Origin of the sequence: Flavobacterium zepuense (assembly GCF_007097145.1) — a bacterium.
In the GTDB taxonomy this organism is placed as follows: domain Bacteria; phylum Bacteroidota; class Bacteroidia; order Flavobacteriales; family Flavobacteriaceae; genus Flavobacterium; species Flavobacterium zepuense.
Map to the genome: position 1 here is coordinate 230686 of NZ_VJVZ01000004.1, position 57671 is coordinate 288356.

Sequence of the window (57671 nt, forward strand, 5' to 3'; positions counted from 1 at the left end):
ACCATCTCGAAATAACCATCGGAAATTACAAAATAGGTCTTGCCCCTTTTGTGTAATATGGCCGCAGCGGCAGATGTATCTGTAGGATGCACTTTTTCCTGCAATTCTTCTTTAGTAACCTTGCCCAGCTTAAACTCCTGGGCCATTGCTGTCCAGCCTATAAAAAATAACGCCGTGATAAGCAATGAAGTTTTAGTATGTAATTGATTTTTCATAATCATTATATCCGCGTCAGGATAACTTTTTCATTTTGTTTTTCTATCATTTTTTGAAAAAAATCCTTTAGTGTCTGGTAATACTCCGGCATAACCGTGTGGTGGTTGATGTCTAAAGTTGCAACCAGCTGAATTGTGTTTCCTTCCTGTTTTAAATTGTACATGAAACTGCCAATGTTTTCTTCCATAGTAATAGTTAAGGCTTTGGGTAAAAACTCAACCTTATAGCCTGAAGGAATCTTAATAAAAAACATATATTTTTCCTGTTTGGGATAGGTAAAATCTACGGGATACTCACGCGTTTCCTGCTTAAACAAATTTTCCTTTACGCTAAAATATAGCAAAGGGCTAAAATATATTTTATCTCCGATAACGTCCGAAACCATAGTATGGGAAAAATCATACTCTTCAATCAGAGGCTTACTAACATCATTAAGATTATTGATCTTGTGCGCGTTTATAGTAATACCATTTTTTTCCTCTTCAAAAGCTTCAACATACTTATCGCTGCTAACTACCGCCAATACCTCCCTGTATACGTAAGCAGAATGGTTAACGTACTGCACTTTTGCCTTTCCTTTAAAAATGCCATCAGTTGCTACTTCTGCCACCACGCTGTAATTTTCTCTTGAAACTAACTTAGGCGTAAGATCGGCTATTTCACTACTTCCGTCTTTTTTTATAAGCATACCCTCCCAGTTTAATGCTCTCAAAGGCAAAATATCAGGTTGGCTAAATTTACTTGTAGCATCCAGCAAAATAGTTTTCCCTCCTGTTTTTACCGCCGCAATAACGTAATCATATGAGCTATCTGTAGGGAAGAACGGAACACCATTAGAACGCGTGCTTACCAAAACAGGCGACGCATCAAGATTGGCATGCCTAAGCATAGAAACCAACATTAAATTGATCTCTGCTGCATTACCCTTTCTAATATCGTATGCTTTTTTAACTCCATCACGACAATAATAGCCCCCATACTCATCCCATTTCATCCTGTTTTGAACATAGGTGAATATTTCATTCATTTTTTCGATATCCGTCGTGAGCGGCCCGATCAAAGGATTGATCTCATTATTATAGTATGATGTGCGGCGAAGTTCAAAACCAAATCGATCGTCTTCGTATATCGATTTAGCAATTTTTTTCCAGTCTAAAGTAAATTCCTTTGCAACAACACCCTCGCTATACATTGCGGTAAGCTGGTGAGAAAGTGTGCTTATATAGTTTTTTTTATTACTTACATAAGCTTCATCCTTAAAGGCTTTTACTTTTTTAGCACTATAAGTATAATACTTATCGGTAGATTTATTGGCGTTATTAAAAAGCAATTTTTGCGGAGCAACCTCCACAGGCACGTAACCTATTATATAAGGATTATAGGAAAAATAGACAGGTACCGAAACATCATAGCGAACATCTTTAACCGGTATATCGTACTGAAAATACCAATCGCGAAGCCCAACATGTGGCGTTCGTATCTCATACTTATATTCTACAATGCTGCCTTCTTTTACATTAGGAAGTTTTATTTTCTTTTCAGTATAATTATCGCGGGGATGGCTGGAAAACTCACCGTCGCTTGTAAGAGGTGTCTTTTCTATAACACCATTAACAAGGTTGTAGGTTGCTACTTCCTTAAAAAATCCTGTACCCCTGCTATTCCCGGAATAATACCTAATGGAGGCATCCGCATAATCAAAACCGTCTTTTTTATATATCTTAATACGCTTATAAACTTCGGTAACCATATCCCATAAATAAGTCCCTTTGTTTTCATAGTAGGTTTTGCCCCTTATATACAAATAGGCTGCCTGCGCCGAACTGTCTTCAGCGTAAATTCTCTCTTCCAGATCTGCAATACTTACCGCAGGGATAGGAGGAACAACTGCCCCATTATCCTGCGAATACGCGCTAATTGTTATTAGCAATAAAACAGTAAAGGTGGCGCAATGCTTCATGCTCATTTTTTTACCAATACCACTTTAGCATTGTCATTTCTGGCAATGTTTTCCCTAAAAAGCCTGTAGTTTTCATATTCATTGCTGGCGTAGTACCCCTCGTTAATGGTAAGGGTGCGTTTGTAAAGCATTTTTGTAGGTGCAACCATTTCGTATTCGGTTTTATACTCGCCAAATTTATCAGTAAGGGTTACATTTTCCGGCCTGGCTTCTATAGTAAAACCTTCGGGCAGGTTAATGGTTATTTCATCATGGTCGTAAAAACCGGTAGATATCTCAAACGGCAGTTTACGGCTTCGGTACCGTTGCGGAATTGTAAACGACTGGTTAAAGGCATTAACCGCAAACATTACCCTGTTACCGCTTTTGTTGCAATAGCCCTCTGCCTCTATGGCAAGGTCTTCGGTAAATTGTTGGGTGTCGCTGTCGTTAGTTAGGTTGGTTTTCTTAAACTTAAGGTTGTTTATATTTTTAAAACGGTCTTTATAAATTTTATCGCGATCATCTGCCGATCGGTTTTCGACACTAAATTTATCGTCGTATTGCAACCCTTTAGATACTATTTTTAGCGCGCCTGCAATAGCGCCATTATCGGTAATATTGTAGTCGCCAGTTATTATCTGGGTATTGCCCTTACCCTCGTATACATGGGTACGCACCATTTGGCCCTTACCATCTTTTACAATAAGCGCCATGCGGTTATCGGTAAAATCGCCCTGAAAACCAAACGGCATTGTCTGGCTGGTGCATTCCAGCCACACGAGGTCGCCTTTATAGGGTATGGCAAGTACAATGTGGTTGCCCTGCATGCTCACAAAATCTTCGCGGATGTCGCGCCTGTTCCTGTCGCCATAAATAACCGTGTAATAAGAGTTTACACCCACTACCTTTAGCAACGCGCGGGTATAGTTGCTCAATGCTTTACAATCGCCGTAGCCCAGGCGGTCTACATCTTTAGCCAGCATAGGTTTCCAGCCGCCTATACCAAGTTGTATGCTTATGTAGCGTGTTTTTCCCTGAACGTATTTGTATACAATTTTTGCTTTTTTAAGATCGTCAGTCTCATTGCCTACCAACGCCTTAATTTTATTTTGGGTTTCTATAGGCAATTCATCGGTACCGGCCAGCAGGGTATTGCTCATCCATGCGCCAAGGGCTTCCCAGCTCGAAGCTTCGCCATCTACCCCCTCTAAATGAAATTTCTCTAACCCAAAAAGTACATGCGGACGCACTTTTAATAACGATGGTGAATATTCTTCATACCGTACTGCGGTAACATTTTCGGCACTAAGGCTAAGAATATTAGCTGTAGCCGATTTATTTAGCGTTACTTCGCCAAAATTATAGTCTTTATATTTAAAGCCCAGCGCCGCAGGATAGGTAATGTTAATAACCGATTTTTGCGTACTGGCATAAGCGCCATCTAAAGGCGACCACTGCGGTATAAATGCGGTATTAGATGTTTGCACCTCGCTGGTATATACTATTGTGAAGGGGTATTGCACGGGTGTATAATCAAGATATAGCATCCTGCCATCTAAAATCTCCGACCCTTCTGAAAGCGACTGGTCTTTAAATTCTTTCCGCTTTATCTTTTTTATCTGCTGTCCCTGAGCATCATACACCAAAACCTCTACATTTTTTATGGTAGTGTTTTTACTATAGTATTCAGATGCATCCATATAGCGCATACCCAACTCATTAAGTATGGTTACTGTACGGGCCTTTTTTATAGTCATAGAGTTTCGTGCCGTAATGGTAATATCGGTTTGGTCTAACCGGATGACTGCATTGGCATTTTCCTTTAGCGCATCGCTAATAGTAAGGAAAGATAAATTTTCCTGGGCCGCCAGTGGTGCGCAAAAAAACAGCAATAAGAGGGAGAATCTTAAAAACATGTTAAATTTTCTATTTTCGGTCAAAAATAGTCCATTTAATTAGATGTCAAAATTTTATTCCTTGTTTTTAGTATCAATTATTATGGTAACAGGGCCATCGTTTAAAAGGGCCACTTTCATATCAGCACCAAATTGTCCCGTTTGTATTTTTTTTCCTACTTCTATTTCCATTTGTTTTATAAATGCCTCATAGAGAGGTATGGCAACTTCCGGCCGTGCAGCTTTAATGTATGATGGGCGATTGCCTTTTTTAGTAAGTGCGTGGAGTGTGAATTGACTTACCACAATAATATCACCACCGGTTTCCTGAACTGAGAGATTCATAACCCCATCGGCATCGCCAAAAATCCTGAGCTTTGCAATCTTAGCCCTAAGCCAGTTAATATCTTCGGGAGTATCGGCATCTTCTATACCTATCAGTATTAAAAGCCCGCCATTAATAGCAGCTACTTTTTGCCCGTCTATAGTTACCGATGCTTCGGTTACACGTTGTAGTACAGCCTTCATTATTCCTCAAGATCAGGGTTTCGGCCATCTGCATAAATATCGGTACGGTAATGCTCGTCTTCGCCTTCCAGCATTTGGAGATAAGAGCGGTAACGTGACCAGGCAATTTCATCGGTATCTAAAGCGGCTTTAATGGCGCAATGCGGCTCATCTTTATGAAGGCAATTGTGGTATTTACATTGGTCTTTAATAGCAAAGAACTCAGGAAAATAATGCCCAATTTCGGCCTTTTCCATATCCACCATTCCAAAACCACGAATACCGGGTGTATCTATAATTTTAGCTCCAAAATCAAGGTCAAACATCTCGGCAAAAGTTGTAGTATGCTGCCCCTGGCTGTGCTGTGCCGATATTTTTTTTGTTTTGAGGTTAAATTCCGGCTGGATGGTATTTACCAACGTGCTTTTACCCACACCCGAATGGCCGGAGAACATGCTCACATTATCCTTCATTTCGGCTTTAAGCTCATCAATACCAGCAAGCGTTTCAGATGATACCCTTAAACATTGATAGCCTATGCGCTGATAGATAAACTGAAGAAACAATTGCTCGTCCTTCATTGCTTCATCAAACGTATCTATTTTATTAAATACAATAATAGCTGTAATGCCATAGGCCTCTGCCGTTACCAAAAATCTGTCGATAAAGCTTGTAGTGGTAGGCGGATTGTTTATAGTAACCAGTAAAAAAAGCTTGTCTATATTACTGGCAATAATGTGCATTTGCTTAGACAGGTTAACCGATTTACGAACAATATAATTTTCGCGCTCGTGTATATTGGTAATAATTCCGGTTACGGTATCGGTTGTTTCTTCCAGGTCGAAATCAACAACATCGCCCACCGCAACCGGATTGGTACTTTTAATGCCCTTTATGCGCAATTTACCCTTTATACGGCATTCGTATGTAGTGCCTTCCTCCGTTTTAACGGTATACCAGCTTCCTGTAGATTTATACACCAATCCTGTCATACCGCAAAGATAAGCAGATTAATTAATGTATGAGGCAGCAAATTAGCTTACTTATTATTTATGATCTTTTCCTGGTGGCTGATACTTTCCTGGTGAATTGCCTTAAAAATATCTACTATAAAATCGGCACCAAGGCCTTTTTCTGCTCCCTGAGCTGTCATCTTATCCAATATCTCGTTCCAGCGCCTGTTTTGCAAAACGGCCACATTAAACTCTTTCTTAAGCGCACCTATTTGCCCGGCAACTTCCATACGCTTGCCTAATATGTCTATCAGTTTATTGTCATAGTCATCAATGTGCACCCTAAAGCCTGCCATCCTTTTATCATAATCGGCTGTAGCTCCGGTTTCTTCACGAACACGAAGGTCTTCAAAAATCTTTTTAAGCACAATTGGCGTAACCTGTTGGGCGGCATCGCTCCATGCATTATCAGGATCGGTATGCGTTTCAATAATAAGTCCGTCATAATTAAGGTCAAGTGCCTGCTGGCTCACTTCCTGGATCATGTCCCTTCGTCCCGTAATATGGCTCGGGTCGCAAATAAGGGGCAGGTCGGGGAATTTATTCTGCAACTCAATAGCCAGCTGCCAAACCGGGATGTTACGGTATTTGGTTTTTTCGTACGAACTAAACCCACGGTGAATTACCCCCAGTTTTTTGATGCCCGCATTGTATAAACGCTCTACCCCGCCTATCCAAAGGGCTAAATCAGGGTTTACCGGGTTTTTAACCAGTACAATTTTATCAGTGCCCTGCAACGCATCGGCAATTTCTTGAACCGCAAATGGGTTTACAGTGGTACGTGCTCCTATCCACAATACGTCTATATCGTGCTCTAACGCCAGTTTAACATGGGTAGCATTGGCCACCTCTGTAGCCATTAACAGGCCGGTTTCGGCTTTAGCTTTTTGCAGCCATTTTAGGCCTATGGCGCCAACACCCTCAAACCCACCCGGGCGGGTACGCGGTTTCCAGATACCGGCGCGGTAAATGCTAACATCGCTGTCTTTAAGCTCATGTGCTATTTTTAAAACCTGGTCTTCGGTCTCGGCGCTGCATGGGCCGGCTATTACCAAGGGGTGGTCTAACTTAAAAGCATCTAACCAGGTACGGAGTGCTGTACTATTTTCCATAACTTCTTCTTTTTGTATTATCTATCGTCTTTCGTTTATTATCTTTTAACCTATGCCGTTAAGTATATTTTTAATCCTGTTGGTATTTTCCATTTCTTCAAACATCCCCTCGTAATCATCGTTTTCCAGCAATTGCTGAAAATGCTGCAAGTTGGCTATGTACTGCTGCAATGCCTGGCTTACATTGCTTTTATTTTCTTTAAATATAGATGCCCATGTAGTGGGCGAACTCTTGGCAAGCCTTACCGTACTGGCAAAACCACTGCCGGCCATATCAAAAATGTCGCGTTCGTCTTTTTCTTTTTCGATAACCGTTTTACCCAGCATGAACGAACTAATGTGCGACAGGTGCGATACATAGGCAATGTGTGTATCGTGCGAAACGGGATCCATATACCTGATGCGCATCCCTAAAGCTTTAAACAGTTCTAACGCTTTTTCCTGAAGCTTAAAGGCTGTTTTCTCTACCTCGCAAATAATGTTGGTCTTACCGTTAAACAACCCGTGTATTGCTGCCGACGGCCCCGAAAACTCGGTACCCGCAATGGGGTGCGTTGCGATAAAATTACGCCTTCGCAGATGATTTTCTACCGATTTGCAAATGGCAACTTTGGTAGAACCGGCATCGATTACTATAGTAGTATCGTTTATATGATCCAACACCTGCGGCAATATTTCGGATAACGTATTTACGGGCACTGCAACAACCACCCAGTCGGCATCTTTAAGGTCTTCTAAAACCGCAGCATGCTGTATGATACCAAGCAGCAAAGCTTCCTCAACGTGCTTTTCGTTGGCATCTATACCACAAATAACAGCCTCAGGGTATGCCTTTTTTATATCCAGCGCTAACGAACCACCAATTAATCCTAATCCTATTATGTATACTTTCATGTTTTTTGTTGTCAGTTGCCGGTTGTTAGTTGTCGGACTTTGCCACTTTGCTACTTTGTAACTTTGCTACTTTTAAAACCGATTAATTGCCTCCGCTATTATTGCTTCATCCGCGCACAGTGAAAAGCGTATGTAACCTTCGCCCGCTGTGCCAAACACCGTACCCGGAGTAAGGAAGATATGTTTGCCGTATAAAATCGTGTCTACATAAGCCTCAGCATTCTCTATCCCTGCAGGTAATTTAGCCCACACAAACAGTCCTGCCGTATTTCTATCATATGTGCAGCCTAATAAATCAGCCAGTTTAAAAATAAGGTTGCGGCGGCGGGCATATACTTTATTCAGTTCGGTAAACCATTCCGGACCGCTATCAAGCGCAGCAACGGCACCCTTTTGTATACCGTAAAACATACCGCTATCCATATTGCTTTTTACTTTTAGTACGGCATCAATCAGTTGGGTATTACCCATAACCATACCTACACGCCAGCCCGCCATATTAAAGGTTTTGCTAAGCGAATTAAGTTCCAGTGCTACTTCTTTAGCGCCTTCAATCTGGAAAAGCGACAACTGTGCATCATCATTCAGCACAAAGCTATAAGGGTTATCATTAACCAACAGTATATTATGTTTTGTAGCAAAGGCAACCAGTTTTTCGAACATTGCCCTGCTGCCTTTAGCGCCCGTAGGCATGTGCGGGTAGTTGACCCACATTATCTTTACTGCTGACAGATCCTGAGCTTCTAACGCCTCAAAATCAGGTTCCCAATTATTGGTTTCAGAAAGGTTATAAAACACAGGCTCTGCTCCTACAAGCTTGGTTGCCGATGTATACGTTGGATACCCCGGATTAGGAATAAGCACCTTGTCGCCCTCGTTTAAAAAGGCCATGCTTATATGCATAATACCTTCTTTACTGCCCATTAAGGGTAAAATTTCGTTAACCGGGTTAAGGCTTACACCAAAGTGGCTACTGTAAAATACAGCAATAGCTTCGCGCAGTTCGGGCAGGCCCTGGTAGCTTTGGTATTCGTGCGCCTTGGCATCAGTCATAGCATTGCTAATAGCAGCTATCACTGCCTGCGATGGTGGTAAATCAGGGCTGCCAATACCCATATTGATTACTTTCTTGCCATCGGCTATCATTTGGCGCACTTCACGTAACTTACCCGAAAAGTAGTATTCTTTTACGTCGTCCAGTCGTTTTGCAGGTACTATCATGCTTGTACTTTTTTATATTCGCCCAATACTTTAAAATGGGTGGTCATTAATTCTATTATTGCTTTCGCTTTTTCATAATGCTTGTACTTTTCAAAAGTAACATCCACAAAAAAAGAATATTTAAATGGTGTCTCGGCAATGGGCATACTCTGTATCTTAGTCAGGTTCAGCTTGCAGTTGTTCATTACATTAAGCACCGTTGCCAGGCTGCCGGGCGTATCATCCAACTCAAATTTGATTGATGCCTTATTAATCTCATCTTTAGGTATGGCCTTGTTTTGTGTCTTGATAATCACAAAGCGCGTCTGGTTATTTTTTATATTATGGATGCCTGCCGCCAGTATACTCAACCCAAACATTTGTGCGGCAATGGGGCTGCCCACTGCAGCTATCCCTTTAAGGTTGCCCTCACGGATAAGCCTTGCACTTTCGGCAGTATCGGCGCTTTCTACCAGTTTTATATGCGGATATTTTGCAAAGAATTCGCTGCACTGCAACAATGCCATAGGGTGCGAGTGTATCTCTTTAATATCTTCTACCATTTGCCCCTCCAGCGCCATAAGGTTCATGTTGATGTTTAAAATATGCTCGCCTATTATGTGCAGGTTGTTATGGTCTATCAAAGCGTAATTAGGGATAATAGACCCCGCAATACTATTCTCCAGCGCCATAATGCCCAACCCGGTGCGGTTTTGCACCAGGCTTTGTACCAGTATAGGGAAAGACATGCACTCTTCCAGTGTAACATCGGCACCAAAATACTCTCCCGCTACCTGATGGTGAAACGACCCTTTAATTCCCTGTATTGCAATTTTTGTCTCCATACGTTTTAGGCAAAAAAAAATCCCGATTTACATCGGGATTATATCTATTGTTTTAATTTCTTTTTAAGTTCTTATACAACAATACAACCCCTGTCCTCGTTCCAGAAGAAATAAAAATAGGTGTTAAAAAATACTGTCGTGTTCATGTTGTGTATTGCTATTTGGCTAAAGTAGGAAATTTTTTAATTGCCCAAACAAAAAAGTAAAAAAAATTAATCTCTTGTAAAATATGATACCTGGGTTTGCACATCATCGGGCATGTTAGCAGTAAGTTTTAAACAAGTTCGTTTTCATTAAGGGTAACAATCGTGTAGGCCATATCGGCTACTATCGGGTCAAATGATGTTATATTTAATGTTTCTCCCTCAACAAACCACATATCGGTTTGGGTGTCATTAGCCTCGCAATCTGTATTGTAGCCCACAAATTTAATATCTCCATCAGCAAAAAATTCCTGGTAATCCCTATTGGATGGGCAATCGTGCACATAGTTTTGAAAGGCACCACCGTTTATAGTTCCACCCTTAATAAACCATTTACCTAATATCAGTTGTTTGTAATCCTGCAATATCGGTGCAACGGCATCGTCGTCAGATGAACAGGCCGTTAAACACAGCATCATTACCAATAAAACCAGCGCTTTTGCGTTTATCTTTTTCATGTTTATAATTTTGCAGCGAATATATAAATTACCACCAACTGCCGCAACATTATAATTTCTTAGTATTTTTGCTTAAAATAAGTTACTATGTCTATTGAGGTTAAGGATATTTCTAAAAGTTATGGCGAGCAAAAAGCGCTCGATGCTGTTTCATTTTCTATAAACAGGGGCGAAATTGTGGGTTTCCTAGGGCCTAACGGTGCCGGTAAATCTACCCTTATGAAAATTCTTACCACCTATATTAATGCTGATACCGGCGAAGCCCTTGTTAATGGCAACGATGTCAATGCACAGCAAAAGGCCGTACAAAAATCGGTAGGTTACCTGCCGGAACATAACCCGCTTTATTTAGACCTGTATGTGCGCGAATACCTTGCCTTTAATGCAGATGTGTATAAGGTTAAAAAAGACCGTATAGAAGAGGTTATACAGCTTACAGGGCTTTCGCCCGAAGCCCATAAAAAAATTGGTGCACTCTCTAAAGGGTACCGCCAGCGTGTTGGGTTAGCCTCTGCATTGCTGCACGACCCTGAAGTGCTTATATTAGATGAACCCACAACCGGGCTTGACCCTAACCAGCTGGTGGAAATTCGCGACCTGATTAAAAACATTGGTAGAGACAAAACGGTATTTCTTTCTACGCATATTATGCAGGAGGTAGAAGCTATTTGCGACCGTGTTATTATTATTAACCACGGAAAAATTGTTACCGACAAGAAACTTAAAAACCTTGTTAAGGATACCAAACAAGACCAGGTTATTGAAGTGGAATTTGATAACGCTGTTGCCGAAGTTTTATTACAAACCCTACCGGATATAGCAGCTATTAAAAATACCCGCGGCAACGTTTGGGAGCTAACGTTTGTATCTGAAAAAGATATGCGCCCTACCCTGTTTGATTTTGCCCATGATAACGGACTTAAAACCCTACAACTTACCCTTAAGAGCAAAAACCTTGAAACCGTATTTAGGGAAATGACTAAAAAGAAATAATATGTGCGGAGGTGCGTTACCCTGGTGGAAAGATGAATTTGATAAAGATAAAGAGGATAATGATAACCCTGAAAATGATATCCCTACCGAGGAGCATGAGGATAATTGTGGGTAATATCTGCATTAAAAATAACAAAACGCCGGAATATTCCGGCGTTTTCGATATTTGTTCTTTGGAGCTGTAAACTGTCACTGAACACTAACTTACTCCTTAATACTCTTAACCCTTACCTTGTCAATCTTAACACCATCCATAGCAACCACTTCCAGTTCAAAAAGATGCCATGCAAGCTTTTCGCCTACTTTAGGTATATAGCTAAGCTCGGTCATTATTAGCCCGCTAACGGTTGTAACCTCATAATCGGTGGTAAGCTCATCAAGGTCAAAATAGGTAAGAAAATCGTGTAGCGGGTAATGCCCGTCTACCATCCAAGTACCATCATCCTGGGCCACGAGTTGGAACTCATCATCATAAAAATCAGATGCATCGCCCACAAGGGCTTCCAGAATATCGTTAAGAGTAATTATCCCCTGGAAAACACCATACTCATCGGTAACCAAGGCATAATGCACTTTGGTTTTTTTGAAAATTTCCAGTGCTTTATAAGCACTTGTATGCTCTATAAGGTAAACCGGCTCTATATTAATGTCTTTAAGGCTAAAGTTCTCTTTTTCGTAATTAGCAAAAATGTCTTTTAAAAGTACTACGCCAATAACATCGTCCAGGCTGTTGCCCTCGCATACCGGGTAAACCGAGTGCAGCTCTTCAAGCATGGTTTCCCTTATGCGGTCTTTATTAAAATCGGTAGAAAGGTAGGTAACCGATTTACGGTGCGTCATCAGTGAGTTAACCTTACGGTCGCCAATATGAAAAACGCGTTCCATAATATCGTGCTCAATTTCCTGAACCTCTCCCCCTTCGGTACCCTCTTTAATAATGGCCTTGATTTCTTCCTCTGTTACCTTTCCGTCTGCCGTAGGGCGGATGCGGAAGATCCTTAAAAGAAAATCAGTACTCGATGTAAGGAGCCATATAAACGGCGCTGTTATTATAGAGATAAACTTCATGGGCAGGGCTACCGCTTTAGCAATAGCCTCAGGGTAATTCAGGCCTATCCTTTTAGGCAGTAATTCTCCTAACACAAGCGAGAAAAATGTTAATATAACCACCACAATACCTACCGATATATTATCGGCATAGGGCTTCAGTACAGGGAAACCTTCTACAAAAACCTTTACATCATCGGTAACCTTATCGCCGGAATAGATACCCGTTAAGATACCAATAAGCGTAATGCCTATTTGTACCGTACTTAAAAATTTGTTTGGCGCATTGGCCAGGTCCAATGCCGTTTGTGCACTGGCGTTGCCTTTTTTGGCAGCGGTTTCAAGGCGACTCTTTCGGGCAGAGATCAAAGCGATCTCACTCATAGAGAACACCCCATTAAGTAATATAAGAAAAAATATTATGGCTATTTCCAATGGGTGCGGTTTTAGTTAAGCTTGTCTATTACCAGGCTTAACCTTTCGGTTATTTCCGCAATAGATCCAATACCGTCTACAGAATAATACTTTTCCTGCTTCTTGTAATATTCTATAAGAGGGGCAGTTTTTTCGTTATATTCCTGGTAGCGGTTACGTATAAGGGCTTCGTCCTGGTCGTCGGCACGGCCGCTGGTTTTGCCGCGCTCTAAAAGGCGTGCTACTAATATATCATCATTAGCCTCAAGGCCTATGGTAGCTGTTATTTCCCAACCTTTAGAAATTATAAACGCATCCAGCTCATCGGCCTGTGCAACAGTACGCGGAAAGCCGTCAAACAAAAAACCTGCTGTACCGGCATGTTTCTCTACCTCGTCCTGAAGCATCTTAATAGTAAGTGCATCGGGCACCAGCTCGCCTTTATCTATAAACGATTTGGCTTCTTTGCCAAGCGGGGTTTCATTTTTAATGTTAAACCTAAAAATGTCTCCGGTAGAAATATGGGTAAGGTTGTATTTTGTTCTTAAAAATTCGGCCTGGGTGCCTTTACCTGCGCCCGGTTTTCCAAAAAGTACAATATTGATCATTTTTAATATAATTGATTTTTATTCTTTTAACTGATACACCTGCGGCAAATTGCGGCCCAGCCCATTATAATCCAGCCCATAACCCACTATAAACTTATCGGGTATCTCAAAGCCTATGTAATCTAAGGCAATATCCTTAGTATACGCCAGCGGCTTAAAGAAAAGGGTGGCAATTTTAAGCTGCTTTACCTTATGTACCTCAAATATCTTTTTAAGGGCCTCAATGGTATGCCCGGTATCTACAATATCTTCTATAACCACCACGCTCCTGCCCTCAAGGTTCTGGCTTAAGCCAATGAGTTCCTTAACGCTGCCTGTGCTTTCGGTACCCTCGTATGATGCCATTTTTACAAAGCTCACTTCGCAGGGGCCGGTGTAATGTTTGGCAAAATCGGCCACCACCATAAAAGATCCGTTAAGCACCCCTATAAATACGGGCACCTCTCCGGTTAGGTCGGCCTCTGTCTGTTTTGCCATGCGCAACAGTGCTGCATCAATCTCGGCAGCAGTAATAAATGGCACAAATTGCTTATCGTGAAGCTGTATCACTACCTATGTATGGTTTAGATATAAGTTGCAAATATACTAAAACGCTAACAGCAGCTTATACATGTGGGTTTATTTTGTAATAATTTTATCAATGTTAAATGTTTTTTAATATTCAGGGTGTTAATAAACTAAAGCCGTGAGAAATAAGTAAATTCGGATAGAATTACAATTTCACCAATTACCGCTATGAAAAATACCCCCATTGCAGTTGCACTATTAAGTATGGCAATGCTTACGGCATGCCAGGAAAAGATAACTAAAAATGAAAAAGAGGCTGCTAAGGCCGAAGGCAGTACCACAGTTAAAACCGCCATTGGCGACCTGACGCTTGCTGCTCCATTTGTGTCAGAGTCGGTTAAAAAATTCAGCGATATTGTAGACTGGCCCGAGGGCGCTACACCTAAAGCACCCGCAGGTTTTACGGTTACTAAGCTTGCAACAGGCCTTAAAAATCCGCGCAATACTTACATAGCCCCTAACGGCGATATTTTTGTTGCAGAAAGCAATACTGACAGCAGTGCCGACCAAATAACGATTTTACGCGACAAGGATAAAGACGGTACGTTTGAAACCCGCGCCGTTTTTGCCGAAAAGCTTAACCAGCCCTACGGTATGCTTATCCTTAAAAACAGCTTTTATGTTGCCAATACCGATGGGCTGTATAAATATCCTTATAAAGAAGGCGACATGAAACTACAGGGCAAAGCCCGTAAAATTGTAGAATTGCCCGCGGGCGGCTACAACAACCACTGGACGCGTAACCTTATAGCCAATGCCGATGGCTCTAAAATATATATAACTGTAGGATCTGGTAGTAATGTTGCCGAACACGGTATGGGTAATGAGGCCCGCCGTGCCGACATACTGGAGGTTAACCCCGATGGTACCGGCGAACGCATTTATGCCAGCGGCCTGCGTAACCCTGTGGGTGTTGACTGGAACCCTGCAAACAAAGAGTTATGGACGGCAGTTAACGAGCGTGACGAACTTGGCGATGAGTTAGTACCCGATTATGTTACCAGTGTTAAGGATGGTGGCTTTTATGGATGGCCCTATTCATACTACGGACAAATTGAAGACCCGCGCCTAAAAGGGCAGGGTAAAGAATTAGTGGCTAAAGCCTTAGTGCCTGATGTACCGGTGGGATCTCACACGGCAACTTTAGGAATGACATTTTATACCAAAGATGCTTTTCCGGCTCAGTATAAAAACGGAATTTTTGCTGGGCAGCACGGCTCGTGGAACCGCTCTAAACTAAGCGGTTATAAAGTAATTTTTATTCCGTTTAAGGATGGCAAGCCAAGTGGCCCGCCACAGGATTTCTTAACCGGGTTTATATCTGATGAGGAGAAAGCTAAAGTATTTGGCCGCCCGGTTGATGTTACCGTAATGAACGACGGTTCTCTTATAGTAAACGACGACAGCGGAAACACCTTATGGAAAGTTACCGCTACTAAATAATACATTTCATCTTGCTTTTAATTATTTTTTTAATCCTGCACCTTTAATTTAAGGCTGCAGGATTTTTCTTAATTTGGCAATTCCAAAAACATTCCTCAAATGCCTAAAAAATTACTCGCTGCCCTGTTGCTTTTACTATCACTACAGGGTTTTGCACAGGATACTATACCCAAGCTTAAGTCTGATACAATTCAGAGACCTTCTTTCGTCTCTCTGCTATCGGGAAAAATCACATCTATAAACCTTACTTATCTCGAAGGCGTAACCATAAGCAGTTACCATATTAACGACAGCCTGCTCAATGCCCCGGCATCCATAAGTGTGCTTACCGCTGCCGATATGCAGCGCAACAACAACTCAGACATTTCCACCATACTAAACACTGTACCGGGCGTGCTGATGCAGAGCGGTGGTATTAATACCAACCGTATTTCAATCCGCGGTATCGGGGCACGTACACCCTATGGCACTAATAAGATACGTGCATTTTACGGTAGCATTCCCCTTACCTCGGGCGATAGCGAAACCACTATAGAGGATATCGACCTGAATATAATTGAGAGTACCGAGATCATCAAAGGGCCGTTATCCAGCGTTTACGGTGCTGGGTTGGGCGGTGCAATACTCATTACACCAAAACAATTAAGGTGGCAAAACAATCTTGCATCGGTAAACACTACTATAGGTTCTTTTGGACTGGCTAAGAATACTGTCAGGTATAGCCATAACAGCAAAATAGGCAGCCTTAACCTTAGCTACCATAAACTGGAAACCGATGGTTACCGCGATAACAGCGCTTACAACCGTGAAGGCGTTACCCTTGCGGGAGAACTGTTCAGGAAAGAAAAAAGCAAGCTAACCTACTTTGGAAATTACACGTACTTAAAAGCCTATATACCCAGTTCGGTCAGCAAAACAAGTTTTGACACCAATCCGCGCGCAGCAGCCCCAACGTGGGCCGCAGCTAAAGGTTACGAGCAATATAAAGCCTGGATGGGCGGCCTGGCGTACGACTGGCAGGCGGCAACCTGGTTAAAGAACAGTACATCTGTTTTTGTAAATACCAAAGAAAACTACGAACCACGCCCTTTTGACATCCTAACACAGGACAATACCGCTTATGGCGCACGTACCCAGTTTTTTGGCGACTTTAAATTTCTAAAATCAAAAGCACAGTTTATTACGGGTATGGAGTATTTTAAAGATGGCTTTACCGGCGGCACTTACGAGAATTTGTACCAGCAAAACAACGGCAATGGCACGTTACAGGGTAATCGTTTAACCGGCAGCGATCAGGACCGTGATTTTATCAATGCCTTTGCACAGCTCAGGCTGCCGCTTGCAAAAAAGTGGGAGGTTCAGGCCGGGGTTAACTACAACAAAACCACATTTACACTTGATAACACTTTCCCTGCCGAAAGCACCTCATCAGAAAAATACAGTTATGATGCCATTTGGTCGCCCCAGTTATCTTTGCTATACAAACCTTCTAAATTAAGCACATTGTATGCGTCGGTAAGCCGTGGGTTCTCCTTACCCTCTATCGAAGAAACCCTTACTACCAACGGTACCATCAACCCCAATATAAAACCTGAGAACGGCTACAATTTTGAGGTAGGCGGCAAATTTTACAGCCGCGACGAAAAGATGTTTATAGGCATCTCTCTTTACCGCATGCAAATAAAAGACCTATTGGTAGCGCAGCGCGTGGGCGACGATCAATACATTGGTGTTAACGCGGGTGAAACGCTTCACCAGGGCATTGAAGCCTCTGTTAATTACAAGTGGGATCTGGGCAATTTTAACCTGCAGCCTTATGTGGGGGCATCCATCGGGCAATATGAGTTTAAAGAATTTGTAAATAACGATATTGATTACAGCGGTAACGATTTAACAGGTGTTCCTTCAAGCAAAATTAATGCAGGCATAACTTTACAGGCACCCTACGGTTTGTACCTTAGTGCCGATTATTATTACGTGGACGATATTCCGCTTAACGATGCTAACTCGGCCTACGCCCACAGCTATAATCTGCTTAACGCAAAAGCAGGGTGGCAGTTTGACCTGTTTAAAGGCATGGCTGCAAACCTTTCGGCAGGTATAAATAACGCGACCGATACTCATTACGCCTCTATGGTATTGGTTAATGCAACTGGCGTAAATGGCTCACCGCCACGTTATTATTACCCGGGGCTGCCCGTTAACTATTACGGCAACATATCGTTAGGGTACAGCTTTTAACTGTCACAAAATGTCACGCTCCCCGTCACGCTTTATCACTATGTAATATAGATATGCGTTGGTTTATAAGATTAATTTTATCCTTTGGCAGTTTACTCTGCCCAATTCAGAAATTAAAATTAAAACAAAACGCTATGAGAAACTTTTTACTTACATGCCTGCTGTTTGTTGCATCCTTTGCTTTTGCTCAGGCTCCAACAATTACGGGAGACATTTTGCTTTGCCCTTATACAAACGGCACGGCAACAATTACCGGATCTACCACCTACACCACCTACCAGTGGTATTATAAGTACTGGTTTTTAGATGACGAATATGAAGCCATCGAAGGAGCTACATCTTCATCATTTACATACGACTGGTATACTTATGATCAGGCTTTATTAAAAGTGGTTGTAACTCAGGGCGCACAAACCTATGAGTCTAACAGCATACAGATAGACAGTTATGCATGGGTAGGATTAACCGTTATGCATTCAACTAACGATAATGTTAGTGAGGATGGCAACGGAGGTTATTTACTTTGCGAAGGTGGTGCAATTACCAATACCATTGGCAGCCCGTATACCAGTGTGCAATGGTTTAAGGATGGCGTTGCCATAGCGGGCGCTACGAGCAATGTTTATGTAATTACAACACCGGGAACGTATCATGCTGTCGCCGCACCAGGCTTTTGCCCGGCAAGCACCAGTAACACACTCCCTATAACTGTAGCACTTAACCCTGATTGCTTACCGGCAGACAATACCCCTGTTATAGAAGGCGATACCATGCTATGTGAATATACCGATGGTACAGCTGCTATTGCAAACGGTGTTATTTACGATACCTACCAGTGGTATGTAAAATTTTATGGCGATGAAGAATATACATTGCAGGAAGGTGAAACAGCAGCTTCATTTACCTATGATGCTTACAATTATACGTTATCAAGCATAAAAGTTGTTGTTACACTTGATGGCGAAACATACGAGTCTAACGTATTATTTATAGACCAGTACGTGTGGGGATCGCTTAGCGTTATGCATGAAGCCAATGATGCCGTTACTTTTGACCCTGACCAGGGTTACCTGCTTTGCGAAGGTGGCGAAATAATTAATACTATCGATTCTCCGTACACAATAGTACAATGGTTTAAAGATGGCGTTGCTATAGAAGGCGCAACAAGCCCAGTTTTTGTTATTACAGAGCCGGGTATTTACCACGCTACTGCAGCACCGGGCTTTTGCCCTAACAGTGTTAGCACCACTTTACCTATTACTGTAATTAACAATACAAACTGCTCTCCACAAACAGGTGCACCGGTAATTGCAGGCGACGTTATGCTTTGTCCGTACACCAATGGTACTGCTGAAATTACCAACGGCCAAACCTACGAAACCTATCAATGGTATTACAAATACTGGTTTACCGATGATGAATTTGTTGCTATTGAAGGCGCAACATCGGCTACGTTTACGTATGACTGGTTTACTTACGATCAGGCTTTACTAAAAGTAGTAGTTACCCAGGATGGTGAAACATACGAGTCTAACACCATACAGATAGACAGCCACAACTGGGCTTCATTAACTTTTGGGTCAGAATTTAGCGAAGGTGTAGTACCTGATAATGAAACGTTCTCATATCTTATTTGCCCAGGCGATTTTATTACCAATACACTAAACAGCCCTTACGACAGCAGCATACAGTGGTATAGGGATGGTGAAGCTATTGAAGGCGCTAACGAAGGAACGTACGTAATTACAGAACCGGGATCGTATTATGTGGTTGCAGCGCCCGCAGTTTGCCCTAACGCTACAAGCAGCACATTAGTTAGCCCTCTTGTAGTTTCATGGAACCCAGAATGTACAGCAGGCGTAAACGACCCATCGGCTCAGGATGCTTTTGTTATTTACCCTAACCCGGCAAGCAGCACACTTAACCTGCAATTGCCGCAAAGCTCTCTTTTAAACGAGTACACCATTTTTGATGTTACCGGTAAAAACCTAATGAGCGGCAGTGTAAACACCTCTGCATCAGCTATAAATATTTCAGGCCTTGCAGCCGGAACATACATTATAAAACTGAACGGCGGCCAGGCACAGGCTACCAAAATGTTCATTAAAAACTAAGTAGTGTTGAGTTAATTGAAAGGAACGGGGCTTATGTCCCGTTTTTTTTATGCCCTGATTTATGTTTACGGGTTTCCGTAAAATGCTCATTCTCATTACGGGTTTTCCGCACTTAACAATCCTTTAACAAAATCAAAAACCGATAAAGCCTTACTTTGCAGCAGTTTCTGGTTTAGTTTAAGAAAATACATCCAATCAATTATTTTTTACAATTAACGGAGTCATAAAAATGACTCCGTTTTTTTATGCCCATTTTTTGTATTTTAGTCATTAATATGGCAACTTTTTACAGTAAAATATCAAACAGCACTGCCCACCGCCCCATTCGCGATGAACTTTCTGCTGAAGCATTAGCAAACCCTAACCTCCTCCGGGAACTTTTTGACCTTGCTTTAAATGTTACTGACAAATATCACTACAAAGCCTGTTGGATCTTAGAACTGGTTTTAGAGGCTGATATTTCACTTTTGGAGTTTGAGTTAGCACACTTTTGCAGCACTTTGCCAAATTATAAACACGAAGGCGCTTTACGGTCGGTTTCTAAAATTTGTATGTTCGCCGTGCAGCACCATCAAAAAAACAACAGCTTTTTAAACGACACCCAACTACAGCAAATTACAGAGGCTGCTTTCGACTGGCTCATTAACCCCAATGGCAAAGTTGCTACAAAAGCCTACTCCATGCGCACCCTGTACCTTACAGGCAAACAAACCGACTGGATTTACCCTGAACTCGCCCGCATACTTGCCGAAGACACCGTAAAGCACACCGCTGCTTACAAAGCTGCCGCCAAAGACATCCTGAAGAAGATCAATGAATAGTAAGGCAGCAGTTTGCGCAAACCTTTTCGGGTGAGCAAAAATTAGTATCTTCGGGCTTATGAAAGTAACCCGCGACAATGAGATAGCGCCGCAAAGGAGCCTGCTCTTTAAAATTACTACCAACCTAACCTTTTGGGTGCTATTGGCCATATTAGCCGGGGTATTGCTGGGTCATTACCACCCTAAAGAAGGCATGCAGATGGAGATCATCGGCAAGGGTTTTATAAGCATCATAAAGGTATTTATAGCCCCCATTATCTTCCTTACCATAGTATTAGGCATCAGCGGGATGGGCGACCTTAAAAAGGTAGGGCGCATAGGCATCAAATCGTTATTGTACTTTGAGGTGGTAACCACATTTGCCCTGGCAATTGGCGTAGCTGTGGCATACATTATCCAGCCCGGTAAAATAAACCGTACGGGATTAGATGTGCAGGACCCGTCTAAATACACCGGGCAGGCGCAGGCATTCAGCTGGCTCAAATTCTTTATGGATAACCTTACCCTGCAGGTGCTTATTGTAGCCATTATAACAGGCATCATTGTAAACTACCTAAAAAACCGCGAAGCCGTAATATCCGTTTTATACAAATGCAGCAAATATGTGTTCATAGCGTTAAAATGGGTAATGTACCTGGCACCGCTTGGGGCATTTGGCGGCATGGCCTATACTATTGGTAAATTTGGATTGCATACCTTACTGCCACTGGGTAAGCTTATGCTAACCGTTTACATTACTATGGCGGTGTTTATCTTCCTCATTTTAGGCAGCATATTACGCTATTACAAAATGAGCATCTGGAAATTCATCAAATACATTAAAGAAGAGCTACTCATTGTACTGGGCACCTCATCATCCGAAGCTGCTTTGCCCAACCTTATGGAAAAGCTGGAAAAAATGGGGTGCAGCAGGGCGGTTGTGGGGCTTGTTGTGCCTACAGGCTACTCCTTTAATTTAGATGGCACATCTATTTACCTCTCCATGTCGGTTATCTTTTTGGCGCAACTGTATGATGTGCATTTGTCACTTACAGAGATACTAACCATTATAGGCCTACTCATGATAACATCTAAAGGTGCGGCGGGTGTAACCGGCAGCGGATTTATAGTATTGGCATCTACCCTAACCGCCATTGGCAAAATTCCGGTAGAGGGCCTGGCTTTTTTATTGGGTGTAGATAAGTTTATGAGCGAGGCGCGTGCCTTAACCAACTTTATAGGCAATGGTGTGGCAACCATAGTAATAAGCAAATCTGAAAAGGAATTTGTGGCTATTGAGCCGGTTTTAGAAGAACAACCCTGAATTTAAGAGGATATTTCTTAGAAGCCTACTAAAACGATATAGTTCAATATTAGAATTTTTAACTCACAATTCTCAGTTAAATAATAAATACTATAAATTCAGTTTAAAGAAAATGTTATTAAATCCGTACTTTTTGATAATTCAACAAAAATTCGATTATATATTTATTCAATTATTATTTTATATACTTTAGTAATGCTCTTATAAGCTATCAAATAGCAAGCTTAGCTTAAATTTATTATACCATTTGTTTAAGCAAAGAGCAAAAGTTTTTTGGGGTTTTATCAGTACAATTAACAAACAACTTTCTTCTTTTTGGGGGAGGCCCGTACCAAAAGTACGGGCCTTTTTTTATGCCTTCTTTTTATCTTCGTCTTCAAAAGTAAAGTTGCGAAGTTGCGGTGCGCTAAAAAATGTAACCGCTACTACACCAAGCGTTAAGCAGCCCCCCATTACCACCGCCCTAACAGTGCCCAGCCAGTGCGCCATAACGCCGCTTTCAAAATCGCCAAGCTCGTTGCTGGAACTTACAAACATGGTGTTTACCGCTGCTACGCGCCCACGCATTTCATCGGGCGTTACAAGCTGCAATATGGTACTGCGCACTACTACGCTAACGGCATCAAACATGCCCGATAGCAGCAGCATAAAAAATGACAGCAGGAAATTAGTTGAGAGTCCGAATACGATGATAGACAGCGCAAACCCCGTAACTGCTACAAACAGCTTTTTACCGGGATTGGTCTTTAACGGTAAAAATGCCAGTAAGGCAAGGGTGGCCAATGCCCCTATACCCGGCGCCGACCTTAGCAGCCCGAAACCTACCTCATCTACATGCAATATCTCTACCTGGTACACGGGCAAGAGTGCTACGGCACCGCCAAACAGTACCGAGAACATATCTAACATTTGCGCGCCCAGCAGTGCCGGGGTTTTAACTACAAATTTAATTCCCTGAGAAAGGCTTTGCAGTATGGGTTCTTTTTCTTTTTTAAGTATAGGTTTAGATTTTATGTGCAGTATGGGTATCAGCAGCAGTATTTGTATAACCACTACCGTAAACATGCCCAGTATAACACCATCTAACGCTATCATTAAACCGGCTGCTAATGGGCCAAGTACACCTCCGGTTTGTGCTGCCATACTACTCCAGCTGGTTCCGTTAGGGAAAAGTTTCCTGTCTGACACCACAAGCCCAAACAGCGAAAACACCGATGGCCCCATGAACGAGCGTATAATACCGCCTATAAACACAAAGAAGTAAATAAGGTACAGCGTGGTTTGCATGCCGAGATGCTCTAAAGAAAGCGGCGTGGTAAGTGTAAAGAGGCTCGACCCTAAAAAGATGTAGCCTATAATACAAAACAGCAGCATTTTGCGCTTTTCGTTAAGGTCTACAAAATGGCCTGCCAATAAAGAGAAGCCCACTGCGGGTATAACCTCGGCAAGGCCTACAAAGCCTAATGATAGTTTATCCCTTGTTAAATGGTATATCCAGTAAAAAATTATGGTAACCTGCATATTAAGGGTAAACAACAGCCCAAAACGAATGCTTAAAAACGATCTAAACTCCGGTAGTTGCAAAACGGGGTTCTTTATAAAAAACCCTGATTGCACGGGTTCCTGTTCTTCCTGATCCACTTTTATATGTATTATTAATTATTGCAAAGGTACGCCCCTGTTATTATATAGGAGATGATACAATTATGAAATCTTTTATAAAAATCAACTATTTGTACACTTTTGTTTAATCAAAAAAAATACCCCGACGTTTATTCGCTTTCAGCAAAAAAACATCAGGGTAGTTATTTATACAATCTTACTTATCATCCTCCGGCTTTAAGCCTGTCTAATAATGTTTGTAGTTTAACGGTTGCAAAGCCGGAACTGTGGTCGGATAAACCGTAAGGCACAATAAGGTCATCGTTATGAATAATAGATCCGCACGAGTACACTACGTTAGGCACATAACCCTCGCGCTCATCGGGGTTTGGTACAATAAGCGGGTCTTTTAAACGACCTATTTCTATCGATGGATCATCAAGGTTTAGTAAAGATGCCCCAATACTGTAACGGCGCATACTGCCTACCGAGTGCGTTATAACCAGCCAGCCGTCGGGTGTTTCTATAGGCGAACCACAGTTACCTATCTGCACAAACTCCCACGGGTATTCCGGCCCCTGAATTTTAATAGGGTCGTCCCACTCGTTAATATTGTCGCTGTACATAAGGTAGTTGTTCCACCCGTCAATCCTTGATAGCATGGCAAATTTGCCGTTTATCTTACGGGGAAACAGCGCAAGGTTTTTGTTCTTGGCCCCGTTACCATTTAACGGGCTCGTTTTAAAATCGTAAAAATCATAGGTTTTTAGCAGCTTGGGCATAATGTGTACACCATCATAAGCCGTGTAGGTAGCATAATAAGTTTTTTTGCCGTTCTCATCGGTAAAATGCACAAAACGGGCATCTTCTATCCCTTTGCTTTCAAAATCAGATAACGGGAAAATTACCCTGTCGCTAATATCGGTATCCTTGCTAAAGGTGATGCGCCTGTAACTGTCAGACAGTGCCAATATAAGGTTATACTCCCTTAGTACCTTAACATCATCGGTTTGCTGCTTAGCCTCATTAATAAGGAGCTTAAGCTGATCGTAATTAAAACGGTCTTCCAGCTTATCGCCCACGGCATGCATAAACTCATTGTTAATATCGGCTTCAGATGCTTTTTTAAGGAACAGCCTTTTTTGATACATAACATTGTGCACCTTTTCGGCCTCATCTATATAGTTACCCGCGGGTATAACCGTGATATCGCTGTTTTTATCGATCATGGCACGTCGGAATACTACCGATGATACGTGCCCCTCGCCCACTGCCCTAAAGCTTATAATAACGCGCAACTGGCCTTCCTCAAGGTTACTTTGGTCGGGGTCAGGTATAATTGATGGGTTAAAGAATGCCGCCGACTCAATACTGTACTCGTGCGTAAAATAAGAGCCTATGAGCAGTTTGCAGTATTCATCCAGCTTTTCATATTCAAAGCCTGCCGCAGTAACGTATTTTTTTACACGCTCTGCATTGCGCAGCAGCTTGCGGGTAATGTTACGGTGCCTTTTAGAAAAATCCTGCAATAATGGCGATATCAATGCAAAGGTCTCTTCCTTATCCAGCGCCATTATTTTTTTTATCAGTTCTATGGCACGTTCTTCTCCATTAAAAAAATAACGTGCTATAACACGTTTAGTATCGGGTAGTACCTTAACGGGTTTTCTTTCTACAGATAGTCTCATGCCTCCTTAGGGTTTTAATCAAGGCAGTTGCCTCAGGTTTATCGAATTATCGAACCTCTAAAATACGAATATAATTCCACACAGCCCGTTGCCCCAAATGCTAAATTTAAGTGAAAAATACTACAACATTGTAGTTGTAACCCTCACAAACTTTCACAAACCTTTAATTATGGCACACAATTACAATTACTAACTTTATTATAAGCAATGATAAAACTAAAGATTATGAGAAAGCTCATAGCACAGCAGTGGCTATCTATAGATGGTTTTGCAGCAGACAGCAAGGATACAACTGCATTTTTTGAATATCCTAAATACAACGAAGGCTGGGAGGAAGACCAGCTGCAGCTGATGAAAAATATAGACACTATACTGTTAGGTGCCACTACCTATAAGATGTTTTTAGACTACTGGCCGGATGTTGATCCTAATAAAGAGGCTGTAGGCCCGGCGCTTAACAGCACACCTAAAATTGTTTTTTCTAAAACTTTAAAGGAGGTGCCATGGGGCGATTGGGATCCGGCAACGGTAGTAGCCGAGGATGCAGTAAACTATGTAAAGGAGCTAAAGGATCAGCCAGGCAAAGACATTATACTGTGGGGCAGCCTTACCGTGTGCAGGGCACTGGCAGCCCACAACTTATTTGATGAATACCACATTACCCTTGCCCCGGCTTTTGTAGGTAAAGGCATGCGTTTTTTACCCGATGATAAAGAATGGCTGGATATGGAACTTGTAAAAAGTAAAACTTATACAACAGGCGTACTTTCGTTAGTGTATCGCCCACGGTCAAAACAATAATTTTAAGTATCTTTGGCGTTGCAAACACGAGTACTATAATGAACTATTTTTCTTCTGATTTTAAACTGGGAATTTTAGGCGGCGGCCAGCTTGGCAAGATGCTCCTTACCGAAACCCGTAAATTTGACATTCAAACCTATGTGCTGGATCCCAGCGATGAAGCGCCCTGCAAAATAGGCAGCAACAAATTTTTTAAGGGCAGCCTTATGGATTTTGATACCGTTTACAACTTTGGTAAACAGGTAGATGTGCTTACTTTTGAAATTGAGCTTGTAAACATAGAAGCCCTGGAAAAACTGGAAAGCGAAGGTATAAAAGTATACCCATCGCCAAAAACGCTAAGGCTTATTCAGAATAAAGGCACCCAGAAAGATTTTTACACTACCCATAATATACCTACTGCCGCTTACAAAAGGTTTGAAAATGTAGCCGGCCTTAAGCAGGCTGTAGCCGATAACGAGATTACCCTGCCTTTTGTTTGGAAAAGCACCGAGGGCGGTTATGATGGCAACGGCGTAAAGGTTATTCGTAACACTGATAGCTTTAACAACCTGCCCGATGTGCAGTGTATCGCGGAAACGATGATTCCGTTTAAGAATGAATTGGCTGTTATTGTAACCCGTACCCCAAGTGGCGAAATTAAAACCTACCCTGTGGTAGAGATGGAGTTTCACCCGGAGGCCAACCAGGTAGAATATGTTATTTGCCCGGCTCGTATAGATGATGCCGTTGCCGATAACGCCCGTGCTATTGCGCTTAAAGTATCGGAGCACTTTAACCACGTAGGTTTACTTGCGGTAGAGATGTTCCAGACGGAAGACGACCAAATATTAGTTAATGAGGTTGCCCCGAGGCCACACAACAGTGGGCATTACTCTATCGAAGCCAGCTACACATCGCAATTTGAACAGCACCTGCGTGCCATTTTAGATTTACCATTAGGTAACACCGACAGTAAAGTGGCCGGTATTATGGTAAACCTTGTGGGCGAAGAAGGCTACAGCGGCAGCGTAGTGTACGAAAATATCGAAAAGATACTGGGTCAGGATGGTGTAACACCGCACATCTACGGTAAAAAAGAAACCAGGCCTTTCCGCAAGATGGGACACGTTACCATAGTAAACCAGGATATCGCCGAAGCACGAAGAGTAGCCCAGGAAGTTAAGAACACTATTAGGGTAATTTGTTAATTTGTGGATTTGGTTATTTGAAGCTTCCGACAACTGGCAACCATCAACCGATAACTAAAAATGATAATTCGGTTATTTGGAGTTTCCGACAACCGGCAACTAACAACAAACAACAATTTAAAAAATGAAAATAGGAATCATAATGGGCAGCATATCGGACATGCCGGTAATGCAGGATGCCATAGATATATTAAAAGAGTTTGGCATTGATACGGAGGTAGATATTGTATCGGCTCACCGCACACCTGAGAAGCTGTATGAATACAGCACTACGGCCCACACCCGCGGCATTAATGTAATTATTGCAGGTGCTGGTGGTGCAGCCCACTTACCGGGCATGGTAGCAAGTATGTCTCCTCTGCCGGTTATTGGCGTGCCTGTAAAATCAAGCAACAGTATAGATGGTTGGGATAGCGTGCTTTCTATATTGCAAATGCCAGGTGGTGTACCTGTTGCAACAGTAGCCCTAAATGGCGCTAAAAATGCAGGTATACTCGCCGCACAAATATTAGGAAGCCACGACGAGTTGATCCGTTCAAAAATAATAGCCTACAAACTTAGTCTTAAAGAAGCCGTTAATAAGGCAAGTGACGTATTAAGAAACAGGGAATAATATTCCCTGTTTTGCGTTTTTAAATTTTGTAACTTTGATAAAAAGCTCGCAATGGATATTCAGGCATCTAAAATAGAATTGGCAAAAATGATCATGGAAATAGAGGATTCATCTGTTATAGATAGGTTTATCAATTTTATAAAATCCGAAAGCACACTATCTGATCGACAAAAAAAAGCAATTGATTCTGCACTGGTTCAATTACAGAATGGTGGAGGTATACCTCACGATGTTGTTATGGCAGAAACAAAAGCGCGCTATCCCAAATATTTTAAATAATGGTTATAGAGTGGTCTCCTCTTGCCAAACTTGACTATTGGGAAAACATTGAATATTTAGAAAATGAATAGTCGGAGAAAGAAGTAATCTCTTTTATTGAAAATGTTGACAACACCTTGAACTTGCTGAAAAGAAATAATGTTCAATTTATTAAAACACATTATAATGGAGTTTTAAAGATTGTAATTGTAAAACAGATTTCTTTATTTTATATTATTGAGGATAATAAAATCGAATTACTTCGTTTCTGGAATAATTACCAGGATTTAAATAATTTCAAATTAAGATAGTTTTGTAACTTTGATAAAAAGCTCGCAATGGATATTCAGGCATCTAAAATAGAACTGGCAAAAATGATACTCGATTTAGAAGATTCTAAATTGATTGAGAAAGTGCGCAAACTTATTACCAAAGAAAAAAAAGATTTTTACGATGAACTTTCTGAAGATGAAAAGCTGGAGGTACGATACGGAATTGAGCAATTAGACAGGGGCGAAAAAATTTCCTGGGAAGATTTTAAAATCAGAAGGCGTAGCAGGTAATGTATATCATAAATTTATCTGACCTTGCCGCAAGAAAATTAGATGATTTGCTTGATTATCTTGAAAGAGAATGGTCTTTAAAAATTGCCAACAATTTTGAAGACAACTTTGAAAAAAAGCTTTTACATATTTCTAAATATCCTGAAAGCTGCATAAAATCAAAACAATTTCCCAACTTACATCTCTGCGTTGTAACCAAGCAAACCTCTTTTCTTTACCGAATTAAACCCGACGAAATTGAAGTTGTAACAGTTCTTGATAACCGCAGCAGTTTTAAATCTATTACTAAAGAGATACGCAAATACTATGGGCGCATCTAAAAACACTACCATGAACCTACTCACGCAAAAATTTACTACCAAACACGATACCGCGCCCTTTAGCGGAATAAAAACCGAAGATTTTATGCCTGCTTTTACAGCCGGTATAGAAAAAGCCCGCAAAGAAGTTGATGCTATTGTGGCCAACCCCGAAGCACCTACTTTTGAGAATACAATAGAGGCAATGACGTTTAGTGGCGACACATTAGAACGGGTTTCAAGTATTTTCTTTAACCTGCATTCGGCAGAAACTAATGACGATATCCAGAAGATAGCCCAGGAGGTTTCTCCGCTGCTGTCGGATTTTGGTAACGATATTCGCTTAAACAAAGATTTGTTTGAACGCGTTAAGTCTGTTTATGATAAAAAAGATTCACTTAACCTAACGCCCGAGCAAACCACACTGTTAGACAAGCAATACAAAAGCTTTAGCCGCAACGGCGCTAACCTGCCTGAGGATAAAAAGAACAAGCTCCGCGAAATTGACAAAGAGCTAAGCAGGCTAAGCCTGGAGTTTGGTGAAAATGTACTTGCCGAAACCCACGCTTACCAACTGCATATTATAAATGAGGCCGACTTATCGGGCCTACCCGAAGGTACTATTGAGGCTGCTAAAGAATTAGCCGCAAGCCTTGAGAAAGAAGGCTGGGTGTTTACGCTTGATTATCCAAGCTATGTGCCGTTCTTAACCTATGCCGATAATCGCGAGCTTCGTAAGCAAATGGCGATTGCGTTTGGCGCAAAAGCCTTTCAGGGTAACGAGCACGACAACCAGCAAATCGTTCTGCAAATAGTAAAACTGCGTCATGAGCGCGCCAACCTTTTGGGCTATGGCTCGCATGCCGACTTTGTATTAGAAGAACGTATGGCAGAAAGTCCGGCTAAAGTAAAAACGTTCCTAAACGACCTGTTGGCAAAGGCCAAACCGGCTGCCCAAAAAGAGTTTGAAGAGCTTACCGCTTTCGCTAAAGACCTTGATGGTTTAGGCCATTTAGAAAAATGGGACGGTGCTTATTATTCAGAAAAACTAAAACAGAAGTTATTCAACCTGGACGACGAAAAACTAAAACCCTACTTTAAACTGGAAAACGTACTTAACGGCGCGTTTGTTATTGCCGGTAAATTGTACGGGTTAACGTTTAAAGAGGTTCAGGATATTGATAAATACCATAAAGATGTTACCACGTATGAAGTTGTGGGCGAAAACGGCGACCTTGTTGCTATTTTCTACGCTGATTTCTTTCCGCGTAAGGGCAAGCGCAACGGCGCGTGGATGACATCGTTTAAATCGCAATACGTTTTAAGCGGCGTTAATGAGAGGCCACATGTATCTATTGTATGCAACTTTACAAAACCTACCGAGACCAAGCCATCGTTACTAACCTTTAACGAGGTTACTACCCTGTTTCACGAATTTGGGCATGCCCTGCACGGTATGCTTGCCGACACCATTTACCCAAGCCTTAGCGGCACCAGTGTGTACTGGGATTTTGTAGAGCTGCCAAGCCAGGTTATGGAAAACTGGTGCTACGAGCCGGAGGCCCTGGCACTGTTTGCCCACCATTACCAAACCGGCGAGGTCATACCTATGGAGTACATTACCAAAATTAAGGAGAGCGCAAGCTTTCAGGAGGGCATTGCCACTATGCGACAGCTAAGTTTCGGATTATTAGATATGGGCTGGCACAGCGCCGACCCAAGCAATATTACCGACCTGAAGGCTTTTGAGACCGAGCAATTTGCAGCAACGCAACTGTACCCGGAAGTTAAAGAGAATGCAATGAGTACGGCTTTCTCACACATTTTTCAGGGTGGGTATTCATCGGGGTACTACAGCTATAAATGGGCTGAGGTGCTTGATGCCGATGCATTTGAATTCTTTCAGGAAAAAGGTATTTTTGATAAAGAAACCGCGACTAAATTTAAAGACAACATACTCTCTAAAGGTGGTACAGAACACCCTATGGTATTGTATAAACGCTTTAGAGGACAGGAACCAAAACCCGAAGCCTTGTTAAAAAGGGCAGGGCTCTTATAGAGTATTGGATGGTTAGATACTTGGATTTTTAGACAACCTGAATATTTTTAACCACAAGCGCGCCGCAAGGCTTGTAGGAAGAAGCACTAAGTTTATCGGGCTTGTTCCAGGCAACGAAGGACACTAAGCTTTGTGGCCTTCAATCCGATCATTAGATTGCAATCCTTATTGCAATAAAGTTTGTGTTCTTTGTGCAACCCCTTGTGCCTTTGTGGTAAAAAATATAATAAAAACAAAATGCTGTCGCTACTACCCGACAGCATTTTTTAATCAAAAAAATACGGAAAATAAAACAACCTCCAAAATTGCTCCCGGAGGGATTCTTGGGAAAGAAAAACACTACTATTACTGTTTCACTATCTTAATATATTTATGGTTGCTGCCAGCTGTCACTTTAACAAGGTAGGTTCCTGCCGCAAGTGCCTGCATGTTTACCTGCCCTGTTGTTGCATTTATGTTTTGCTCTAAAACATTTTGACCTAACAAATTATATATCGAAATAGTATTGATGTCATTAGTATATGAAACCGTAAGCACATCGTTAACCGGATTAGGATAATAGCTAAATGCGCTGTTATCAAAATCAGGGGTGCCCAATGCAGTTTGCCATTTTAGATTATCAAGCAACACCACAGTGTGTGGCACATTGCTGTTTAAGCGTAGCCCTATATAAGTATCAGTCCCCGTGTAGCCGGTAAGGTCTATGGTAAATGATTGCGGCTCCATTACCGATGCTACGCTAACCGTTGTAAAGGTTGTAAACACGGCATCATTAGTATTATTATTCAGCGTACCCACCTGCACTTCGGTCGATCCGTTAGTTACAAACGCATAAAACGTTAAGTAGTGCGTACCGGCATTTAAGTTGGTAAGCTGTGGCGATACCAGTATCAGGTCGTCGGTAACATCCGAGTCGGCTTTGTAAATAGCGATAACATTGGGTGCTGACTCGCCCGGCATGGCAGCTGTTTCTATAATTGCATTTTCGGCCAAGGTATTGCCGCGTAAAATACCGGTCCAGCAGGCAGGTATTTCATGCAGGGCCGTAGTATCTAAATTTTCATCAAAAGAATCCACCGCCAGGCACTGCGTTGTAAAAGTAAACGGCACCCATACTCCGTTGCCGCTGTCGCATAAAGAGCGTACCCAAACGGTATAAGTAGTTGCCGGAGTAAGCTCTGTAAGCAGTGTTACGGTTTCACCGGTAACATCTATTGGGGTCAGGCTGCCGGGAGTAGCCTCTGCATCATCAGTATATACCACCTGCCATTCGGTTTCAGCTTCACCTGCAGTCCAGGTAATGTTAGCCGCAACGGTTGTAATTTCTTCTGCGCTAACATTTGTAACGGTTGGGCAGGCAGGCTCCCAAACTATATTATCTAAATAAACGGCTGTATGTTGTGAGGCGCTGTAGAGTCTGATCCCTATATAAGTATCAGAACCTGTATAGGCCGAGAAATTAACCGTAAACGGAGCCGGGGTTAAGCTAACAGTAAGCGGTATGCTTTGTAGTGATGTAAATACGGCATCATCAGGATTATTGCTGCTAAGCGTACCTATTTGCAATTCGCCTGCAAAATTTTGTATAAATGCGTTAAACGTTAAGTGATGTGTACCTGCATTTAAATTGGTTACCTGTGGCGAAACAATAATAAGGTCGTCGTCCAGCCCTGAGTCTCCTTTATAGATGGATACATTGTTAGGCACCGAGGTAGCCGATGCTTCAGGTACATTTATGGTAGTAACCTGTGCAATTGCCGAAAGTGTTTCGCCCCTTTTTATAGCCGACCAGCATACCGGCATGGTATAAATGGCATTGTTATCAAAATTTTCGCTAAAGGCATCTACTGCGAGGCAGGCCGTACTAAATGCAATAGGGCCTATCCATAAGCCATTGCCATCATCACAAACAGATCGTACCCAAACGTTATAATCGGTTTGAGGGGTAAGCGTTGTAATTTCTGCTGTAGGCGTAGTTGTAGCAGCTACTGTGCCTATTGCAGCTGGGTTGGTATCATCCCCCAGGCTGTAGCCTGCTTCCCAGGCGGTTTCACTGCCGCCTGCTGTCCATGTTATTGTAGCAGTAGTTGTAGTAATTCCATTAACCGCTATACCGGAAACATCGGGGCAATCCGGTATTGGTTCCCAAACCACATTATCTACATACATAGAGCTGCTTGCTGTTGAATTAGATCTGTAACGCAACCCTAAATGCACATCATCAGTCACCGTAACCTCATCAAAATTGATAACGTGCTCCGTCATTGTAGCCGAGGTTATTGTAAAACTCTGCACTACAGTAATATCGGCATATTTGTTATTCCCGTTAAGGGTTATTACTTCTAAAACATCGGGTGAGCCCGAACGTGCAAAAAAGCGGAAACGGTGTGTACCCGCGCCAATATTAGAAACCCTTGGGCTAACCAGTATTACCTTATCATTGCCGGCGGTATCCAGCAAGCCTTTGTTAAACACAACGGCGTTAGGGCCGGACACGGCTATGGATGGGAATTGTATGGTTTGTACCGAAGCACTTGAGAGGCCAAACGTTACAGGATCTAACAAGTCAGTCCAGCAATCGGGCATTGCAGGCGTAACGATAGATTCGTCGTCAAAATTCTCATTAAATTCGGTTACAGGGTCGCAATCGGTTTTAAAATAGATCGGGCCTATCCAGGCACCATTACCACCCGTACAAACAGATCGTACCCAAAAGGCATATTTTGTAAAAGGCTCAAGCCCTGTAAATGATATACCACTTTCAGTAACGGTTTGCGGTGTAAGAGCATCAGGGTTGGTAGCCGTGGCACTGCCCTGCACTACCTGCCATGAGGTGGCTGCACCGGTATCCCAGTCGGCAGTCGCGCCATCAGGAGTAACCTGCGTAACCGCAATAGATGATAACGCAACATCCGGGCAAACGGGTGTCGCCTCCCAAGTAACGTTATCTATAAAGATATCCTGACCCCAGTTAGGTGTAACCAGTTTTATGCCTATGTAGGTATCGGTACCCGTATATCCCGAAAAATCTACGATATATTGCTGTGCAAAAAAGTCGTTTTCGGTATCAACCGTAGCAAAATAAGTAGCTACAGCGGTATTGGTATTATTGTTTAAAGTAACGATCTCCAGGTGCATTGGCACACCATAATTATTGCCCGATGCCATAAACCTCAGCCTGTGAGTACCGGAGTTTAGGGTAGAAAGCTCCGGTGTTACCAGGATTATCTCATCGGTAACGTTAGAAGTATTACCGTTACCTATGCGCACTACGTTAGGCACAGATGGTGACAGCGGATAATAGCTGTAATCAAAAGTTTCTATAAAGGCGAATTCATTGATGTTTTCTCCACGTATTATAGAACTCCACCCTGCGGGAAGGCCGGGAGTGGCTACACCATCAAAATTCTCAAAAAAAGTGGCAACAGGATTTTCTACCGGGGCACATTTAGGGCTGCATTTTACAGGGTCGTGCACCGGCAGCTTGCTTACTACCCCCGCATGCACTAAATTAATTGCGAGAAAGGTTAACAGATAGATAGTAATTTTTTTCATAAGCAGTACTATTAGTAATGGTTTTATAAAAATCCTGATGAAACAATAATTAAACTTGCCGCAACCTACCTAAAAATTTTACATAAAGAACTCATTACCAAAATTTTAACCTTAATAAAAAAGTGACGTTTTATGATAAAAACAGCGACACACACATTGTAAATAACTCAAAATCAATACCTAATAAAAAATATATTCATTTTATAGAAATTTAAGCTTACAGTATTTTACAAGGATATTATTAGAATTGATACCTTAAAAAAAACAATACCTCCTGAAGAAACTCCGGGAGACAGTGCCGTAACAAAAAACAAAACCTAATCACTCTTTAATAACCTTATGAATAAAATTTTTATCGCCCGATTTGACGGTAACAATATACATGCCGCCGGCAAGGCCGGTTAAATTAATGCTGCCCAGATTACCCAAACTCTGCAGCACTGTTTTACCCGAAACATCGCTTATAGAAATGCTGCTTACAGCCGTACCGGCGGGCATGTTTATATGTAATATATCCGATACAGGATTTGGGTACAAAGCAGGAGACTGTACTACGAATCCTGTAGTACCCAAAATCGCCGTAGTGCTATATGTATTTTTTGTATTTGATGCCTTTACCCTGTAATAACTGCCTACAACTGCCCCGTCCTGATGATTGAATGATGTTACGTTTGCCCTTACCCCACCTATAGGCGTATAAGGCCCGTCAGGGTTTGTGGCCTCCTCTATTATGTAGCCGGTCTCTACGGTTGAGTTATCCTCCCACGATATGGTTACACCTGTAGTATTTGCTGCTACTGTTACATTGCCCGGTGCCTGTTGTGGGGTTTCGGGAGCATCAAGGGTAAAATTCCAGCCATTAGTTACCATGAGTGTACCTTCGGTCATGCGGTCGTACTGTCCCTGAGTAAGAGTATTGGTATCGCAAAAGTTATAGCCCATAATATTATCCACTATCGGGTCAAATTGGTCGTTGTTAATGTCAGCAGCCGTACCCACATAATTACAATCAATTACATTGGTATTGGGAAGCCCGAAAGGGTCTGAAGGCGTATCGCAAACAAAATCGCCCGTTGTATCGCAATTAGCAGACAGCCTTGGGAACGATTCCGAATCATTACGGGTTACCAGTTCCCTTTCAAACTCATTTTCATGGTCAGAATTATTAAAGGTATGCTCCAGACCGAAGTAATGGCCCATTTCGTGTATAAGGGTCTTGTTGTCATTTAATCCCAGCGTATACACCCACATCCTGTTAAATTGCTGCATCTGCGGCTCCAGGAAAGCCCACCCGCCCACTACCACATTGTTAGACCGTACCGTTCTTGCTATGTACAGGTTAACAGCATTATCAACACCGTTATTGTTATGAAACGTAAGCCCCTGCTGCTCTGTTTGGTTACCGTTGTAAAACTGGTCGTTTGCATAGTAATTAAAGTCCGATCCGCTAAAGTAAAACTCCACATTAATGGACCGGAATTTTTTATTCAGCTCTGCCAGTGCATCGTTAAGTGCATCGGGATCGGCATAACCCGTATTATCATTGCGCCCAAAAAGATGTATCTTAATGGGTACGTAGGTTATATCGCCATCGGCCAGATGTAAGGCTGCTGCCGAATTTTTAAGCGTATTTAGCCTCGTTAGGCGTTGCAATTCTTTTTCGTGCGTATGATGAGGTACGCCACAAAAATGGGTTTGAGAATTACCTGAAAGGCTTAACAAAAACAGCGGTAAAAGTGTAGCGATTTTTTTCATAACATTATTTTTTAATTATCTTTTAACAAAAGTACCCTACATGTATAAACGAGAACTTATGAAAAAACCGCTAAGAGTTATGAATTTTGAGGTATTCAAAATATTTTATTAAAATATATTTCATTTATTTTTGAAAGTTCAATAATATATTATACATTTGATCTATGGAATTTAGCGACGCAAAAAATAAGTTTGTACAAACCTGGGGCGCATTAGGCTCGCAATGGGGCATTAACAAGACTATGGCCCAGATACACGCTTTGTTAATGGTATCAGCCGATGCGCTTAGCATGGAAGATATTATGGAGGAGTTGCAAATATCGCGTGGTAATGCCAGTATGAACCTTAGGGCGTTAATGGACTGGGGTATTGTATATAAGGAGTATAAAGCCGGAGAGCGCCGTGAGTTTTTCAGCGCCGAGAAAGACCTTGATGAGCTTGCTGTAAAAATTGCGCAGGAACGCAGCAAGCGCGAAATTAAGCCTGCCCTTAAAGTGCTTAAAGAGGTGTCTTCTACCGTGAGTGATACCTCTCAGGAAGCCAAACATTTTACCGAGCAAACCACCAAGTTATACGACTTTGTATTAAAAGCCGACAACATGCTGGAAAAAGTAACCGAATATAAAGACAACTGGCTTGCAAGGCTGGTAGTTAAAATTATGAAATAAACATCTCCTCTATGAAAGCTATAAGAGCCATAAATTATATTGTACTTATTATACCTATTATTCTTGGATTGATAGGCATACAGGATGAAGAATTTTTAATCATGGCAGCGCTGTCTACTATGGTTACAGGAGCGGCGCAGGTTATCATTGCACTTATAATGATCTTAGGCAAACACCGCAACCCGTTACTGTTTAGTTATTTTGCTATCGTAGCTGTCTTTTTTCTTATTTGGGGTTTTATAGGTAATTACGAATTTTACATTTTTGTCATCCCGGTAATGCTGGCGCTATACTTTACTTACATTGTATATATACAGATGAAACTGGAAAAACAAAAACCTTCGATCGAAATTCGAGGTAACGAATAACAAATAACAAATTTCAAATCGCAAATCATCAATAACTAAATCAAAATATTTCATTTTTTTCTGAAAGTTTAAAACACACAAGAATCATGAAACCACTTTACAATACAATATACGCAATGCACGCTCTTAATGCTGCTTTAGTTATTTTAACAATACTACTTTATATATTTGGAGGGCATGGGCTAATGGTACAATGTTTTCTTGGAATCTTTCAGCCTCTTGCTGCTTTGTTATTGCCAATAGGATATTTTAAAAAACTGAATAAAAGAACCTGGTTACTACTATTATATTACTGGATAGCTGTTGGTATATGGGCAATATCAGTAAAGCCGGTTATGGTCCTTAACAGCACCTATTCTTACTTAATGGCATTTTACATAACGCCTATGCTCATTGCTTGCTATTTTGTTTATGTGACCTACAAAATCAATAAACATATTCAAAATCAGGAATAATAAATTTTAAAAACCAACCACCATGAACTTTAATATACCCAACTGGCTCATTATACTGGGAGGTATCGGCCAGATCTTTACCGCGCTAATTTACCCGTACATCCGCCACCGTGTTTTCGATTGGTATAACGATGTGAAGCAGTTAAAACCCCTAAACCAGGAAATTGCCAAAACCTACGGGCGCTACATACAGGGACTCAACTTTAGCTTTGGGCTTATTGCATTGCTTATTACCGAAGACCTTAAAAACCAAACTGCCCTTGCAGTAGCTTTTACTGCACTTATTGCGGCTTATTGGGTAGGTAAAGTAGCTACACAAATCGCATACTATCCCATGTACCAGATTCCGCAAGAGCGTATTTTTAAAATTGGCAGCTATTGCATGAATGCGCTGTTTGTGCTGTTCGCCGTGGTTTACACCTGTTGCTGCTACACAATCTTACCGGATATTACAACCTTTAAATTATAGTACCATGACTACCGCCAGCTTACACCAAACCCAATTACAACACGAAGAAAATGCGATAGAAACCGCCGACTTTTATAACGAAGCCACCGAAGACTATAAATTTTGGAGTCGGGATTTTAATATGCATTTCGGGTATTACAGTCCGTTACGCACCAACCCGTTCAGGCGCGACACCATGCTTAACGAAATGAACCGCCAGATATTTAAACGACTGCCTAACGCTACAAACCTTTGCGACTTAGGTTGCGGTATGGGTGCCACGATTCGATACGGCCTGTACAACAATCCAAACCTTAGGATTACCGGCATAACATTTTCAGACTTTCAGGCTACCGAAGGCAACAAGCTTTTAAAAAGCTACAACGGCCACATTGCCATAGGCGATTACAACCGCACAGGTTTTTTAAGCAACAGTTTTGATGGCGCGCTGGCTATAGAGAGCTTTTGCCACAGCGGCCACAGCGCCGATTCTTTTACCGAAGCCTACCGCATTTTAAAACCAGGCGCCAAACTGGTAGTTGGTGATGCGTTTCTAAAAAAAGATTATAATGAGCTGTGCATCGGCGGCAGTTATTGTTATAAAGGCCTGTGCAACGGCTGGAGCCTGGAAAAGCTGGGCAACATACCGGCACTAAAAATTATGCTGGCAGAGATTGGCTTTAATAATATCACTGTAGAAGATGTATCGTTCAGGGTGGCGCCATCCGTATTGCACGTGCCGTTTGCTATAACTGGTTTTATCATAAAAAAGTTATTAAAAAACCAGCAACTGAAACCGCAAAGCATGCAAAACTTAAAAGGGTCGTTATTCGCGCTTTTATCTGGCGTGCAAATGAATAATTTTGGTTACTATATTATAACGTGTAGTAAGTGATAGAGTTCCTGGCGCGAGAGTCTCACTTCGTGCACGGTTTTGAGATTTCTCAATTTCGCTGCGCTTCATTCGAAATGGAATGCCTTACCTATCTATTTCGACAGAGGAAAAATATGAGAATTAAATTAAACTTACCTCACAAAGCGTTAACCAGCAATACCATCCCCAGCCAAAAAACAGGGATGCTCTCTACCCAAAATAAGGTGTAGTATTTAGAGCGTTCGGGGGTGGCAAAAATGGTAAAGAGCCCCACGGCAAGCAGCATGAATATATTTACTATAAGCTGGTTAGGGTCTACGTGGCTTTTTAAAAATTCTAAAAAGTAAAAAGGTATCAGCAGCATAATATTTAGCTGTCGTGTGTTCTTTACCCCTATTTTCTGGGGTACGGTTTGCAGTTGGGGGTTGTCTTCTTTTAAGTCGATAATCTCAAAAATCAATATCAGGATTATAACCAGCAAAAAACGCTGCCCGAATTTTAAGAACACATCGCTGTACAGCGTGGTACTGGCTTGTACCAAGGGTAAAAGCGTGGTAATGCCCGCCCAACAAAAAGCCACTATGTAAATTTTTATCCCGGTAAAGTTACGCAGGTTACCTTTTTTAGAGAACGGAACTGCATACAAAACCGTAAGCCCAAAAAAGCCAATGGCAGTTAGCTGCGTTACACGGTTCAGCAATAAAAAACAGGCCGTAGCAACCACAAAAGCAAGCACACTTATGCCGGCTATAACCTTTGTAATTGTGCCTACCGGCTTGCGGTTGCGAAAAACCGACTCATATTTTATAAAATTATAGCCAAAAACCGTCCCAAAAAAGGCAAAGCCCGCCATAGGTGCATCAAACGGATTGGCAAACATATGGTTGGTCATTAAAACCAGTGCCAGCACGGCAAAAGCCACGTGTATGCTGCCGTGTATGTATATGTAGAACAGTTGTTTTGCCACCTTCATCCTACAAAAATAATCAATATGCTAACAGCATTGTATTTGCAATGAAAAATTCACAAAATCGGGCTTTAAAAAGCATTTTAATTTGAATATAAATAACTAATTTTGTGCCTTTAAAAAACAACAGCACAACACACATGAAAACAGATGCTTTCGCTTTAAGGCATATTGGCCCGAGGGAGAATGACCTCCAACATATGTTTAAAACAATTGGCGTAGAGTCTATCGACCAATTAATATATGAAACGCTACCGGACGACATCCGTTTAAAGGCACCTTTAAACCTGGAGCCGGCGCTAACAGAATATGAATACCTAAACCACATTACACAGTTAGGTAACAAAAACAAAGTATACAGGTCGTACATAGGTTTGGGCTACCACCCTGCTATTGTACCCGCTCCTATTCAGCGTAATATTTTCGAAAATCCGGGATGGTATACTGCTTACACACCTTACCAGGCCGAAATTGCACAAGGCCGTTTAGAAGCTTTGCTTAACTACCAAACTACAGTTATTGAGCTTAGCGGTATGGAAATTGCCAATGCATCGTTGTTAGATGAAGGTACCGCAGCTGCCGAGGCTATGGCGCTTTTATTTGATGTGCGCACCCGCGACCAAAAGAAAAACCACGTTGCAAAATTCTTTGTGTCCGAAGAGATACTTCCACAAACCCTTTCGGTGCTTCAAACACGTTCTACGCCAATTGGTGTTGAGCTTGTTATTGGCAACCACGAAGAGTTTGATTTTTCTGATGAGTTCTTCGGAGCCATCCTTCAGTACCCTGGCAAATTTGGCCAGGTTCATGATTATGCATCGTTTATAAGCAGTGCAAAGGCAAAAGATATTAAAGTTGCTGTAGCGGCCGATATCCTTAGCCTTGTAAAGCTAACCTCACCTGGCGAACTTGGAGCCGATGTTGTGGTAGGTACTACCCAGCGTTTTGGTATCCCAATGGGTTACGGCGGGCCTCACGCGGCTTTCTTTGCCACTAAAGAAGAGTACAAGCGTTCTATGCCGGGCAGGATTATTGGTGTTACTATAGATGTTAACGGTAACCGTGCCCTACGTATGGCATTACAAACCCGTGAGCAGCACATTAAACGCGAAAAAGCTACATCAAACATTTGTACCGCTCAGGTGTTACTTGCTGTTATGGCAGGTATGTATGCAGTTTACCACGGCCCTAAAGGCTTACAGTACATTGCCGATAAAGTTCATGCAAGTGCGGTAACTACTGCCGATGCGCTGAACAAGCTTGGCGTTTACCAGACTAATACATCATTTTTTGATACTATTTTAGTTAAGGCCGATGCTGCTAAAGTTAAGGCTGCTGCCGAGGCTAAAGAGATTAACTTCTACTATGCAGATGCTGATACGGTTGCTATATCTTTCAATGAAACTACATCTATAAAAGACATTAACGATATTATAGCTGTTTTTGCAGAAGCCACCGGCAAAACTGCAGAGAAAGTTACAACGCTTACCGATGCTGTAAGCATCCCTGAAAACCTTGTAAGGACATCAGATTTCCTTAAGCATGATGTATTTAACAAATACCACAGCGAAACCGCTTTAATGCGCTATATTAAAAAGCTGGAGCGTTTAGACCTTGCCCTTAATCATTCTATGATATCGCTTGGCTCTTGCACCATGAAGCTTAACGCCGCAGCAGAAATGCTTCCATTAAGCTACCCAGGGTGGAACAGCATCCACCCGTTTGCCCCTATAGAGCAGGCAGAAGGCTACCAAACCATGCTTAAAAAATTAGAAGAGCAGCTTAACGTTATTACCGGCTTTGCAGGTACTACGCTACAGCCAAACTCTGGCGCACAAGGCGAATATGCCGGCCTTATGGTTATACGTGCGTACCAAAAATCTATTGGCCAGGAGCACCGTAACATTGCGCTTATCCCGGCTTCGGCACATGGTACTAACCCTGCTACTGCCCACATGGCCGGTATGGAGGTTGTAGTTACTAAAACATCCGAAAACGGAAATATTGATGTAGAAGACCTAAGGGCTAAAGCTATCTTACACAAAGATAACCTTGCCTGTTTAATGGTTACTTACCCGTCTACCCACGGTGTGTATGAGGCTTCTATCATAGAGGTTATCAAAATCATACACGAAAATGGTGGACAGGTTTATATGGATGGTGCTAACATGAATGCACAGGTTGGCTTAACCAACCCGGGCCACATTGGTGCCGACGTTTGCCACCTTAACCTGCACAAAACTTTCGCTATACCTCACGGTGGCGGTGGCCCGGGCGTAGGCCCTATTTGTGTGGCTAAACACCTTGTTCCTTTCTTACCTACCAACCCGGTAATTACAACAGGTGGAGACAGCGCTATTACAGCTATTTCTGCTGCACCATGGGGGTCGGCATTAGTTTGCCTTATTTCTTACGGTTATATTACCATGCTGGGCGAAGAAGGCTTAACAAGCTCTACACACCACGCTATACTTAATGCTAACTATATTAAAGAAAGGCTTGCAGGCCATTACGATACGCTTTACACAGGCGAAATGAACCGTGCTGCCCACGAAATGATCTTAGAATGCCGTCCGTTTAAGGCGAATGGTATTGAGGTTACCGATATTGCCAAGCGTTTGATGGACTACGGTTTCCACGCGCCAACAGTATCGTTCCCGGTTGCAGGTACATTGATGATAGAGCCTACTGAAAGTGAAAACCTTGAGGAGCTTGACCGTTTTTGCGATGCGATGATCTCTATCCGTAAGGAAATAGACGAAGCAAGCGCTGACGACAAAAACAACGTGCTGAAAAATTCTCCGCACACGTTAGCTATGCTTACTACAGATAACTGGGTACTGCCTTACACACGTGAAAAAGCAGCGTTCCCGCTTGATTATCTTCATGAAAATAAATTCTGGCCCGGAGTACGCAGGGTAGACGACGCTTATGGCGACCGAAACCTGATTTGCTCTTGTGCGCCTATCGAGGCGTATATGGAAAATTAATTATAATGGCTGCCTAATAAGCAGCCATTTTTTTTGCCACGAATTACACTAATCATCACAAATTTAAAGGCTTTACAGATTAGTGACGATTAGTGTAATTCGTGGCAAACATTTTTAAATTATTATGAAAGACTTAGAAAACAGGGCCGACCTGGAGCTACTTATGGCAACTTTTTATGGAAGGCTTTTAGCTGACCCCGCCATAAATTATATATTTACGGATGTTGCTAAGATTGACCTCCCCTCCCACTTACCCCAAATTACCGATTTTTGGGAGCAGGTGCTTTTTCACACCGGAGGCTATAAAGCTAACGTAATGCAGCTTCATATTGAGCTAAATAGCAAGGAGAAACTCACTAAAACGCATTTTGAAAGCTGGCTGAGCCATTTTTTTAAGGCAGTTGATGATTTATTTAAAGGCAATAATTCGGAAATAATAAAAACACGGGCACAATCGGTGGCTACAGTTATGGAAATTAAGCTTTACAGCAAATAAATTTAGCAAATTATCATAATATTAATTTTTTACATGCATTAACAATAATTTATATGCAAGCATAGTATTTTTATATTGTTTTAACATTAATTATATCTAAATTTAGCCTCAAAATAAACAAATCTTAGATTCCAGTAATGAACATTAAAATCACCGGTTCCGGGAGCTATATCCCTACCCGCATTATTGCAAATGCAGATTTTGCCAGCCATAAGTTTTTAGATGAGGCTGGTACGCTTTTATCACATTCCAATGAGGTAATCGCAGAAAAATTCAGGCAGATAACCGGTATCGATGAACGCCGTTATGGAGAAGATGATTTAGTAACATCTGACATTGCTTTTTTTGCAGCTGAACGGGCAATAGAAGATGCAGGTATCGACCCTGAAACGCTGGATTATATAATTTTTGCCCACAACTTTGGTAATGTAAAAGCAGGCACTATACAAACCGACCTGCTGCCGAGCCTTGCCGCAAGGGTAAAACACAGCCTTAGGATCAAGAATCCCAAATGCGTAGCCTATGATATCCTTTTTGGATGCCCGGGCTGGGTGGAAGGCGTTATACAGGCGCAGGCCTATATAAAGTCGGGTATGGCAAAACGCTGCCTTGTTATAGGTGCCGAAATGCTATCGCGCGTGGCCGACCCTCACGACAGGGACAGCATGATATACAGCGATGGTGCCGGTGCCAGCATTATTGAAGGCACACCCGATGGCGACCGTGGCGTACTTGCACACGTTACGGCATCTTATACGTATGATGAAGCGTATTTTATGTTCTTTGGCGGTTCATACAACCAGGAGCACGATCAGGACGTTCGCTATATAAAAATGTATGGCCGTAAGATATATGAATTCGCACTTAGCCGTGTGCCACAGGCAATGAAAGAATGCCTTGAAAACAGTGGCGTTGCTATAGGCGACCTTAAAAAGATATTAATTCACCAGGCTAACGAAAAAATGGACGAAGCCATTGTGCAGCGTTTCTATAAGCTTTATGACTTGCCAATGCCGGAGCGGGTTATGCCAATGAGCATTCATAAATTAGGCAATAGCAGCGTAGCTACCGTTCCTACGCTTTATGATATGATGCTTAAAGGCCAGCTAAAAGACCAGGAACTTAATAAAGGCGATGTGGTATTGTTTGCATCGGTAGGTGCAGGTATGAACATCAATGCTATTGTATATAAGATATAACGTTATGTTATTTTAAGATAGTAAAAGCTGCACGAAAGTGTGGCTTTTTTTATGGCGCTGCAGATAGCCCTGGAAGGGCGGCATGTTTATAGCAGAAAATAGCGACACAATTTCTTAGCTACGGAGGAGCGGCATATTAATTTACATGCCGCTCTCCTCCGTAGCTCAAAAACTTTGCTTAAGAATTTTCTATAAATATATCGCTCCTCTGGAGCTAAGAAACGTCTTAAATTAGCCTCTAATCTTAGCTAAAGCCATATCAGCCCATACATTTACCTGGTACACCAATCGTAGTTTATAAACTGCCACAACATTAATAAGGATGGACAGTCCCGTTTTATAGATAAGGTTAATGATGTGCGATTCAAAATCAGGTAAGAAATAAATAGCAGTACCGGAGATTGCAAAGATCAATGCCAGTTTAGCAAAGCTTTTATCAAAAGGCAGCAGGCCGAATTTCTTATAAATAAACAGCAGTTTAGAGATGTTGAAAAGCGTCATACTCACAAATGAGGCATACGCCACACCCATAATCCCTGTGTCGGTATAATAAATAAAATACAGGTTAAGCGATACGTTTAGGAATATCAAAACCAAAATTGCCACCAGGTTAAAGCGGTAGTATTTAGAGTAGGTAATAATTTCTCCGTTAAAGCCTGTAGCCATGTTTATAAGTACGCTAAAACCCAGCACAATAATAACAGGAATGGTATCTTTAAGTTTTTCGTAAGCCGGCAGGATTCTGAATAGATCTTCTATCCCAAGGAAAATACAACTGTACAGCACCGCCCCAATAAAAAAGAGCAGGCGGGCAATTTCTTTATATTTAATATCGAGGTCTTTAAAATTACCGTTTTTTAAGTAAGTGGATATTATAGGCGCATATAGCGCAAACATACCAATAGCAGGAATTTGCAATGTAGAAGCCAGTGTAACTGCATTGCTAAACACACCGTTAGCTTCTTCGGATATCATATTAAATATAATAATACCGTCTATCCTAAAGGCAAGCAGCGATCCTAAGCTTCCGGCAAAAGAGTAAAGGCTGTACCTAAAATAATCTTTACGCGAAATTTGCCCAAACAAGGTTTTAAAGCGGTAGTTAAAGCCGGGATTAAAACGCTTAAATAGGTAAATAGCTGTTAAAACAAATATTACAGCATAACTAACGGCATACCATAGTAAAGAAGTATCTTCGGTAAGTATATTTCTCAATAGTAGCAGAAATATAACAGGCAACGCTACTTTTGGAAAAATCTTTTCGTAAAGCGTAGGCACGGCAATTTTTTGCAGGTCCTGTGCCTGTTTTTTAAACAGTTCCACATAGGCCATAGATACAGCTATAGGGAAAGCAAAGTAGAGCAAATAACTATCTTCACTTTTAAGGCCAATATTGTAAATAAATATTCCGGCTAACACTAATATACTTATTATAAACACTGAGATAAGGCTGTAATTAAATAACTGCTTACGATAGTGCTCCTGTAATGCGGGGTAAAATTTTATAAGTGCCTGGGAAGCCCCTAAAACCATTATCGGGTACAACAGTTGCCAAATGTTATCTACATACCGCACAGTACCCAGAAATCCGTAATCTTCAGGATAAATAAATAAGGCCGAAACAATACCTATGACCGTACCCATATAATTAATAATGGCGTAAAGCACAACCTGTTTCATGGGCGCTACTTTTTCTTTCCCCATTATTTGGCGTTATTGCGGGCGGCGCTTACCTGCCCTGTTTTAAAAAGCATCGTGATATAGTAGCCCGCCAGTTTAAGAAATAAGTGCATGGCTTTTCCGGCTCCGTAAAATTTAGCGAAGTACTTTGGCAAGCCCACCACTTCTTTTAAACCCAAAATCCATGCCTTTGCGAAGCTATGCCCCGGATTAATCAACGTTGATAATATTTTATACTGGCTTTGGGTAACATCTTTATTAAAATTGCGGCTAATAATGCGGTCGTGTACAATTTTAGAGTCGGCATCAATGCCAATTAAAAATTTATGATAGGTAACACGGTCGGTATAATTACGGTCTTCGCCATAGTGCCCAAAAAGTGGTTCAAAATAGCCTGTCTTTTCTACACAGGTACGGCTAACCAACCATGCGGCGGCGTTTACAAAGGGCACGGTAGCAACATTATCTTTTTCAGATGTTTTACGGCTGTTGTACGTAGCAAATGCAGCATCTAAATCAACATCATTACCGGAATAATGCATAGGGCTCGTAATGCCAAACTGTGGCCTTGCTTCCATTTTTTGCACCAGGCTTTTAACGGTATCGGTAAAAACCCAGGCATCCTGGTTCAGCAAAAAAAGGTAGTCGGCACCAAGCTCTAAAGCGCGTTTCATGCCAATATTATTTGCCTTTCCAAAGCCAAGGTTATCGGGGCTTTGTATCAGGTCTACTTCCGGATAGTTTTTAAGAAGGGCGACAGAATTATCGGTACTGTTGTTATCTACCACAATAATGCGCACAGGATAGGAAGAATGCCGCAGCGAAGTGATATTCTTATCTATCCAGCGGGCTCCGTTATAGGTTACAATAATTACAAAAACAGTCTTATCCAAGGTTTCGCTTTTCCGGTAACGCAAAAATAAAGATATTTGCATGCACTTCTACACAAAAACATGAAATACTACGTCATCATACCTGCACACAACGAAGAAGCCTTTATGGGCGTAACTTTAGAGTCGCTCGCGGCACAAACGCTGCTGCCCGCAAAAGCCGTTGTGGTTAACGATAACAGCACCGATGGCACGGCCGCTATAGTTACCTCCTTTGCGCAAAAATACCCATGGATAAGCCTTGTAAACAAGCAAAGCGATGCTGTGCATATGCCGGGAAGTAAAGTAATACAGGCATTTTTAGCGGGGTACGCCACCGTAGATGAAGATTATGACATTATTGTAAAGCTGGATGCCGACCTGATACTCCCGCCCGATTATTTTGAAACCGTGATGAATGCGTTTAAAACAGACGATAAAGTGGGCATGGCAGGCGGTTTTGCTTATATAGAAAAAAACGGCGAGTGGGTTATTGAAAGCCTTACCGATAAAGACCACATTCGCGGGGCGTTTAAGGCATATCGCAAAGCGCTGTTTATGCAAATGGGCGGGCTTAGGCCCAATATGGGCTGGGACACTGCCGATGAGCTTATAGCCAAATTCTTTAACTGGAAGGTAGTAACCATAAAGCGCCTAAAGGTTAAGCACCTTAAACCTACCGGAGCTAATTATAACAAAGCTGCCCGTTACAAACAGGGTGAAGCGTTTTACACCTTAGGTTACGGCCTTATAATTACTACTATTGCCGGAGCCAAGCTTGCCATGCGCAAAAACAAGCCCCTGCTTTTTATAGATTACATTAAAGGGTTTTTAAAGGCTAAAGCCGAAAAAAGGCCTCTTTTAGTAACCAATGAGCAGGCAAAATTTATTCGCAGCTACCGCTGGAAGAAGATGAAAGCAAAATTGTTTTAATCAGATAAGTATTAAAAAACTATTAACTAACACTAAAAACCGAATACAAATCGGTACATTAGCCATTATTTTTTCTAAACTAAATGATTAAAGCGTTAAACCAGATAGGCCGTTATTTCCTTATGTTAAAGGAGGTTTTTAACAAACCCACCAAATGGGTGGTTATGAAGCCTTTAATATTTAAGGAAGTTGATGACCTTATTGTAGGATCTATGGGTATTGTTGCCTTTATTTCTTTCTTTATAGGGGGTGTTGTTGCTATACAAACTGCACTTAACCTTACCAACCCGCTAATACCAAAATCGCTTATTGCTTTTGCAACAAGGCAGTCGGTTATATTGGAGTTTGCCCCTACTTTTATATCCATCATTATGGCGGGCCGTGCAGGATCGTATATTACGTCGAGTATTGGTACCATGAGGGTTACGGAGCAGATAGATGCACTGGAGGTTATGGGTGTAAACTCACTTAACTACCTGGTATTCCCTAAGATCATCGCCTTTTTGCTGTACCCATTTGTAATATCAATATCAATGTTCCTGGGTATCCTGGGTGGATGGTTTGCCGGGGTGTATGGTGGTTTTATATCTAACGACGAATTTATAGGTGGTATACAGCGCGAGTTTATACCGTTCCACATATTTTACGCCTTTTTTAAAACCTTTTTATTTGGTTTTATTTTAGCAACCGTACCATCGTTCCACGGCTTTTATATGAAGGGTGGCGCGCTTGAGGTTGGTAAAGCCAGTACTACTGCGTTTGTATGGACCAGTGTGGCCGTTATCCTTGTAAATTATATTATAACAACGTTACTTTTAAGCTAATGATAGAGGTAAAAGACATAGAAAAATCGTTTGGCGAAAGCAAAGTGCTTAAAGGTATCTCTACCACTTTTGAGTCGGGTAAAACCAACCTCATCATTGGGCGAAGCGGATCGGGTAAAACCGTTATGCTAAAAACATTGCTTGGCATTCATGCCCCTGATGCAGGAACCATTTCGTTTGACGGAAGGATATACGGCGAATTAACGCCCGATGAAAAAAGGGCTTTGCGTACCGAGATAGGCATGGTATTTCAGGGTAGTGCGTTGTTTGACTCGATGACGGTTGAACAAAACGTGGCGTTCCCACTGCGAATGTTTACCAATAAAAAAACGAAAGACATATCTACACGGGTAAATGAGGTTTTAGACCGCGTTAACCTTAAGGATGCCAACCGTAAGTTTCCTAACGAAATATCGGGTGGTATGCAAAAAAGGGTGGCTATTGCCCGTGCTATTGTAAACAACCCTAAATATTTATTTTGTGATGAACCCAACTCGGGCCTTGACCCTGAAACATCGATAGTTATTGACGAGCTGGTACAGGAAATCACTAAAGAATATAACATTACAACCGTTATTAATACCCACGATATGAACTCGGTTTTACAGATTGGCGAGAAAATTGTCTTTTTGAAAAACGGTATTAAAGAATGGGAAGGCAATAACGAGGAGATACTGGAAACCAGGAACAAATCCATAGTTGAGTTTGTTTACTCCAGCGACCTCTTTAAAAAAGTACGCGAAAGCCTGCTGGCAGAAGAAGAGGAAAATCATAATCACAACCACAATAACGATAAAAAAGCTTAGGTAACCCCTAAGCTTTTTGTTTGATAAGAAATTGTGTATTTCGAGTGAGATTGCTTCAGCCGTACCTCCTTCGAAATGACTTCCTGTACATCTGCACCTTCGCGATGCATAAAGCGATCCCATAATTATTTATTGCTTATTAAGCACCCTGGCCAAACACAACAACCCTATTTATTTAACCCTCATAAAACAAAGAAGCCCGGCAATGCCGGGCTAATTCTCAAAAATATATAAGAAGTAGTGTAAGTGTTTTAATTAACCTCTCTTTGCAGGTATACCCATCCGGTAACTTGTGTGCCGGCAGAAAGCGTTATTACATAGTAATACGTTCCGGTGGTAAGGTCGCCTTTATCGCTTTGGCCGTACCATTCTTTAAGGTACATGGCTTTTTCATAAACCTGTAAGCCGTAGCGGTTAAATATTTTTAGGTGCTTAACCTCAAGGTTAGAAAGGTCAAAGCTGTCGTTTAAGCCATCTCCGTTAGGCGATACGCCTTTAGGTATAATACAGCTTGTATTATCTACAGGCAGCGTTGCAGAGGCTGTACAGCCATCGGCATTGGTAACGGTTACAATGTAATCTCCTTCTTTACGATCGGTAATATCGGCCTCAGGGCCGTTAAACGTAAAGTTGTCAGGTCCCGTCCAGCTATATACAGCATTGTCGCCTATTTCGTCCTGGTTGATCACGCTAATAATATAAGCATAGTCTACACAACCGCCTTCAACCTCTATATCAAAAGCATTAGTGTTAAGGCTAACTGCTATTTGCTGTGTAAACGAGCAGCCGTTATTGGTTACAATTGCAGTATATTGCCCAGCCTCGGTAACTTCCACATCGCCATCGGTAGCCTCTGTTTGCAGGTTGCCCTGGTAGTACCATGCGTAGGTTGTTTGCGGATTTGGTGTAAAATTTGCCCCCGGCACAACAGAAAGTACAGTACTTTGCCCAGCACATATTACCGTATTACCCTGTAGCGTAAATTGTGGTATTGGTTTTACAAGAACAGCAACCTGACTTGCCGGTGAAGGGCACCCGTCTACCGTTACAATAAGCGAATAGGTTCCTGAAGCTGCTGTTGTAGCTGCTGTGATTAGCGGACTCTGGTCTGCCGATGTAAAACTATTAGGGCCTGTCCATTGGTAGGTAACAACGTTACCCGCTACGGCAGTTGCGCCAAGCTGAACATTGCTGCCTTCGCAACTATCGGCAACCGTGTTTAATATTGGGGCAGAAGGTATATTTTTTAAGGTGATGCTAACCGTAGCCTCATCTGTACTGCTACATAGTCCGGTAACGGTATACTTAAACTGGTACGTTCCTGCTGCAAGGCCTGTAGTATTAAACTGGCTGCCTACAAGGGCTCCGGTAGTATTTACATCTTCCCATGCGCCACCCGCATCAAACGGGGCTGTAAGGTAGGTTGTAAGGTCTATGGTAGCTCCTTCATTACATAAAATTGCAGTATTGTCCGGCCCGGCTGCAGGCAGCTGATTTGGCAGCACTTCAAAATCCAATACCTGGTTAAGGCATGAGTTAGGATTGGTAGATGTAATAGCAAGGTGGTATATACCTGCATCTGTATCCGATGTATATGCAGGGAACGTTAGTGTGCCTGTTGTACTTAAAATAGTACCTGGATCTTCGTCACTGTACCATTCGTAACTTAAGAACGAAAATTCCGGTATAGAAAGGGTACTCAATTCGCCCTCGCAAAATCCGTCGGCTTCAATAGCAACCGGGTCAAGGTTATTTATATCAAACAAGATGTTCCTTATATTACCACAAACATCGGTAACCTGAAAGTTATAGGTAGCCGTTTCAAGGCCTGAGAAAAGGCTTGACTGGCCGTTGTTTACCACAAAAGCGTCGCCATCCTTAGTTGTAATAGAATACGTAAGCGGCGGTACGCCGGTAGCATCTATAACAACCTCTGTAAGGCCATCGATACAAGGAAAACCGTATGCCGCATTAATTACCGGGGCGTCATCAAAGGTAAAGTTATATACTTCGCTTGTACACCTAAAGTTAGAAAGGGTACCGTTGCTATAGGTGTAAAAATTCTTTAAAACCCTAAACTGGCCCGTAGCGGCAAGGGATAAGTATGTAGCATTATTGGTTAACTGTATGGCATTTGCCGTATTAGGCAGTGTATTTGCCGGGTAAGCTACTCCCGTTAGCGGATGCCCCCAAGTAGAGGTTATTGGGTTAAAACGCTGCAACCAAAACGACTGCACATAATTACCATTACTGGTATGTGCCACTTCAAGGTCAAAAGAGCCACAATGCGGTATAACTTCAAATTCATTAACTAAAATATCGTAGCCTGTTACCGTAACCTGCTGCTGCCTTACTACGCCACATGCATCTTCGGTATAAATAGTGTAAACGCCAGCAGGCAAAGAATTCATATAGAAAAATCCGTTTGCAGCAATATTGGCAGAGGCATCAAATGGAAGCGTTTCGGTAAATGCCGATGGCGCCGCAAGTATGGTTACAGTTTCAAAACCACCGTCTGCCGCAAGGCGTATAGACCCAAAGCCCACATCGCAACCCGGACGGTTTAAAACTGCAAAGGTTGGGCTACCGCCCGAAGGCTGAAGTATTACCTCTTCGGTATATTCGTCGCCACAGCTATCGGTTATCACGAATGTATAAGTGCCTATTGGCAGGTTACCCATCTCGAAACCGCCAAACTGATTAATATTTTCTGACACATCATCCGGTAACGTACCAGTGTATGCTGTGGGAGCCGCGGTTATAACTACGCTTTCTACCAGCCTTCCCGGAACGGTTATGCTTACCGATCCTGTTGGGCTGCCGCAAATTGCTATCGCAACGATTAGCGGGTTTACATCGGGCGGAGTGATCTCAAACGAAAGTTGCGCTGTATGTCCGCATGAGTCGCTGATAGATACTGTGTAGTTACCTGTTGGCACGGCATTACCCGGCCCGCCAAAAGTAGCTTCGCCCGAATCGAATGTTGGGTAATCACTATTAAACGCTAATGGGATAAACCCAGCCGGCATTGCTGTAAAGTTTAATGTATATGGCCCAACGTAATTGTTAGGAACAAGCGTAAAATAAATATCGGTACAGTTAGGATATGACGGGTTAACCGCTAAACTAAGTTCCTGGTTTACAATATTATTATTCCTCACATATGTATTACCGCAGGCATCGGTAATCACAAGGTTATAGCTGTATTGCTGGTCGTGGTAAAACGGTATAGTGCTGCCTATAATATTATCATCAGTACCACCTGCAACTGTTTGTGTTATAACTATTGGCGTTCCGCCACCGGGAGGGGTTACGGTATAAGTAAATGTTAACGGGAAAAATATATCTAAATTGGGTGAGCAATAATAGTGGTGCTCTATGTTTATAGTAGTACAAGAGGGCAGTTCGCCACCTGGAAATACAACCGGATCTATAGTAATATTTGTATTTAACTGTACCAAAGTTATACTGGTTACCACAGCTTCGCCACAGTTATCATACACCCTCACGTTGTAAAGGCCGGGAGGCAGGTTGTTAAATACGTTTGATGTTTGCACCGGAGCTGTTACAGGGCCCGATGTGATTTCGTAAGTAGCAGCAGTGCCACCGGTTACGTTTACGGTTATTTTACCATCGGTACCGCAACGCACGTGTGTAGGTGCTAAAGTATAGGTTAGCGGTACTACATTGTTTACAATAATTGCCGTTGCTGTGGCGGTGTTGCTTTGGCCTCCTAACGATTGTGTTGCTACAACCTGGTAGGTACCCGCCACAAGGCCTGTGGCCGAAGGCGTGGTTACGGTGGTAACCGGGGTAGTTGTGTTAGGCAACAGATACACATTATAATCTATGCTACTACCTGGTGTTGTGCCGGTTACCGCAAACGATAGCGAACCATTACCCAAACAGGTTTGTGGCGCAGGGGTTACAGTAAGGGTAAAGTTAGCGAGCTGTGCAAAGGAAGTAGTGGCAAAAAAGAGAAAGCAGATTAAGGAAAGAATTCTTTTGGCTGGTAATTTATTTGTCATAGTTGGGAGATTTTGCAATAAATATAACAGTTTATATTATGTTAAGTAAAACTTTATACAATTTAACATAACAGCTGTAAGTTGTAAAACCCTACCTGTTAAATTAAGTGTTTTAATTATGTATTTTTTAACACCTGTTATACGATAGACGGATGGCGCTACGAAAGGTTGCGTAGATATTTATTTTTATTTTTGAAGAATGTGTGTAAAAGCTAATCTCAAAGTCCGAAAGTGAAATATTAAGCACTTTTTATGATGGTAAAAGCTCCACTTCGGCATTAGGGTTAAAGAGATAAATTTTACCCGTACTTATTTCCTGGCATTCAAATCGCTTAAGGCGTTGTGCCCCCTTACGGAAAACTTTACCATTATGGATGCGGAAAGCCGCACCATACGGTAGCTCAAAGATGTAGTTTTTCCCGTCTGATTTTTCATCAAACTGCTTGAGGGCCAGTGACAACGTAGCATCGGTGTCGCTACTGGCCTTGGGGTTTTTAAAATGCCGGGCTAACAGTGGCAACAAATGGTTAGGGAAAATTTCCGGCCTAATGAATGGCACCATAAGCTTTTGGAAAGTGAGCTTCCATTCATCGCCATGAGGTTTTATATTGCGGCCAAACTTCTCAAAAGCAGCAAGATGCGCAATTTCATGCACCAATGTGATAAGAAAGCGGTATTGGTTGAGGCTTGCGTTAACAGTAATGCGGTGGTAGCCACTGGCATCGCGGTGGTAATCGCCGTGGCGGGTAACCCTGTCGTTCACTATTTTAAGGTGTACGCCATACAGCTTTATGAGCTCAAAAAGCGGCTCTACAGCATGTTGCGGCAAATAGCGTTGTAAGATCTCTGTCAAACGTAGTAAAGTTATGGCGTAGTGCTGCTTACCTGCAACACTTTGCCGTTGTAATAGGTATTGCCGGTTAAGGCAAAGTTATAAATATAGTCGGCCATTTGCTTAGGAGAAAGCGGCGCCTCATATCCGGGGAATGCCTCTTGCAACATCTCGGTATTTACAGCGCCTAAGGCCAGCACGTTAAAGGCAATGCCCTGCTCTTTATACTCTTCTGCCAATAGCTCAGATAGCGTAATTACCGCCCCTTTGCTGCTGCTGTATGCTGCGAGGCCTCCAAACTTCATGGTACCCTGAACGCCACCCATACTGCTTATGGTAACCACATGGCTACCCTTGCCCATAAAGGGAAGCACAGCCCTGTTTAAAGCTGCTACACCAAATACATTTACCTTGTAAATATACTCGAACTCATCTGCCGTAATATCGCCGAAAGGCTTTAAGATCAGGGCTCCGGCGTTGTGTATAAGTACATTTACAGTATGCCAGCTGTTCTCAATAAACTCTTTAACAGCAGTGGTGGTATTGGTTTCGGCAAGGTCCAGCTGAAGGCAGGTAATCTTTTCGTTCTCTAAAAGTGCATGCGGAATTTTACGGCTGATTGCCAAAACGTTATGTCCGGCAGAAGCAAATTGCAATGCAAGCTCATAGCCTATGCCCCTGCTGGTGCCAGTAATTATTATGTTCTTCATTATTTTTTCTTCATTACTATATCATTTGCAGGCGCGTTAACCATCTTATCGGTAACGGGTACCATCTCCTGAATGAATGCTGTCATATGCTTGGTATCCATGTGCTCAAAATCGTCTTCAACCTGGTGGTAATAGGCAAAGTTCTCAAAATCAAAGGTACAGATGGTTTGCGATGGTTTTTGGAATTCATTGTAAAAAGAATAGTTATCCGACCTGCGGAACAACTGATATTTCATCTCCACATCCAGATAGCCAATAAGCTTCTTACCGGCATATTCATTAATCTTATCGCCCATAGTACTCATACCATAGCCTGTAAGGTAAGCCATAATATCGCGGTTCATGGCAACGCCCACCATCTCAAAATTAAGCATGGCATATAGGTTAAAGTTTTGTGCTTTAAGCTTCGCCGCAAGGCTTTGCGAGCCTAATAGCCCTTTTTCTTCCCCCGAAAAATAGCAGAACAAGATACTGCGCTTGTTAGTTTTTGTCTTTCCAAAGTAATTAACTAACTCCGACACCGTAGTTACCCCACTGGCGTCATCGTTAGCACCGTTGTAAATGTTATCGGCTCCGGCAGCTGCATCTAACAGTGTACCAATGTGATCGTAATGAGCACCAAAAACCACAAACTCATTTTTAAGTTTTGGGTCGGTGCCTTCAAGGTATCCCACTACGTTGTAGGTGGTTTTCTCAAAATTGGTTAGGGTATCTTTATACGTTGTAAAATAAGGCTTAACACCATTTTTTACAAAAATATCTTCAAGGTATTGCGCTGCCTGCTCCAAGCCTTTACTCCCGGCATCGCGGCCCTGTAATTCATCCGACGACAAAAACTTTAGCGTTGCCGCCACTGATTTTTCTTCTACTTTATAATTTTTAGCCGATGTTTTTTGTGCATACGATAATGCCGAGCAGCCTATAGCTACAAGCAGGAATAATGTTTTTTTCATAGAGGTGTTGTTTACTTAGCTAAAGTAATAAAAAAATGGCAGTACGCATAAATCACAGTACCAATTACCGGTTCACTATAGTCCTGAACGTAAGATTTACACGTGGCCTATTCACTAATTTTGTAGGTGGAAGCCGGTGCAGCCAGTGCGATTGGGTTTCATCTTTCATTACGAGTAGGCTACCATGTTCCAAAATTATCGAAACCACTTCTTTAGTTTCTTTATGCTTAAAGGCAAACTTACGTTCGGCACCAAAACTGAGGGAGCCTATTGCACCGTTCTTCTTTAGATCTTTTTCGCCATCGCTGTGCCATGCCATCCCTTCGTTACCGTCATGGTACAGGTTAAGTAGGCAGGAGTTAAATGTTTCGCCTGTTCTTTCTTCTGCTAAGGTTTTAAGTTCGAGTAATTCGGGAGTCCAGGGCAATGCCTGTTTTGTAATATTGCTATACGTGTATTCAAACGGAAGCTCGCCATACCAGGCAACCTTACGTTTGGTAACAATGCGCTTGCCAAAAATCACGGCTTCATCATTTTTCCACTCGATAGTATTGAGCAGCGCTTCTAAATAATAGTTCGCCTTATCAAGCGGCATTAGTTTACCGTAATAGTTTACGGTACCATCTTTCGGCAAAAAATTATGATCAGCGGTTATTTCATTACCAAATAAATCCATATTTACAGCATTCTTTTAATTTACTTCACAATGCTTAATAGTGCAACTTAATTTTAAGTGTAGGTACGTAATTTTTTATTTTTGATAACTCTTCGGCATTAATAGATTGCGAGAATACATCCAGTTGCTTTAAATTTGGGGCAGATATCAATTTACTTTACCACAAAATTACTTGTTTTAAAACAAAATACCCACCCTGATACATCAGGGCGGGTATTTTTATATTTCTACAACAATGGTGGCTTATGCCAGCATAGTAACAGGATTTTCTATAAATAGTTTAAGCGTTTGCAGGAACTGTGCTCCTGTAGCGCCATCTATAGTACGGTGATCGCAGGTCAGAGTAACCATCATAGTATTACCTACCACGATCTGGCCGCCTTTAACCACTGGTTTCTGTACAATAGCACCTACCGAAAGAATAGCTGAGTTGGGCTGGTTAATGATAGAAGTAAACTCCTGTATACCAAACATCCCTAAGTTAGATACTGTAAACGTGCTACCTTCCATCTCTGCAGGCGCAAGTTTTTTGTTCCTTGCTTTACCGGCAAGGTCTTTTACAGCACCACCAATTTGAGAAAGGCTCATGTTATCTGTAAATTTAAGTACCGGTACCAAAAGGCCATCTTCTACAGCTACAGCAACACCAATGCTTATGTGTTTGTTATAGATAGTA

50 protein-coding genes (2 of these 50 only partly in view) are annotated in these 57671 nt (G+C 42.0%); 24 read left to right on the forward strand and 26 right to left on the reverse strand.

What is annotated here, in order from left to right:
• From FMM05_RS08195 to FMM05_RS08240, 10 genes are all read right to left on the reverse strand, one after another.
• On the reverse strand, positions 1–215 hold the start of the coding sequence (locus tag FMM05_RS08195) for a transglutaminase domain-containing protein (protein WP_143372856.1). The gene continues 1741 nt to the left of window position 1, outside the view; the window shows 215 of its 1956 coding nt (coding positions 1–215); the start codon lies at positions 213–215; the stop codon falls past the left edge of the window.
• A gap of 5 nt (positions 216–220) precedes the next feature.
• Positions 221–2176, reverse strand: a complete 1956-nt coding sequence (locus tag FMM05_RS08200; RefSeq protein ID WP_143372857.1) for a DUF3858 domain-containing protein — start codon at positions 2174–2176, stop codon at positions 221–223.
• Positions 2177–2178: 2 nt separating this feature from the next.
• Positions 2179–4074 carry a DUF3857 domain-containing protein gene (locus FMM05_RS08205; RefSeq protein WP_143372858.1) on the reverse strand — a complete coding sequence of 632 codons (1896 nt, stop codon included), beginning with the start codon at positions 4072–4074 and terminating at the stop codon, positions 2179–2181.
• A gap of 54 nt (positions 4075–4128) precedes the next feature.
• Positions 4129–4581 carry a D-aminoacyl-tRNA deacylase gene (gene dtd, locus FMM05_RS08210; protein ID WP_143372859.1) on the reverse strand — a complete coding sequence of 151 codons (453 nt, stop codon included), beginning with the start codon at positions 4579–4581 and terminating at the stop codon, positions 4129–4131.
• Entirely contained in the window at positions 4581–5552 is a 972-nt protein-coding gene (gene rsgA, locus FMM05_RS08215; protein WP_143372860.1) for a ribosome small subunit-dependent GTPase A, read from the reverse strand. Before rsgA ends, dtd begins: the two co-directional genes overlap by 1 nt.
• Before the next feature lie 47 nt (positions 5553–5599).
• Positions 5600–6685, reverse strand: coding sequence for a bifunctional 3-deoxy-7-phosphoheptulonate synthase/chorismate mutase type II (locus FMM05_RS08220; RefSeq protein ID WP_143372861.1), 1086 nt, complete (start codon positions 6683–6685; stop codon positions 5600–5602).
• A gap of 45 nt (positions 6686–6730) precedes the next feature.
• Positions 6731–7579, reverse strand: a complete 849-nt coding sequence (locus FMM05_RS08225; RefSeq protein ID WP_143372862.1) for a prephenate dehydrogenase — start codon at positions 7577–7579, stop codon at positions 6731–6733.
• A 72-nt stretch (positions 7580–7651) separates the two neighbouring features.
• Complete coding sequence (locus tag FMM05_RS08230; protein WP_143372863.1) at positions 7652–8800, reverse strand: pyridoxal phosphate-dependent aminotransferase; 1149 nt, start codon at positions 8798–8800, stop codon at positions 7652–7654.
• The gene (locus FMM05_RS08235) at positions 8797–9624 is read right to left on the reverse strand and encodes a prephenate dehydratase (RefSeq protein WP_143372864.1); all 828 of its coding nucleotides are present in this window, start codon (positions 9622–9624) and stop codon (positions 8797–8799) included. Before FMM05_RS08235 ends, FMM05_RS08230 begins: the two co-directional genes overlap by 4 nt.
• Before the next feature lie 274 nt (positions 9625–9898).
• Positions 9899–10285, reverse strand: coding sequence for a lipocalin family protein (locus FMM05_RS08240; protein WP_143372865.1), 387 nt, complete (start codon positions 10283–10285; stop codon positions 9899–9901).
• Positions 10286–10372: 87 nt separating this feature from the next.
• Between FMM05_RS08240 and gldA the strand changes: the two genes are divergently transcribed.
• Complete coding sequence (gene gldA, locus FMM05_RS08245) at positions 10373–11278, forward strand: gliding motility-associated ABC transporter ATP-binding subunit GldA (protein ID WP_143372866.1); 906 nt, start codon at positions 10373–10375, stop codon at positions 11276–11278.
• 204 nt (positions 11279–11482) lie between these two features.
• Here the strand turns inward: gldA and FMM05_RS08250 are convergent, their stop codons facing one another.
• From FMM05_RS08250 to FMM05_RS21160, 3 genes are read right to left on the reverse strand one after another with little or no spacing between them, the layout of a single operon-like run.
• Positions 11483–12760, reverse strand: a complete 1278-nt coding sequence (locus FMM05_RS08250) for a hemolysin family protein (protein ID WP_143372867.1) — start codon at positions 12758–12760, stop codon at positions 11483–11485.
• Between the two features lie 11 nt (positions 12761–12771).
• Entirely contained in the window at positions 12772–13347 is a 576-nt protein-coding gene (locus FMM05_RS21155; RefSeq protein WP_235894382.1) for an adenylate kinase, read from the reverse strand.
• Positions 13348–13365: 18 nt separating this feature from the next.
• Entirely contained in the window at positions 13366–13896 is a 531-nt protein-coding gene (locus FMM05_RS21160; RefSeq protein WP_235894383.1) for a phosphoribosyltransferase, read from the reverse strand.
• 186 nt (positions 13897–14082) lie between these two features.
• Here FMM05_RS21160 and FMM05_RS08260 point away from each other — a divergent pair, with 186 nt between their 5' ends.
• From FMM05_RS08260 to FMM05_RS08280, 5 genes are all read left to right on the forward strand, one after another.
• The gene (locus tag FMM05_RS08260; protein ID WP_143372868.1) at positions 14083–15357 is read left to right on the forward strand and encodes a PQQ-dependent sugar dehydrogenase; all 1275 of its coding nucleotides are present in this window, start codon (positions 14083–14085) and stop codon (positions 15355–15357) included.
• Between the two features lie 99 nt (positions 15358–15456).
• Positions 15457–17598, forward strand: coding sequence for a TonB-dependent receptor (locus FMM05_RS08265; RefSeq protein WP_143372869.1), 2142 nt, complete (start codon positions 15457–15459; stop codon positions 17596–17598).
• Positions 17599–17732: 134 nt separating this feature from the next.
• A complete protein-coding gene (locus tag FMM05_RS08270) occupies positions 17733–19712 on the forward strand; it encodes a T9SS type A sorting domain-containing protein (protein WP_185965533.1) in 1980 nt (659 codons plus the stop codon).
• 275 nt (positions 19713–19987) lie between these two features.
• Positions 19988–20533 carry a hypothetical protein gene (locus FMM05_RS08275; RefSeq protein ID WP_143372871.1) on the forward strand — a complete coding sequence of 182 codons (546 nt, stop codon included), beginning with the start codon at positions 19988–19990 and terminating at the stop codon, positions 20531–20533.
• Between the two features lie 58 nt (positions 20534–20591).
• Positions 20592–21836 (forward strand): cation:dicarboxylate symporter family transporter, encoded by a 1245-nt coding sequence (locus tag FMM05_RS08280; protein ID WP_143372872.1) that lies wholly within the window; start codon positions 20592–20594, stop codon positions 21834–21836.
• Between the two features lie 351 nt (positions 21837–22187).
• Here the strand turns inward: FMM05_RS08280 and FMM05_RS08285 are convergent, their stop codons facing one another.
• Together FMM05_RS08285 and FMM05_RS08290 are read right to left on the reverse strand one after the other, a co-directional pair.
• Complete coding sequence (locus tag FMM05_RS08285; protein ID WP_235894384.1) at positions 22188–23477, reverse strand: MFS transporter; 1290 nt, start codon at positions 23475–23477, stop codon at positions 22188–22190.
• A gap of 185 nt (positions 23478–23662) precedes the next feature.
• Entirely contained in the window at positions 23663–25126 is a 1464-nt protein-coding gene (locus FMM05_RS08290) for a glycoside hydrolase family 130 protein (protein WP_143372873.1), read from the reverse strand.
• 225 nt (positions 25127–25351) lie between these two features.
• On the opposite strand from FMM05_RS08290, the gene FMM05_RS08295 reads away from it, so the two are divergent.
• From FMM05_RS08295 to FMM05_RS08330, 7 genes are all read left to right on the forward strand, one after another.
• Positions 25352–25927 (forward strand): dihydrofolate reductase family protein, encoded by a 576-nt coding sequence (locus tag FMM05_RS08295; protein WP_185965534.1) that lies wholly within the window; start codon positions 25352–25354, stop codon positions 25925–25927.
• 38 nt (positions 25928–25965) lie between these two features.
• Positions 25966–27117, forward strand: coding sequence for a 5-(carboxyamino)imidazole ribonucleotide synthase (locus FMM05_RS08300; RefSeq protein ID WP_143372875.1), 1152 nt, complete (start codon positions 25966–25968; stop codon positions 27115–27117).
• Positions 27118–27241: 124 nt separating this feature from the next.
• On the forward strand, positions 27242–27730 hold the full coding sequence (gene purE, locus FMM05_RS08305) for a 5-(carboxyamino)imidazole ribonucleotide mutase (protein ID WP_143372876.1): 489 nt from the start codon (positions 27242–27244) through the stop codon (positions 27728–27730).
• A 51-nt stretch (positions 27731–27781) separates the two neighbouring features.
• A complete protein-coding gene (locus FMM05_RS08310; protein WP_143372877.1) occupies positions 27782–28009 on the forward strand; it encodes a hypothetical protein in 228 nt (75 codons plus the stop codon).
• A 317-nt stretch (positions 28010–28326) separates the two neighbouring features.
• On the forward strand, positions 28327–28551 hold the full coding sequence (locus tag FMM05_RS08320) for a hypothetical protein (RefSeq protein WP_143372878.1): 225 nt from the start codon (positions 28327–28329) through the stop codon (positions 28549–28551).
• Positions 28551–28871: a type II toxin-antitoxin system RelE/ParE family toxin gene (locus tag FMM05_RS08325; RefSeq protein ID WP_143372879.1), complete on the forward strand. Its 321-nt coding sequence runs from the start codon at positions 28551–28553 to the stop codon at positions 28869–28871. Before FMM05_RS08320 ends, FMM05_RS08325 begins: the two co-directional genes overlap by 1 nt.
• A gap of 10 nt (positions 28872–28881) precedes the next feature.
• A complete protein-coding gene (locus FMM05_RS08330; protein WP_143372880.1) occupies positions 28882–30909 on the forward strand; it encodes a M3 family metallopeptidase in 2028 nt (675 codons plus the stop codon).
• 345 nt (positions 30910–31254) lie between these two features.
• Here FMM05_RS08330 and FMM05_RS08335 read toward each other — a convergent pair whose 3' ends face one another.
• Positions 31255–34464: a T9SS-dependent choice-of-anchor J family protein gene (locus FMM05_RS08335; protein ID WP_143372881.1), complete on the reverse strand. Its 3210-nt coding sequence runs from the start codon at positions 34462–34464 to the stop codon at positions 31255–31257.
• Between the two features lie 321 nt (positions 34465–34785).
• Positions 34786–36219 carry a T9SS type A sorting domain-containing protein gene (locus FMM05_RS08340; protein ID WP_143372882.1) on the reverse strand — a complete coding sequence of 478 codons (1434 nt, stop codon included), beginning with the start codon at positions 36217–36219 and terminating at the stop codon, positions 34786–34788.
• Between the two features lie 164 nt (positions 36220–36383).
• Between FMM05_RS08340 and FMM05_RS08345 the strand changes: the two genes are divergently transcribed.
• The 5 genes from FMM05_RS08345 to FMM05_RS08365 all read left to right on the forward strand — a co-directional run bounded on the left by FMM05_RS08345 (position 36384) and on the right by FMM05_RS08365 (position 39053).
• Entirely contained in the window at positions 36384–36887 is a 504-nt protein-coding gene (locus FMM05_RS08345; protein WP_143372883.1) for a GbsR/MarR family transcriptional regulator, read from the forward strand.
• 11 nt (positions 36888–36898) lie between these two features.
• On the forward strand, positions 36899–37255 hold the full coding sequence (locus FMM05_RS08350) for a hypothetical protein (protein WP_143372884.1): 357 nt from the start codon (positions 36899–36901) through the stop codon (positions 37253–37255).
• A gap of 86 nt (positions 37256–37341) precedes the next feature.
• A complete protein-coding gene (locus FMM05_RS08355) occupies positions 37342–37710 on the forward strand; it encodes a hypothetical protein (RefSeq protein WP_143372885.1) in 369 nt (122 codons plus the stop codon).
• A 22-nt stretch (positions 37711–37732) separates the two neighbouring features.
• Positions 37733–38179, forward strand: a complete 447-nt coding sequence (locus FMM05_RS08360) for a hypothetical protein (RefSeq protein WP_143372886.1) — start codon at positions 37733–37735, stop codon at positions 38177–38179.
• Between the two features lie 4 nt (positions 38180–38183).
• Positions 38184–39053, forward strand: coding sequence for an SAM-dependent methyltransferase (locus FMM05_RS08365; protein WP_143372887.1), 870 nt, complete (start codon positions 38184–38186; stop codon positions 39051–39053).
• A 136-nt stretch (positions 39054–39189) separates the two neighbouring features.
• Here the strand turns inward: FMM05_RS08365 and FMM05_RS08370 are convergent, their stop codons facing one another.
• Positions 39190–40005 (reverse strand): UbiA prenyltransferase family protein, encoded by an 816-nt coding sequence (locus FMM05_RS08370; protein WP_143372888.1) that lies wholly within the window; start codon positions 40003–40005, stop codon positions 39190–39192.
• Between the two features lie 134 nt (positions 40006–40139).
• Between FMM05_RS08370 and gcvP the strand changes: the two genes are divergently transcribed.
• The 3 genes from gcvP (at position 40140) to FMM05_RS08385 (ending at position 44684) form a co-directional block, all read left to right on the forward strand.
• The gene (gene gcvP / locus FMM05_RS08375) at positions 40140–42989 is read left to right on the forward strand and encodes an aminomethyl-transferring glycine dehydrogenase (RefSeq protein ID WP_143372889.1); all 2850 of its coding nucleotides are present in this window, start codon (positions 40140–40142) and stop codon (positions 42987–42989) included.
• A gap of 124 nt (positions 42990–43113) precedes the next feature.
• Positions 43114–43485 (forward strand): group III truncated hemoglobin, encoded by a 372-nt coding sequence (locus FMM05_RS08380; RefSeq protein ID WP_143372890.1) that lies wholly within the window; start codon positions 43114–43116, stop codon positions 43483–43485.
• Between the two features lie 137 nt (positions 43486–43622).
• Positions 43623–44684 carry a 3-oxoacyl-ACP synthase III family protein gene (locus FMM05_RS08385; protein WP_143372891.1) on the forward strand — a complete coding sequence of 354 codons (1062 nt, stop codon included), beginning with the start codon at positions 43623–43625 and terminating at the stop codon, positions 44682–44684.
• Positions 44685–44915: 231 nt separating this feature from the next.
• Here FMM05_RS08385 and FMM05_RS08390 read toward each other — a convergent pair whose 3' ends face one another.
• Together FMM05_RS08390 and FMM05_RS08395 are read right to left on the reverse strand one after the other, a co-directional pair.
• Positions 44916–46388 (reverse strand): lipopolysaccharide biosynthesis protein, encoded by a 1473-nt coding sequence (locus FMM05_RS08390; RefSeq protein ID WP_143372892.1) that lies wholly within the window; start codon positions 46386–46388, stop codon positions 44916–44918.
• Entirely contained in the window at positions 46388–47257 is an 870-nt protein-coding gene (locus FMM05_RS08395) for a glycosyltransferase family 2 protein (RefSeq protein WP_143372893.1), read from the reverse strand. The genes FMM05_RS08390 and FMM05_RS08395 overlap by 1 nt, the downstream gene beginning before the upstream one ends.
• Positions 47258–47317: 60 nt before the next feature.
• On the opposite strand from FMM05_RS08395, the gene FMM05_RS08400 reads away from it, so the two are divergent.
• From FMM05_RS08400 to FMM05_RS08410, 3 genes are all read left to right on the forward strand, one after another.
• Complete coding sequence (locus tag FMM05_RS08400; protein WP_143372894.1) at positions 47318–48166, forward strand: glycosyltransferase family 2 protein; 849 nt, start codon at positions 47318–47320, stop codon at positions 48164–48166.
• An 83-nt stretch (positions 48167–48249) separates the two neighbouring features.
• Positions 48250–48990 carry an MlaE family ABC transporter permease gene (locus tag FMM05_RS08405; protein WP_143372895.1) on the forward strand — a complete coding sequence of 247 codons (741 nt, stop codon included), beginning with the start codon at positions 48250–48252 and terminating at the stop codon, positions 48988–48990.
• Entirely contained in the window at positions 48990–49796 is an 807-nt protein-coding gene (locus FMM05_RS08410) for an ABC transporter ATP-binding protein (RefSeq protein ID WP_143372896.1), read from the forward strand. The genes FMM05_RS08405 and FMM05_RS08410 overlap by 1 nt, the downstream gene beginning before the upstream one ends.
• A 251-nt stretch (positions 49797–50047) precedes the next feature.
• Here FMM05_RS08410 and FMM05_RS08415 read toward each other — a convergent pair whose 3' ends face one another.
• The 6 genes from FMM05_RS08415 to FMM05_RS08440 form a co-directional block, all read right to left on the reverse strand.
• Positions 50048–53824: a gliding motility-associated C-terminal domain-containing protein gene (locus FMM05_RS08415; RefSeq protein WP_143372897.1), complete on the reverse strand. Its 3777-nt coding sequence runs from the start codon at positions 53822–53824 to the stop codon at positions 50048–50050.
• 250 nt (positions 53825–54074) lie between these two features.
• A complete protein-coding gene (locus FMM05_RS08420; protein ID WP_143372898.1) occupies positions 54075–54677 on the reverse strand; it encodes a SprT-like domain-containing protein in 603 nt (200 codons plus the stop codon).
• Positions 54678–54688: 11 nt separating this feature from the next.
• Positions 54689–55366, reverse strand: a complete 678-nt coding sequence (locus tag FMM05_RS08425) for an SDR family NAD(P)-dependent oxidoreductase (protein WP_143372899.1) — start codon at positions 55364–55366, stop codon at positions 54689–54691.
• Complete coding sequence (locus tag FMM05_RS08430; protein WP_143372900.1) at positions 55366–56319, reverse strand: M28 family peptidase; 954 nt, start codon at positions 56317–56319, stop codon at positions 55366–55368. Before FMM05_RS08430 ends, FMM05_RS08425 begins: the two co-directional genes overlap by 1 nt.
• Before the next feature lie 64 nt (positions 56320–56383).
• Entirely contained in the window at positions 56384–56995 is a 612-nt protein-coding gene (locus FMM05_RS08435; RefSeq protein WP_143372901.1) for an alpha-ketoglutarate-dependent dioxygenase AlkB family protein, read from the reverse strand.
• Positions 56996–57238: 243 nt separating this feature from the next.
• On the reverse strand, positions 57239–57671 hold the final stretch of the coding sequence (locus tag FMM05_RS08440) for a 2-oxo acid dehydrogenase subunit E2 (protein ID WP_143372902.1). The gene runs 1274 nt beyond the window's last position; 433 of the gene's 1707 nt are visible here — the last part of the coding sequence; the start codon falls outside the window, past its right edge — the gene reads right to left on this strand; it ends in the stop codon at positions 57239–57241.

What these genes read in the sequence shown, in the direction of transcription:
- FMM05_RS08200 (WP_143372857.1), bottom strand. Translation starts at nt 2,176, where the DNA reads ATGAAGCATTGCGCCACCTTTACTGTTTTATTGCTAATAACAATTAGC.
- FMM05_RS08205 (WP_143372858.1), bottom strand. Translation starts at nt 4,074, where the DNA reads ATGTTTTTAAGATTCTCCCTCTTATTGCTGTTTTTTTGCGCACCACTG.
- dtd (WP_143372859.1), bottom strand. Translation starts at nt 4,581, where the DNA reads ATGAAGGCTGTACTACAACGTGTAACCGAAGCATCGGTAACTATAGAC.
- rsgA (WP_143372860.1), bottom strand. Translation starts at nt 5,552, where the DNA reads ATGACAGGATTGGTGTATAAATCTACAGGAAGCTGGTATACCGTTAAA.
- FMM05_RS08220 (WP_143372861.1), bottom strand. Translation starts at nt 6,685, where the DNA reads ATGGAAAATAGTACAGCACTCCGTACCTGGTTAGATGCTTTTAAGTTA.
- FMM05_RS08225 (WP_143372862.1), bottom strand. Translation starts at nt 7,579, where the DNA reads ATGAAAGTATACATAATAGGATTAGGATTAATTGGTGGTTCGTTAGCG.
- FMM05_RS08230 (WP_143372863.1), bottom strand. Translation starts at nt 8,800, where the DNA reads ATGATAGTACCTGCAAAACGACTGGACGACGTAAAAGAATACTACTTT.
- FMM05_RS08235 (WP_143372864.1), bottom strand. Translation starts at nt 9,624, where the DNA reads ATGGAGACAAAAATTGCAATACAGGGAATTAAAGGGTCGTTTCACCAT.
- FMM05_RS08240 (WP_143372865.1), bottom strand. Translation starts at nt 10,285, where the DNA reads ATGAAAAAGATAAACGCAAAAGCGCTGGTTTTATTGGTAATGATGCTG.
- gldA (WP_143372866.1), top strand. Translation starts at nt 10,373, where the DNA reads ATGTCTATTGAGGTTAAGGATATTTCTAAAAGTTATGGCGAGCAAAAA.
- FMM05_RS21155 (WP_235894382.1), bottom strand. Translation starts at nt 13,347, where the DNA reads ATGATCAATATTGTACTTTTTGGAAAACCGGGCGCAGGTAAAGGCACC.
- FMM05_RS08260 (WP_143372868.1), top strand. Translation starts at nt 14,083, where the DNA reads ATGAAAAATACCCCCATTGCAGTTGCACTATTAAGTATGGCAATGCTT.
- FMM05_RS08265 (WP_143372869.1), top strand. Translation starts at nt 15,457, where the DNA reads ATGCCTAAAAAATTACTCGCTGCCCTGTTGCTTTTACTATCACTACAG.
- FMM05_RS08270 (WP_185965533.1), top strand. Translation starts at nt 17,733, where the DNA reads ATGAGAAACTTTTTACTTACATGCCTGCTGTTTGTTGCATCCTTTGCT.
- FMM05_RS08275 (WP_143372871.1), top strand. Translation starts at nt 19,988, where the DNA reads ATGGCAACTTTTTACAGTAAAATATCAAACAGCACTGCCCACCGCCCC.
- FMM05_RS08280 (WP_143372872.1), top strand. Translation starts at nt 20,592, where the DNA reads ATGAAAGTAACCCGCGACAATGAGATAGCGCCGCAAAGGAGCCTGCTC.
- FMM05_RS08290 (WP_143372873.1), bottom strand. Translation starts at nt 25,126, where the DNA reads ATGAGACTATCTGTAGAAAGAAAACCCGTTAAGGTACTACCCGATACT.
- FMM05_RS08295 (WP_185965534.1), top strand. Translation starts at nt 25,352, where the DNA reads ATGAGAAAGCTCATAGCACAGCAGTGGCTATCTATAGATGGTTTTGCA.
- FMM05_RS08300 (WP_143372875.1), top strand. Translation starts at nt 25,966, where the DNA reads ATGAACTATTTTTCTTCTGATTTTAAACTGGGAATTTTAGGCGGCGGC.
- purE (WP_143372876.1), top strand. Translation starts at nt 27,242, where the DNA reads ATGAAAATAGGAATCATAATGGGCAGCATATCGGACATGCCGGTAATG.
- FMM05_RS08310 (WP_143372877.1), top strand. Translation starts at nt 27,782, where the DNA reads ATGGATATTCAGGCATCTAAAATAGAATTGGCAAAAATGATCATGGAA.
- FMM05_RS08320 (WP_143372878.1), top strand. Translation starts at nt 28,327, where the DNA reads ATGGATATTCAGGCATCTAAAATAGAACTGGCAAAAATGATACTCGAT.
- FMM05_RS08325 (WP_143372879.1), top strand. Translation starts at nt 28,551, where the DNA reads ATGTATATCATAAATTTATCTGACCTTGCCGCAAGAAAATTAGATGAT.
- FMM05_RS08330 (WP_143372880.1), top strand. Translation starts at nt 28,882, where the DNA reads ATGAACCTACTCACGCAAAAATTTACTACCAAACACGATACCGCGCCC.
- FMM05_RS08335 (WP_143372881.1), bottom strand. Translation starts at nt 34,464, where the DNA reads ATGAAAAAAATTACTATCTATCTGTTAACCTTTCTCGCAATTAATTTA.
- FMM05_RS08340 (WP_143372882.1), bottom strand. Translation starts at nt 36,219, where the DNA reads ATGAAAAAAATCGCTACACTTTTACCGCTGTTTTTGTTAAGCCTTTCA.
- FMM05_RS08345 (WP_143372883.1), top strand. Translation starts at nt 36,384, where the DNA reads ATGGAATTTAGCGACGCAAAAAATAAGTTTGTACAAACCTGGGGCGCA.
- FMM05_RS08350 (WP_143372884.1), top strand. Translation starts at nt 36,899, where the DNA reads ATGAAAGCTATAAGAGCCATAAATTATATTGTACTTATTATACCTATT.
- FMM05_RS08355 (WP_143372885.1), top strand. Translation starts at nt 37,342, where the DNA reads ATGAAACCACTTTACAATACAATATACGCAATGCACGCTCTTAATGCT.
- FMM05_RS08360 (WP_143372886.1), top strand. Translation starts at nt 37,733, where the DNA reads ATGAACTTTAATATACCCAACTGGCTCATTATACTGGGAGGTATCGGC.
- FMM05_RS08365 (WP_143372887.1), top strand. Translation starts at nt 38,184, where the DNA reads ATGACTACCGCCAGCTTACACCAAACCCAATTACAACACGAAGAAAAT.
- FMM05_RS08370 (WP_143372888.1), bottom strand. Translation starts at nt 40,005, where the DNA reads ATGAAGGTGGCAAAACAACTGTTCTACATATACATACACGGCAGCATA.
- gcvP (WP_143372889.1), top strand. Translation starts at nt 40,140, where the DNA reads ATGAAAACAGATGCTTTCGCTTTAAGGCATATTGGCCCGAGGGAGAAT.
- FMM05_RS08380 (WP_143372890.1), top strand. Translation starts at nt 43,114, where the DNA reads ATGAAAGACTTAGAAAACAGGGCCGACCTGGAGCTACTTATGGCAACT.
- FMM05_RS08385 (WP_143372891.1), top strand. Translation starts at nt 43,623, where the DNA reads ATGAACATTAAAATCACCGGTTCCGGGAGCTATATCCCTACCCGCATT.
- FMM05_RS08390 (WP_143372892.1), bottom strand. Translation starts at nt 46,388, where the DNA reads ATGGGGAAAGAAAAAGTAGCGCCCATGAAACAGGTTGTGCTTTACGCC.
- FMM05_RS08400 (WP_143372894.1), top strand. Translation starts at nt 47,318, where the DNA reads ATGAAATACTACGTCATCATACCTGCACACAACGAAGAAGCCTTTATG.
- FMM05_RS08405 (WP_143372895.1), top strand. Translation starts at nt 48,250, where the DNA reads ATGATTAAAGCGTTAAACCAGATAGGCCGTTATTTCCTTATGTTAAAG.
- FMM05_RS08410 (WP_143372896.1), top strand. Translation starts at nt 48,990, where the DNA reads ATGATAGAGGTAAAAGACATAGAAAAATCGTTTGGCGAAAGCAAAGTG.
- FMM05_RS08415 (WP_143372897.1), bottom strand. Translation starts at nt 53,824, where the DNA reads ATGACAAATAAATTACCAGCCAAAAGAATTCTTTCCTTAATCTGCTTT.
- FMM05_RS08425 (WP_143372899.1), bottom strand. Translation starts at nt 55,366, where the DNA reads ATGAAGAACATAATAATTACTGGCACCAGCAGGGGCATAGGCTATGAG.
- FMM05_RS08430 (WP_143372900.1), bottom strand. Translation starts at nt 56,319, where the DNA reads ATGAAAAAAACATTATTCCTGCTTGTAGCTATAGGCTGCTCGGCATTA.
- FMM05_RS08435 (WP_143372901.1), bottom strand. Translation starts at nt 56,995, where the DNA reads ATGGATTTATTTGGTAATGAAATAACCGCTGATCATAATTTTTTGCCG.